This is a genomic window from Ensifer sp. GW101-20A05 (assembly GCF_059424735.1).
Genome location: NZ_JBWKZT010000006.1, coordinates 55,030 through 111,459 on the forward strand (window position 1 = coordinate 55,030; position 56,430 = coordinate 111,459).

The 56,430-nt window shown below is 62.6% G+C and carries 53 protein-coding genes and 1 tRNA gene (2 of these 54 cut by a window edge); 27 read left to right on the forward strand and 27 right to left on the reverse strand.

All coding sequences use genetic code 11. From position 1 onward, the window contains the following. Positions 1-607, reverse strand: the 5' portion of a protein-coding gene (locus AC070A_RS16760; protein ID WP_057254748.1) for a J domain-containing protein. It extends 23 nt beyond the left edge of the window; 607 of the gene's 630 nt are visible here — the first part of the coding sequence; it begins with the start codon at positions 605-607; the stop codon falls past the left edge of the window. A gap of 148 nt (positions 608-755) precedes the next feature. On the opposite strand from AC070A_RS16760, the gene AC070A_RS16765 reads away from it, so the two are divergent. Then, the gene (locus AC070A_RS16765) at positions 756-1,037 is read left to right on the forward strand and encodes a BolA family protein (protein WP_057254747.1); all 282 of its coding nucleotides are present in this window, start codon (positions 756-758) and stop codon (positions 1,035-1,037) included. Between the two features lie 3 nt (positions 1,038-1,040). Here AC070A_RS16765 and AC070A_RS16770 read toward each other — a convergent pair whose 3' ends face one another. From AC070A_RS16770 to AC070A_RS16780, 3 genes are read right to left on the reverse strand one after another with little or no spacing between them, the layout of a single operon-like run. After that, entirely contained in the window at positions 1,041-2,351 is a 1,311-nt protein-coding gene (locus tag AC070A_RS16770) for an HlyC/CorC family transporter (RefSeq protein ID WP_057254746.1), read from the reverse strand. Beyond that, positions 2,348-3,481, reverse strand: coding sequence for a 3-dehydroquinate synthase (aroB, locus tag AC070A_RS16775; protein ID WP_113479391.1), 1,134 nt, complete (start codon positions 3,479-3,481; stop codon positions 2,348-2,350). Before aroB ends, AC070A_RS16770 begins: the two co-directional genes overlap by 4 nt. Further along, positions 3,474-4,064, reverse strand: coding sequence for a shikimate kinase (locus tag AC070A_RS16780; protein WP_057254744.1), 591 nt, complete (start codon positions 4,062-4,064; stop codon positions 3,474-3,476). Before AC070A_RS16780 ends, aroB begins: the two co-directional genes overlap by 8 nt. 235 nt (positions 4,065-4,299) lie before the next feature. On the opposite strand from AC070A_RS16780, the gene AC070A_RS16785 reads away from it, so the two are divergent. From AC070A_RS16785 to AC070A_RS16805, 5 genes are all read left to right on the forward strand, one after another. Next, positions 4,300-4,449 carry a hypothetical protein gene (locus AC070A_RS16785; RefSeq protein ID WP_093233937.1) on the forward strand — a complete coding sequence of 50 codons (150 nt, stop codon included), beginning with the start codon at positions 4,300-4,302 and terminating at the stop codon, positions 4,447-4,449. Continuing rightward, positions 4,446-5,402, forward strand: coding sequence for a site-specific tyrosine recombinase XerD (gene xerD, locus AC070A_RS16790; protein ID WP_057254743.1), 957 nt, complete (start codon positions 4,446-4,448; stop codon positions 5,400-5,402). Before AC070A_RS16785 ends, xerD begins: the two co-directional genes overlap by 4 nt. Before the next feature lie 64 nt (positions 5,403-5,466). Beyond that, the gene (locus AC070A_RS16795) at positions 5,467-6,420 is read left to right on the forward strand and encodes an acetyl-CoA carboxylase carboxyltransferase subunit alpha (RefSeq protein ID WP_113479392.1); all 954 of its coding nucleotides are present in this window, start codon (positions 5,467-5,469) and stop codon (positions 6,418-6,420) included. A gap of 267 nt (positions 6,421-6,687) precedes the next feature. Next, the gene (locus AC070A_RS16800) at positions 6,688-8,127 is read left to right on the forward strand and encodes a L,D-transpeptidase family protein (protein ID WP_113479393.1); all 1,440 of its coding nucleotides are present in this window, start codon (positions 6,688-6,690) and stop codon (positions 8,125-8,127) included. After that, positions 8,127-8,363: a sulfurtransferase TusA family protein gene (locus tag AC070A_RS16805; protein WP_057254740.1), complete on the forward strand. Its 237-nt coding sequence runs from the start codon at positions 8,127-8,129 to the stop codon at positions 8,361-8,363. Before AC070A_RS16800 ends, AC070A_RS16805 begins: the two co-directional genes overlap by 1 nt. A gap of 45 nt (positions 8,364-8,408) precedes the next feature. Here the strand turns inward: AC070A_RS16805 and AC070A_RS16810 are convergent, their stop codons facing one another. Both AC070A_RS16810 and AC070A_RS16815 read right to left on the reverse strand, forming a co-directional pair. Beyond that, complete coding sequence (locus tag AC070A_RS16810) at positions 8,409-9,560, reverse strand: CobW family GTP-binding protein (RefSeq protein ID WP_057254739.1); 1,152 nt, start codon at positions 9,558-9,560, stop codon at positions 8,409-8,411. Between the two features lie 12 nt (positions 9,561-9,572). Next, on the reverse strand, positions 9,573-10,658 hold the full coding sequence (locus tag AC070A_RS16815) for a D-alanyl-D-alanine carboxypeptidase family protein (protein WP_057254738.1): 1,086 nt from the start codon (positions 10,656-10,658) through the stop codon (positions 9,573-9,575). 177 nt (positions 10,659-10,835) lie between these two features. Between AC070A_RS16815 and AC070A_RS16820 the strand changes: the two genes are divergently transcribed. Both AC070A_RS16820 and AC070A_RS16825 read left to right on the forward strand, forming a co-directional pair. After that, the gene (locus AC070A_RS16820; RefSeq protein WP_057254737.1) at positions 10,836-11,999 is read left to right on the forward strand and encodes a M20 aminoacylase family protein; all 1,164 of its coding nucleotides are present in this window, start codon (positions 10,836-10,838) and stop codon (positions 11,997-11,999) included. A 19-nt stretch (positions 12,000-12,018) separates the two neighbouring features. Further along, a complete protein-coding gene (locus AC070A_RS16825; RefSeq protein WP_057254736.1) occupies positions 12,019-12,483 on the forward strand; it encodes an Lrp/AsnC ligand binding domain-containing protein in 465 nt (154 codons plus the stop codon). Between the two features lie 59 nt (positions 12,484-12,542). On the opposite strand, the gene AC070A_RS16830 is transcribed toward AC070A_RS16825, so the two are convergent. Beyond that, positions 12,543-13,595 (reverse strand): NAD(P)-dependent alcohol dehydrogenase, encoded by a 1,053-nt coding sequence (locus AC070A_RS16830; RefSeq protein ID WP_057254735.1) that lies wholly within the window; start codon positions 13,593-13,595, stop codon positions 12,543-12,545. A 218-nt stretch (positions 13,596-13,813) separates the two neighbouring features. Here AC070A_RS16830 and AC070A_RS16835 point away from each other — a divergent pair, with 218 nt between their 5' ends. Further along, entirely contained in the window at positions 13,814-14,752 is a 939-nt protein-coding gene (locus AC070A_RS16835) for an AraC family transcriptional regulator (protein ID WP_057254734.1), read from the forward strand. 10 nt (positions 14,753-14,762) lie between these two features. Here AC070A_RS16835 and AC070A_RS16840 read toward each other — a convergent pair whose 3' ends face one another. Further along, on the reverse strand, positions 14,763-15,245 hold the full coding sequence (locus AC070A_RS16840) for an Lrp/AsnC family transcriptional regulator (protein WP_057254733.1): 483 nt from the start codon (positions 15,243-15,245) through the stop codon (positions 14,763-14,765). 78 nt (positions 15,246-15,323) lie between these two features. Here AC070A_RS16840 and AC070A_RS16845 point away from each other — a divergent pair, with 78 nt between their 5' ends. Together AC070A_RS16845 and AC070A_RS16850 are read left to right on the forward strand one after the other, a co-directional pair. After that, a complete protein-coding gene (locus AC070A_RS16845; RefSeq protein WP_492384736.1) occupies positions 15,324-18,380 on the forward strand; it encodes an aminotransferase class III-fold pyridoxal phosphate-dependent enzyme in 3,057 nt (1,018 codons plus the stop codon). Positions 18,381-18,487: 107 nt separating this feature from the next. Next, positions 18,488-19,498, forward strand: coding sequence for an amino acid ABC transporter substrate-binding protein (locus AC070A_RS16850; RefSeq protein ID WP_057254731.1), 1,011 nt, complete (start codon positions 18,488-18,490; stop codon positions 19,496-19,498). 118 nt (positions 19,499-19,616) lie between these two features. On the opposite strand, the gene AC070A_RS16855 is transcribed toward AC070A_RS16850, so the two are convergent. Next, a complete protein-coding gene (locus AC070A_RS16855) occupies positions 19,617-22,541 on the reverse strand; it encodes an aminotransferase (protein WP_057254730.1) in 2,925 nt (974 codons plus the stop codon). 115 nt (positions 22,542-22,656) lie between these two features. Continuing rightward, positions 22,657-23,400 (reverse strand): histidine utilization transcriptional repressor HutC, encoded by a 744-nt coding sequence (hutC, locus tag AC070A_RS16860; protein ID WP_057254729.1) that lies wholly within the window; start codon positions 23,398-23,400, stop codon positions 22,657-22,659. Between the two features lie 138 nt (positions 23,401-23,538). On the opposite strand from hutC, the gene hutF reads away from it, so the two are divergent. From hutF to AC070A_RS16890, 6 genes are all read left to right on the forward strand, one after another. Beyond that, positions 23,539-24,915 (forward strand): formimidoylglutamate deiminase, encoded by a 1,377-nt coding sequence (gene hutF, locus AC070A_RS16865; RefSeq protein WP_057254728.1) that lies wholly within the window; start codon positions 23,539-23,541, stop codon positions 24,913-24,915. 35 nt (positions 24,916-24,950) lie between these two features. Further along, the gene (locus AC070A_RS16870) at positions 24,951-25,985 is read left to right on the forward strand and encodes an ABC transporter substrate-binding protein (protein WP_057254727.1); all 1,035 of its coding nucleotides are present in this window, start codon (positions 24,951-24,953) and stop codon (positions 25,983-25,985) included. A 141-nt stretch (positions 25,986-26,126) separates the two neighbouring features. Continuing rightward, positions 26,127-26,984 (forward strand): ABC transporter permease, encoded by an 858-nt coding sequence (locus AC070A_RS16875; RefSeq protein WP_057254726.1) that lies wholly within the window; start codon positions 26,127-26,129, stop codon positions 26,982-26,984. Continuing rightward, positions 26,977-27,804, forward strand: a complete 828-nt coding sequence (locus AC070A_RS16880; RefSeq protein ID WP_093233927.1) for a quaternary amine ABC transporter ATP-binding protein — start codon at positions 26,977-26,979, stop codon at positions 27,802-27,804. Before AC070A_RS16875 ends, AC070A_RS16880 begins: the two co-directional genes overlap by 8 nt. Continuing rightward, positions 27,797-29,278, forward strand: a complete 1,482-nt coding sequence (locus AC070A_RS16885) for an HAL/PAL/TAL family ammonia-lyase (protein ID WP_057254724.1) — start codon at positions 27,797-27,799, stop codon at positions 29,276-29,278. Before AC070A_RS16880 ends, AC070A_RS16885 begins: the two co-directional genes overlap by 8 nt. Continuing rightward, complete coding sequence (locus AC070A_RS16890; protein ID WP_057254723.1) at positions 29,275-29,856, forward strand: HutD/Ves family protein; 582 nt, start codon at positions 29,275-29,277, stop codon at positions 29,854-29,856. Before AC070A_RS16885 ends, AC070A_RS16890 begins: the two co-directional genes overlap by 4 nt. 21 nt (positions 29,857-29,877) lie before the next feature. Here the strand turns inward: AC070A_RS16890 and AC070A_RS16895 are convergent, their stop codons facing one another. Beyond that, positions 29,878-30,318, reverse strand: a complete 441-nt coding sequence (locus AC070A_RS16895; RefSeq protein ID WP_057254722.1) for an acetyltransferase — start codon at positions 30,316-30,318, stop codon at positions 29,878-29,880. 315 nt (positions 30,319-30,633) lie between these two features. Between AC070A_RS16895 and AC070A_RS16900 the strand changes: the two genes are divergently transcribed. Both AC070A_RS16900 and AC070A_RS16905 read left to right on the forward strand, forming a co-directional pair. After that, on the forward strand, positions 30,634-30,792 hold the full coding sequence (locus AC070A_RS16900) for a hypothetical protein (RefSeq protein ID WP_156414732.1): 159 nt from the start codon (positions 30,634-30,636) through the stop codon (positions 30,790-30,792). A 233-nt stretch (positions 30,793-31,025) separates the two neighbouring features. Next, the gene (locus AC070A_RS16905) at positions 31,026-31,391 is read left to right on the forward strand and encodes a hypothetical protein (RefSeq protein ID WP_057254721.1); all 366 of its coding nucleotides are present in this window, start codon (positions 31,026-31,028) and stop codon (positions 31,389-31,391) included. 210 nt (positions 31,392-31,601) lie between these two features. Here the strand turns inward: AC070A_RS16905 and AC070A_RS16910 are convergent. The 3 genes from AC070A_RS16910 to AC070A_RS16920 all read right to left on the reverse strand — a co-directional run bounded on the left by AC070A_RS16910 (position 31,602) and on the right by AC070A_RS16920 (position 34,112). Beyond that, positions 31,602-31,678 (reverse strand) — tRNA-Met (locus AC070A_RS16910). 135 nt (positions 31,679-31,813) lie between these two features. After that, the gene (gene mnmA, locus AC070A_RS16915; RefSeq protein ID WP_057254720.1) at positions 31,814-33,043 is read right to left on the reverse strand and encodes a tRNA 2-thiouridine(34) synthase MnmA; all 1,230 of its coding nucleotides are present in this window, start codon (positions 33,041-33,043) and stop codon (positions 31,814-31,816) included. A 319-nt stretch (positions 33,044-33,362) separates the two neighbouring features. Then, entirely contained in the window at positions 33,363-34,112 is a 750-nt protein-coding gene (locus AC070A_RS16920) for a helix-turn-helix transcriptional regulator (protein WP_057254719.1), read from the reverse strand. A 480-nt stretch (positions 34,113-34,592) separates the two neighbouring features. On the opposite strand from AC070A_RS16920, the gene sciP reads away from it, so the two are divergent. Continuing rightward, entirely contained in the window at positions 34,593-34,868 is a 276-nt protein-coding gene (gene sciP, locus AC070A_RS16925; RefSeq protein ID WP_003527546.1) for a CtrA inhibitor SciP, read from the forward strand. Positions 34,869-35,073: 205 nt separating this feature from the next. Beyond that, positions 35,074-35,355: a GNAT family N-acetyltransferase gene (locus AC070A_RS16930; protein WP_057254718.1), complete on the forward strand. Its 282-nt coding sequence runs from the start codon at positions 35,074-35,076 to the stop codon at positions 35,353-35,355. A gap of 301 nt (positions 35,356-35,656) precedes the next feature. Here the strand turns inward: AC070A_RS16930 and AC070A_RS16935 are convergent, their stop codons facing one another. Beyond that, positions 35,657-36,007 (reverse strand): flagellin family protein, encoded by a 351-nt coding sequence (locus tag AC070A_RS16935; RefSeq protein WP_057254717.1) that lies wholly within the window; start codon positions 36,005-36,007, stop codon positions 35,657-35,659. Between the two features lie 441 nt (positions 36,008-36,448). Here AC070A_RS16935 and ctrA point away from each other — a divergent pair, with 441 nt between their 5' ends. Continuing rightward, positions 36,449-37,150, forward strand: a complete 702-nt coding sequence (gene ctrA, locus AC070A_RS16940) for a response regulator transcription factor CtrA (protein WP_025424706.1) — start codon at positions 36,449-36,451, stop codon at positions 37,148-37,150. A gap of 322 nt (positions 37,151-37,472) precedes the next feature. On the opposite strand, the gene AC070A_RS16945 is transcribed toward ctrA, so the two are convergent. Then, entirely contained in the window at positions 37,473-37,835 is a 363-nt protein-coding gene (locus AC070A_RS16945) for a response regulator (protein WP_057254716.1), read from the reverse strand. 259 nt (positions 37,836-38,094) lie between these two features. Next, positions 38,095-38,739, reverse strand: a complete 645-nt coding sequence (gene chpT / locus AC070A_RS16950; RefSeq protein ID WP_057254715.1) for a histidine phosphotransferase ChpT — start codon at positions 38,737-38,739, stop codon at positions 38,095-38,097. A gap of 275 nt (positions 38,740-39,014) precedes the next feature. Between chpT and AC070A_RS16955 the strand changes: the two genes are divergently transcribed. Together AC070A_RS16955 and AC070A_RS16960 are read left to right on the forward strand one after the other, a co-directional pair. Beyond that, entirely contained in the window at positions 39,015-39,605 is a 591-nt protein-coding gene (locus AC070A_RS16955; RefSeq protein WP_057254714.1) for a DUF1134 domain-containing protein, read from the forward strand. 264 nt (positions 39,606-39,869) lie between these two features. Next, positions 39,870-41,039, forward strand: a complete 1,170-nt coding sequence (locus tag AC070A_RS16960; RefSeq protein WP_057254713.1) for a coiled-coil domain-containing protein — start codon at positions 39,870-39,872, stop codon at positions 41,037-41,039. Between the two features lie 108 nt (positions 41,040-41,147). Here the strand turns inward: AC070A_RS16960 and AC070A_RS16965 are convergent, their stop codons facing one another. Both AC070A_RS16965 and AC070A_RS16970 read right to left on the reverse strand, forming a co-directional pair. Beyond that, entirely contained in the window at positions 41,148-41,984 is an 837-nt protein-coding gene (locus AC070A_RS16965; RefSeq protein ID WP_057254712.1) for a TrmH family RNA methyltransferase, read from the reverse strand. Positions 41,985-41,988: 4 nt separating this feature from the next. Beyond that, complete coding sequence (locus AC070A_RS16970; protein WP_057254711.1) at positions 41,989-42,372, reverse strand: hypothetical protein; 384 nt, start codon at positions 42,370-42,372, stop codon at positions 41,989-41,991. Positions 42,373-42,400: 28 nt separating this feature from the next. Here AC070A_RS16970 and AC070A_RS16975 point away from each other — a divergent pair, with 28 nt between their 5' ends. Next, positions 42,401-43,429: an RluA family pseudouridine synthase gene (locus AC070A_RS16975; protein ID WP_058325932.1), complete on the forward strand. Its 1,029-nt coding sequence runs from the start codon at positions 42,401-42,403 to the stop codon at positions 43,427-43,429. A 212-nt stretch (positions 43,430-43,641) separates the two neighbouring features. Then, positions 43,642-44,547 carry an RNA polymerase sigma factor RpoH gene (rpoH, locus tag AC070A_RS16980; RefSeq protein WP_057254710.1) on the forward strand — a complete coding sequence of 302 codons (906 nt, stop codon included), beginning with the start codon at positions 43,642-43,644 and terminating at the stop codon, positions 44,545-44,547. A 114-nt stretch (positions 44,548-44,661) separates the two neighbouring features. Here rpoH and AC070A_RS16985 read toward each other — a convergent pair whose 3' ends face one another. Then, positions 44,662-46,977 (reverse strand): hypothetical protein, encoded by a 2,316-nt coding sequence (locus AC070A_RS16985; protein ID WP_113479394.1) that lies wholly within the window; start codon positions 46,975-46,977, stop codon positions 44,662-44,664. A 63-nt stretch (positions 46,978-47,040) separates the two neighbouring features. Further along, a complete protein-coding gene (locus AC070A_RS16990) occupies positions 47,041-48,339 on the reverse strand; it encodes an adenylosuccinate synthase (RefSeq protein WP_057254708.1) in 1,299 nt (432 codons plus the stop codon). A gap of 205 nt (positions 48,340-48,544) precedes the next feature. On the opposite strand from AC070A_RS16990, the gene AC070A_RS16995 reads away from it, so the two are divergent. Next, positions 48,545-49,426, forward strand: coding sequence for a DMT family transporter (locus AC070A_RS16995; RefSeq protein WP_112997167.1), 882 nt, complete (start codon positions 48,545-48,547; stop codon positions 49,424-49,426). A 302-nt stretch (positions 49,427-49,728) separates the two neighbouring features. Here the strand turns inward: AC070A_RS16995 and AC070A_RS17000 are convergent, their stop codons facing one another. The 6 genes from AC070A_RS17000 to glmM form a co-directional block, all read right to left on the reverse strand. Then, a complete protein-coding gene (locus AC070A_RS17000) occupies positions 49,729-50,235 on the reverse strand; it encodes a GNAT family N-acetyltransferase (RefSeq protein WP_057254706.1) in 507 nt (168 codons plus the stop codon). Positions 50,236-50,353: 118 nt separating this feature from the next. Further along, positions 50,354-51,949, reverse strand: a complete 1,596-nt coding sequence (gene serA, locus AC070A_RS17005; RefSeq protein ID WP_058321051.1) for a phosphoglycerate dehydrogenase — start codon at positions 51,947-51,949, stop codon at positions 50,354-50,356. A gap of 133 nt (positions 51,950-52,082) precedes the next feature. Continuing rightward, on the reverse strand, positions 52,083-53,261 hold the full coding sequence (locus AC070A_RS17010) for a phosphoserine transaminase (RefSeq protein ID WP_058321050.1): 1,179 nt from the start codon (positions 53,259-53,261) through the stop codon (positions 52,083-52,085). Between the two features lie 255 nt (positions 53,262-53,516). Next, positions 53,517-54,350 (reverse strand): outer membrane protein, encoded by an 834-nt coding sequence (locus AC070A_RS17015; protein ID WP_058321049.1) that lies wholly within the window; start codon positions 54,348-54,350, stop codon positions 53,517-53,519. Positions 54,351-54,537: 187 nt separating this feature from the next. Then, entirely contained in the window at positions 54,538-55,365 is an 828-nt protein-coding gene (locus AC070A_RS17020) for an outer membrane protein (protein WP_112997169.1), read from the reverse strand. Between the two features lie 364 nt (positions 55,366-55,729). Then, positions 55,730-56,430 carry the 3' portion of a phosphoglucosamine mutase gene (gene glmM / locus AC070A_RS17025; protein WP_112997170.1) on the reverse strand. It continues 652 nt past the right edge of the window, so 701 of the gene's 1,353 nt are visible here — the last part of the coding sequence; the start codon falls outside the window, past its right edge — the gene reads right to left on this strand; its stop codon occupies positions 55,730-55,732.

Below are 56,430 nucleotides of genomic sequence, written 5' to 3' on the forward strand. Positions count from 1 at the left end.
ACAATTGGTAGGCTTGAATAACCGCGCGAAAACGCTCTTCGGATCCCCTATCTCCGCCATTGGCATCGGGGTGATGCTTCTTGACGAGATCCTTGTAGGCAGCCTTGATATCGGCAGCAGTGGCCGAGGCCCCGAGGCCGAGTGTTTCGAACGCCTTTGCCTCGAGCGTCTTCAACTTGCGCTGGCGCGGCTCCGGGCGACGGGCGCGCGCTTCGCTGACGAAACCGAAGGGGTCGCGCATCCGGGCCTGGGCGCCGGCCGAGCCCGACCGCGTCTGCGACTGCGTCGGACCGTTCTTGGCATTCTTGTTGACGCCGACGGTCCAGGTCGGCCGGTGGCCGGTCACCGCTTCCTTCTGGTAGCGGGCGACCTCGCTGTCGGAAAGGCCGGAGAAGTAATTGTAGCCCTTGTTGTATTCCTTCACATGTTCGAAGCAGAACATGAAGTACTGGCCCTCGGCATTGCGGCCGACGGGCGCTTTATGCACGCCCTTCTGATCGCAGCCGTCCCACTGACAGACGGGCGCAGCCGGCTCCGCCCGGGGCTCAACCTTGCGCCGGGTGCGAATGCGATCGAAGTATTTTGAATCGAGTCTCATGGTGCTCATTATGGGGCTTGGCTGGGGCCACAACAAGAATTGACAAAACGGAATGTTGCTGGCTTTGTGCGGGCATTTTGCGCCGCCAAGCCAGCGATTACCGGGTACTGCAGATCCGCGAGGGGGCGTCAAGCAACCAAGGAAATGGGACGGAAGAATGTCGCTCACGGACACGATCGAAAAGAAGCTGATCGAGGCCTTCCATCCTGAGAGATTGGCGGTCATCAACGAGAGCCACATGCATGCCGGTCATCAGCCGGGTTTCGATGGCGGCGGCGAAACCCACCTGCGGGTGCGCATCGTTTCCAGCGCCTTTACTGGCATGAGCCGCGTCGCCCGTCACCGCGCCATCAATGATCTCCTGAAACCGGAACTCGATGCCGGCCTGCACGCGCTTGCCGTAGAGCCCGCGGCTCCCGGCGAAGCGACCCGCTGGTAGCAATCAAGACGTCGGAGCGGCACCGTCTTCCGCCGGGCGGATGCGCAGCTTGGTGATCCGGTTCTTCACCCGTTTCATCACGATGAAGCGCTTGCCGTGGAAGGTGAAGGCCTGGCGCTCCTCCGGGATGCTCTTGGATTCGTGGATGACGAGCCCCGCCACCGTCGTCGCTTCTTCGTCCGGCAGCGACCAGTCGAGCGCGCGATTGAGGTCGCGGATCGGTACCGAGCCGTCAACGACGATCGAACCATCGGCCTCCTGGCGCACACCCTGAATGTCGAGGTCGTGCTCGTCGGCAATATCGCCGACAATCTCCTCCAGGATGTCTTCCAGCGTCACCAGGCCCTGAACCTGGCCGTATTCGTCAACGACGATCGCCAGATGCAGCTTGCGGCGCAGGAAAGCGTTGAGCTGGTCCTTGAGGTTGGTGGTGTCCGGCACGAACCAGGGCTTCTGCGCGATCTTGACGATATCGAGGTTCTCCGGCTCGACATTGGGCTCCGCTAACGCCCGCAACAGATCCTTGGAGTGCACGAGGCCGATGATGTTGTCGGTCGAACCGCGCCAGAGCGGCAGTCGCGTGAACGGGCTTTCGAGGATGTCACGAACGCAGGTCTCCGGCGGCTCGTCGGCATTGATCGCCCGCATGGCGGTGCGGTGGATCATGATGTCGGAGACTTCGAGTTCGCCGAGATCGAGCACGCCGCCCAGCCGGTCGCGGTCGGCCTTGATCACCGAACCCTCTCGGTGCAAGAAGTCCACTGCGCCGCGCAGTTCCTCATGCGCCGAAAGCATCGACATATCGGCGGCAAGATTGACGCCGAAGAGATTGAGCAGGCGCCGGACGATGCCGTTGACGAGGCTGGAGACCGGCCCGACGACCGCGACGAAGGGGCGGACGAGCGGCGCAACGGCAATCGCGAAGCGGTCTGGCGAAGCGATCGCCCAGCTCTTCGGCAGCACTTCCGAGAAAATAACGAGCAGCACGGTCATGGCGAGCGTCGCGATGGCGACGCCGGAATCGCCGAAGAGACCGATCAAAAGGCTCGTCGTCAGCGACGACGCGAGAATGTTGACGAGATTGTTGCCGATCAGCAGCGTGCCGATCAGCCGGTCACGGCGTTCGATCAGCCGGTTGACGATGCCGGCACGCTCCTCGCCGTTGTTTTCGAGCGTGTGCATGCGCGAGCGCGAGGCTGCCGTCAGCGCCGTCTCAGAGCCCGAGAAGAACGCCGACAGCACGAGCAGGCAGAGGACCGAGAGGATCGACAGCCAGTATTCCGCCAGAAAAGCAATAAAGGCTTCGCCTGTCATTGCGGATGTTTTTCCCTCAGGAAGCTTAGGACCTCCGATGCCGGAACGTCATCGGCGACAAAGGATTGTCCGACGCCGCGCGTCAGGATGAAAGTGAGCTTGCCGCCCTTGACCTTCTTGTCCTGGGCGATCGCGTCCATCAGCCTCTCGGCCGGAGGCAAGGTGCCCGGGATTTCCGACATGCGGGTCGGCAAGCCCACAGTCTTCAGATGCGCCTCGACACGGGACGCATCGTCCGGGCTCGCAAGGTTCATGCGTGCCGAGAACTGATGCGCCAGCACCATGCCGATCGAAACGCCCTCGCCATGCACCAGCCGGGCGCTGTCATACTCGGTCGCAGCCTCCAGCGCGTGGCCGAAGGTATGGCCGAGGTTCAGCAGCGCACGCAAGCCGTTCTCGCGCTCGTCCGCAGCCACGACGTCGGCCTTGGCCTGGCAGCTGATCGCGATCGCCTCGATGCGCGCCGCGCCGCCGGCAAAGACCGCCTGCCAGTTCTTTTCGAGCCAGGCGAAGAAGTCCGGCTTGTCGATCAGCCCATACTTCGCGACCTCGGCATAGCCGGCGCGAAACTCGCGTGGGCTCAGCGTGTCGAGCACGTCGGTATCGGCGAGCACCAGATCCGGTTGATGGAAAACGCCGATCAGGTTCTTGCCGTGGGGGGAATTGATGCCGGTCTTGCCGCCGACGGAGGAATCGACCTGTGCCAAGAGCGAGGTCGGGATCTGGATGAAACGCGAGCCACGGCGCACGATGCCGGCGGCAAAGCCGGTAAGATCGCCGATGACGCCCCCGCCGAGCGCGATCACCGCATCGTTGCGCTCGATCCGGGCGCCAAGCACGGTTTCACAGACCGGGATCAGTTGCTCGAAGCTCTTGGTCTTCTCGCCGGCGGGAAGCACGAGCGACACTGCGTCGATGTCACACTCCTTCAGGCTCGCCATCAGGGGCTCGAGGTAGCGCGGCGCTACGTTCTCGTCAGTGATCACGGCCATCTTGCGCCCCTTGAGGCGGGCCGCGATCTCCTGGCCGGCGGCGGCAATCAGCCCGGGACCGATCAGGATATCGTAGGAACGGTCGCCGAGGTCGACGCGGACCTTGCGTTCGGCAGCGGGCGCAACATGGCTATTCATGGTTCTTCTTGTCCTGGTATTCGATAACGGCGGTGAGAACGTCCTCCACCATCGTCTCTTTCTTCACATCGCGCGACAGCACCGTCAGGTCGGCTTCCGAATAGATCGGGTAGCGCGCGTTCATCAGGTTTTCGAGCGTCTGCTTGGGATTTTCGGTCTTCAGCAGCGGCCGGGTATCGCGCTTGTTAACCCGCTCCCAGAGCACGTCGAGCTCGGCATTGAGCCAGACCGTCAGGCCGCCCTTCCTGATCTGTCGGCGCGAGCGCTCGTTGATGTAGGCGCCGCCGCCAGTCGAGACCACACGCGGACCACTTCTCAGAAGCCGTTTCAGCACCCGCGTTTCCAGCGCGCGGAACTCCTCCTCGCCGTAACGGGCAAAGAGATCGCTGATCGTCATGCGCGAGACGCGTTCGATCTCGTGGTCGGAATCGACGAAGGGAATTCCGAGCGCCTGGGCGGTCAATCTTCCGATTGCCGACTTGCCGGCGCCCATGAGACCGATGAACACGAGATTGCGTTTACCGAGTACAAGCTTCGCCCGCTCGGCAAGCGTTGCGGAAACCGGTTCGATCACGTCGTTCATTGGACTTCTTATTCCCCATTCCCTTTCGGTATCGACAAATCGGGGTGTAGCGTCAAGTCGTCGCGCGCGTCCGCTCACGGTTCTTGAACTCGGCCGAAGCGGCGTTCATATAGGTCTGGCACCCGCCTTCGTGCCGCGCATTCATCCGAACGCGAGATGACGATGGCCGTTTGAACGCCTGCATGCATAGCCTTTGGTCCGCTTCGACCGAACGCTTCATGCAGAGGAGATTGAAATGCCGACCCTGTTCCGGTTCCTGTTCTTTTGTGCCGTCGCCGCCGGATTAGTCTACGGCACGATGGTCTCTCTCGTCACCTTTGTCGAACCGGTTGAGCGCGACGTGACCGTGAAAATCCCGTCCGAGCGGGTGAACAAGCCCCAATGAGCGACCTCTCTGCCGCCCATGTCGAGGCCTTCCTCGAAATGATGAGTGCCGAGCGCGGCGCTGCGGTCAACACGCTGCAATCTTACGAGCGCGACCTGGAGGATGCTTCCTCGCACCTGCGCACGCTCGGAACCGGGCTGACGGCGGCAACCCCGGACGATCTTCGCACCTACCTCGCCCATCTCTCGGGCCAGGGCTTCAAGCCCTCCTCGCAGGCACGGCGCCTCTCCGCACTCCGGCAGTTCTACAAATTCCTCTACGCCGAGGGTATGCGCGGCGACGATCCGACAGGCATTCTCGACGCCCCGAAGAAGGGGCGCAGCCTGCCGAAGACGCTGAGCGTCGAGGACGTCTCGCGGCTGATCGGGCAGGCCGAGAGCGAGGCCGCATCAGGAGGTCCGGACCACCTTGCGAAGTTGCGCATGCATGCGCTGATTGAGCTTCTGTACGCGACCGGCATGCGCGTCAGCGAGCTGGTCTCCCTGCCGGCAAGCGTGCTGGCGCAGAACGGCCGCTTCCTCGTGATCCGCGGCAAGGGCAACAAGGACCGGCTCGTGCCGCTCTCGCAAGCGGCAATCCGGGCGATGCGGGCCTATGGCGAGGCGCTCGCCGAGGAAATGGCCAGGGAGGAAGCGGGCAACCGCGAGAGCCCGTGGCTCTTCCCCTCCTCCGGCAAGCAGGGCTTCCTGCCGCGCCAGGTTTTTGCGCGCGATCTGAAATCGCTCGCGGCACGCGCTGGCATAAGGGTCGCCACGATCTCGCCGCACGTGCTGCGGCACGCCTTCGCCAGCCACCTGCTCGCCAATGGCGCGGACCTTCGCGCCGTGCAGGAACTGCTCGGCCATTCGGACATTTCAACGACACAAATCTATACACATGTGCTGGAAGAACGGCTGCACAACCTCGTGCAAAACCATCACCCTCTTGCCAAACAGGCGAAAAAACAGGATTAGGACGGCCGGGCACGCTGGTTTCGGCCCGCTGGTCCTTGTCGCAAAATGATCGGAAACGCATCTCATGCACAACTATCTCGATTTCGAAAAGCCCATCTCCGACCTCGAAGGCAAGATTCTCGAACTGAAGAAGCTCGCCGGCGAAGACGAGAGCGTGAACACTTCGGATGAGATCGAACGCCTGGAGACGCGCGTCCGCGACGCGATGATCGAGATCTATTCCAAGCTGACGCCCTGGCAGAAGACCCAGGTCGCCCGTCACCCCTCGCGTCCGCACTTCCTGGATTACGCCGCCGAGCTCTTCACCGAGTTCACGCCGCTTGCGGGCGACCGCAACTATGCCAACGACGATGCCATCCAGGCCGGCCTTGCGCGTTTCCGCGGCATGCCGGTCGCCGTTCTCGGCCAGGAGAAGGGCAACGACACGAAGTCGCGCATCAAGCACAACTTCGGTAGCCCCCGTCCTGAAGGCTACCGCAAGGCGATCCGCGTCATGGAAATGGCCGATCGCTTCGGCCTGCCCCTGATCACGCTGGTCGATACCGCCGGTGCCTATCCGGGCGTCGGCGCAGAAGAACGCGGCCAGGCGGAAGCCATCGCCCGCTCCACTGAGATGTGCCTCAATGTTCGCGTACCGATCGTCACCGTCGTCATCGGCGAAGGCGGCTCCGGCGGCGCCATCGCGATCGCTACCGGCAACCGCGTCTACATGCTGGAGCATGCGATCTACAGCGTCATCTCGCCGGAAGGCGCTGCCTCGATCCTGTGGCGCGATTCCACCCGCGCCAAGGAAGCCGCCAGCAACATGAAGATCACCTCCGAGGACCTGAAGGCACTCGGCGTCATCGACGGCATCATTCAGGAGCCGGTCGGCGGCGCACACCGCGACCCGAACGCGGTCATCGGCCGCACCGGAACCGTGATCGCCGACGCGTTGAAGGAATTGTCCGGACGCAATGGCGACCAGTTGCGCACGGATCGCCGACAGAAGTACCTCAGTATCGGCCGCAACCTCTAAGCTGGACCGGGATGCGGGCGGAAATCCCACGCCCTCTATCCGATCTGGTCCTGGTGGTTCGCGATTGCGCAAGCGGATTTCGCAACTGCAAAGCGGAGTATGGCCAAATCTTGGCCATATTCATGAGGTCATGAACAGCGCATCGGCAGGGCCACCCTGCAGGGTTAAGAATTCGTGAAGTATAATCGCTTAGTGATTCTCTGAAGAGCCCACCCGTCGCGGACCTGGGCTTTCCTATTCGAGTTGGGTTTGAACGGGCCTCTGCTGATGCGTTTCAGAAACCTTGTAGCCTCCGCCGCCATCGTCGCCGCGCTTGCCGGCTGCACCAATGAAACGCTGGACACGACGACATCGGTCGACCTCAAGTCCGTCAAGAACAAAACCGAGTACCAGGTCTCCGGACCCATGGTCAAAAAGATGACCGAACTCGGGATGCAGAAGCAGGCCCCGATCTCGCTGCGCATCTTCAAGGAAGAAGGCACGCTCGAGGTCTGGAAGGCCAATACGGCCAATCGCTTCCAGCTGCTGAAAACCTATAAGATCTGCGCCTGGTCCGGCAAATTGGGCCCGAAGGTAAAGGAAGGCGATCGTCAGGCGCCGGAGGGCTTCTATCCGCTCTTCCCGCACCAGATGAACCCCAACTCGAATTATTACCTGGCGATCAACACCGGCTATCCCAACACCTACGACAAGGCGAACGGCCGTCAGGGAACGCACCTGATGATCCACGGCGCCTGCTCGTCGTCGGGCTGCTACTCGATGACCGACGAGCAGATGATCGAGATCTTCGCCCTCGCCCGGGATTCCTTCAAGGGCGGCCAGGAAAGTGTTCAGCTCCAGGCCTTCCCCTTCCGCATGACCGCGGAAAACATGGCGCGCCATCGCAACAACCCGAACATCGATTTCTGGAAGATGCTGAAGGTCGGCTACGACCAGTTCGAGATCACCAAGCGTCCGCCTGAAGTGAACGTCTGCGAGAAGAAGTACGTCTTCAACCAGCAGGCCTCCGACCCGTTCAATCCGAGCGGCCAGTGCCCGGCCATGTCGACCCCGCCGGCGCTGCAAGTGGCGATGGCAGGCTTCGAGAAGACCTACCAGACCGACTACGACAAGGCCATGAAGAAGTATGACGGCATGGTCTGGTACGAGCCGAGCGAAGCCGAGCGCAAGGCGATCGTCGCCAAGCAGCGCGTCGGCCGCGAACTCGCCTATGCGCCAACCGGCAACTCCTTCGACGCCGGCAAGCTGATGAAGGCCAGCGACCTCGAGAAGAAGCTCGCCGACCAGAAGGAAGCGGAAGAGACCAAGCAGGCCGTCGAGATCCAGAAGAAGGAACTCGAAAAGGCGACCGACGGCGGCAAGCACGTCCCGGTTCCAGCCGCCAACCCCGTACCGCAGCCGGTGATGCAGGCAGCCGTCGAGCAGCCGGCGAAGAAATCCTTCTGGAGCCTGTTCTCGAAGAGCGAGCCGGAGGCAGAAGCACCCGCTCCGGCCGTTCAGACACCCGAACAGCAGGCAGCCGTCGCACCGCAGGCGCAGGAACCGGCGAAGACGACCAAGCAGGCACGCACGACGGCGCCAGCTGCGACTGAGCAGCAGACGGCCGCCGTTGCAACGGCACCTGCCCCCGAGGCGGTGGCGGAAACGCCTGTGCTCACCGAAGAGCCGCCGAAGAAGCGCCCCTTCTGGAAAATCTGGGGCAATTGATGCCGAGTGAGACCAAGATCGTCTACGACCTCAGGGGGCTTAAATGCCCCCTTCCCGTTTTGAAGACGCGCAAGCGCATGTCCTCACTAGCCCCGGGCGCATTGCTGGAGATCGAGACGACCGATCCTCTGGCAGTGATCGATATCCCGCACTTCTGCAACGAAGACGGCCACACGCTCGAAGAGTCCGCTGCTGCCGACGGCGGCCACCGGTTTCTGATCCGCAAGGGCGCCTGAGACGCCGCGACGGGCCGCGGCATCACAATGCTATCTGAATGATGATTAAAACCGCATGCCGGGAACGGAGAGCGGGTTGTCGGAAAGCGCCTGCGCGTCCGGCCGGTCGATGCGCGGCTGGCCGGTGAAGGCGTCGAACAGGTCGCGGACAAAGTCTTCCGTCAATCCCTTGGTGATCAGCACCATGCGGGTGCGCCGGTCGTTCGGGTCCGGCCATGCCGTCAGACGCTCCGGCGTATGGAAGACATTCTGCACGCCATGCAACACCAGCGGCCGGTCCGGTCTGTCGGCCACCGCTACGATTGCCTTCATCCTGAGCAGCTTCTCGCCATGAGCCGAACGCAGGAGGTCGATGAACATATCGAGTGCCATCGGCTCGATCGGCCGGTCGTGCACAATGCTGAACGAGCGGATGTCGCCGCCATGCCGGTTCACATCATGATGATGATCGTGGTCATGGTGGTGATCATGATCGTGATGGTGGTCACCATGATCGTGGTGATGATGGTTGTGGTCGTGATGGGCTTCATCCTGCAGCCAGCGGCCGACATCGGCGATCTTCGAGGATGGATCATAAAGGCCGCAGGCGAAAAGCGCTGAGCGTCCCGCCTCGTCGCTGTCGCCATCGATGAGCGGCGCACGCGGATTGAGCGCCCGGATACGAACCGTCAGCGCGTCGCGCGTGGAAGCATCGGCTAGACCGGTCTTGCTGACGACGATGCGGTCGGCGACCGCGATCTGCTTCAGGGCTTCCTCGTGGTTGGCGATCGTCTGCAGGCCGTTGACGGCATCGACGACGGTGACGACGCCGTCCAGCCGGAAGTTCTGCGCGATGATGGGATTGCCGATCACCGATTGCAGCACCGGCGCGGGGTCGGCAAGGCCGGTCGTTTCGATGACGATGCGCTTCAGCGGCCTGATCTTGCCGGTCTGCATCCGGTCCATGAGATCGGCGAGCGTGTCGACCAGTTCGCCACGCACCGTGCAGCAAAGGCAGCCGTCGGAAAGCTCGATAACCCCGTCGCTGGAGGCCTCCACCAGCAGGTGGTCGATCGAGACGTCGCCGAATTCGTTGATGATGACGGCCGTGTCCGAGAGATCGGGATCCTTCAGCAACCGGTTGAGCAACGTTGTCTTGCCCGCACCGAGAAAGCCGGTGAGGATGGAGACCGGCACCGCCGGCAAGGGACTAGCCATCATGAACTCCGATCAGAAGGTCGGCCGCGGCACGGGGATCGGCACATTGGCGGCGTCGCCCTGGCCAGCTTGGTCGGCGACGACTTTCGGCGCCTTCTCACCGCTGCCGGCGATAAGACCGGCGAAGGCGAGATTCAGCGGCCGGTTGATTTCGTGGATATAGGGCGAGAGCAGCTTCTGGCGGCCGCCCTCGTCGCGGCCTTCGCTGCGGACCTTGGCCGCTGCCTTCGAGCAGATCTGCTTGCTGACATCGGCCACCATGTCGCGCGTCTCGCCATAGGGCGGGATCTGCACCAGGGAAGGTTTGCCATTGCCGCTCGTCGTCAGCGCCATCTGCATGAGCCGCGCAGATTCGTCGGCACGCGCGCCGAGGCTATCCTCGCCGAGTACGACAGAGACGACGCTACGCCCGTCACGGGTGGCAGACGAAACCTGGTTGAAACCGGAGGCGCAGATGAAGCCGGTCTTCATGCCATCGGCGCCTTCGAAGCGTCCGATCAGCATGTTGTAGTTCGGATAGTTCTTCTTGCCGGTGGTGAAGCCTTCCAGCGAGAAATAGGAGGCATACTGCGGGAACTCGCGCTTGAGCGTAATCGCCAGCACCGCAAGGTCGCGCGCCGTCGTATACTGGCCCGGACCCGGCAGGCCGTTGGGATTGATGAAGTTGGACGAGGTCATGCCGATGCGGCGCGCCTCGGCGTTCATCCGCTCGATGAAGGCGGGCTCCGAACCGCCGACCGTCTCGGCGATCGCGACTGCGACGTCGTTCGCGGACTTGACCAGCATCATCTTCAGCGCGCTGTCGAGCGTCATCGCCTGCCCGGGCTTGTAGAACATCTTGCTCGGCGGCTCGGAGGCCGCATTCTTGGTCATGATGACCGGGCTCTCGAGCGTGAGCTGCCCCGACTTGATGGCGCGGAAGGCCGTATAGGCCGTCATCAGCTTGGTCAGCGAAGCCGGATACCATTTCTGGAAGATGTCCTGGTGCTCGTAGACCTTCAGCGAATTGACGTCGACGACGAGCCGCGGATTGGCCGCAGCCGGCAGCGCTGCAAGAAGCGTCGCGCAGGTTGCCACCGTCACTCCCAGCGCCTTCATCTTGCCACGCGTGAAAAATCCTGCTGTCACCACAATAGAACCTCGAAATTCCGCTGTTGCCTCGTCTCGTCCGGCTATTTAGCCTATATGGCGAGGAGATGGCAAAGCCCATTCACGGGCACCCCTGCCAATCCACCGCAGATACACAGTGATCGAACAGACCGACAGGACGAACCGATGCCGATACTCAACCGTGCCGCCGAGCTCCAGAACGAAGTCGCCGAATGGCGGCGCCATCTGCACAGGAACCCGGAACTCCTGTTCGCGGTTGAAAATACGGCATCCTTCGTCGAAAAGAAACTCAAGGAGTTCGGCGTTGACGAAGTCGTGACGGGGCTCGGCCGCACCGGCGTCGTCGGCCTGATCCGCGGCAATCTCGGCTCGGGCCGCACCATCGGCCTGCGCGCCGACATGGATGCGCTGCCGATTACCGAGACGAGCGGCAAGCCCTGGGCTTCGCAAACGTCTGGCAAGATGCATGCCTGCGGTCACGACGGCCATACTGCCATGCTTCTCGGCGCGGCCAAATATCTCGCCGAGACCCGCAACTTCGCCGGCAGTGTCGCCGTCATCTTCCAGCCGGCCGAAGAAGGCGGCGGCGGCGGTAACGAGATGGTCAAGGACGGCATGATGGAGCGTTTTGCCATCGAGGAAGTCTATGGCATGCACAACATGCCGGGCATGCCCATTGGCCACTTCGGCAGCCGTGTCGGCCCCATCATGGCTTCGACCGACGAGTTCACCATCACCATCAAGGGCCGCGGCGGCCATGCGGCCCAGCCGCATAAGACGATCGACCCGATCATCGTCGGCACCCAGATTGTCACCGCTCTGCAGACGATCGCCTCGCGCACGGTCGATCCGCTCGCCTCGGTCGTCGTCTCCGTCACAAAGTTCAACGCCGGCTTCGCCCACAATGTCATCCCGGAAGAAGCCGTGCTCGGCGGCACGGTGCGCACTCTCGTGCCCGAGGTACGCGATATCGGCGAGGGCCGCATCCGCACGATCGCCGAAGGAGTGGCGGCCCTATACGGCGCGACCGTCAACGTCGCCTACAATCGCAACTATCCGGTGACCGTGAACCATGCGGAAGAGACCGGCTACGCTTTGAGGGCCGCGGCCGAGATCGCCGGGACAAGCAACGTCAAGCCGTCGCTCGACCCGATGATGGGCGGAGAGGATTTCTCCTACATGCTGATTGCCCGTCCCGGCGCCTTCGTGTTCATGGGTAACGGCGAGACCGCCGGGCTGCATCACCCGGCATACGATTTCAATGACGAGGCGATCCCGCACGGCATCTCCTACTGGGTGAAGCTCGCGGAAACGCGACTTGCCGCCTGAGGCATCGGCGGGAGGCACCATGCATCAGATCGACAAGATTGACCGTAGAATTCTCAACATTCTCCAGGCGGATGGGCGCATCACCAATCTGGAGCTTGCCGATCGCATCGGCCTGTCGCCGACGGCGACCAGCGAGCGGCTGCGCCGGCTGTTGAAGGAAGGCTACGTCTCGGGCTTCGGCGCGCGGCTTGACCCGCACAAGCTCGGCTTCGGCCTGCTGGTTTTCATCGAGGTCATGCTCGACAAGACGACGCCCGACGTCTTCGACCAGTTCGCCGCCGCCGTCAAACAGGCGCCGGCCGTGCTCGAATGTCACATGGTGGCGGGGGGCTTCGACTATCTCGTCAAGACGCGGTTCGAGGACATGGCGGCCTACCGCAACTTCCTCGGCCAGGTGCTCTGGACGCTTCCGGGCGTCAAGGAGACCCGAACTTACGCAGTGATGGAAGAGATCAAGAACGACGGACCGCTGCCGCTCGTTTGAGCCGCAGTCAGAAAGAAGGCCCGGAAACCCCATCGGATTCCGGGCCGTTCCATTTCAGTTTAGGCGGCGTCCTGCAGCGACGCCATGTCGATGACGAAGCGATAGCGCACGTCGCTCTTGACGACGCGTTCATAGGCTTCGTTGATCTGTTGGATCCGGATCGTTTCGATTTCCGAGACGATATTGTGCTCGCCGCAGAAGTCGAGCATCTCCTGGGTTTCCTTGATCGAGCCGATCATCGAACCGGAAATGCTCCGGCGGGCGGGCACCAGCGAGAAGGCGTGTACCGGCACCGCATTCTCAGGAATGCCGACCAGCACGAAATCGCCGTCGACCTTCAGAAGGTTGACGTAGGCATTCCAGTCGATCTCGGCAGCGACGGTGCAGATGATCAGGTCGAATGTGCCTGCCAGTGCCTTGAAGGTCTCCGGATCGTTGGTGGCATAGTAGTGGTCGGCGCCGAGCTTCAGACCGTCTTCCTTCTTGGAAAGCGTCTGGCTGAGAACCGTCACCTCCGCGCCCATGGCGTGCGCCAGCTTGACGCCCATGTGGCCGAGGCCGCCCATGCCGACGATCGCGACCTTCTTGCCGGGACCGGCCTTCCAGTGGCGCAGCGGCGAATAAAGCGTGATGCCGGCGCAAAGCAGCGGTGCTGCGGCGTCGAGCGGCAGGTTCTCCGGGATCGACAGCACATAGCCTTCCTTGACGACGATACTGTCGGAATAGCCGCCCTGGGTCGGCGTCTTACCGTCGGCTTCCACGCCGTTATAGGTCACGATCAGACCGGGCATGTAATGTTCCAGATCCACATCGCGCGTGGCGCAGGTGGTGCAGGAATCGACGAAGCAGCCGACGCCGGCGCGGTCACCGACTTTGAACTTGGTGACCTTGGAGCCAACCGCCGTCACGATGCCGACGATCTCGTGGCCGGGAACCATCGGGAAGGCCGAATTGCCCCATTCGTTGCGGGCCTGGTGGATGTCGGAGTGGCAGACGCCGCAATATTTGATCTCGATCACCACGTCGTCGTCGCGCGGTTCGCGGCGCTCGAAGGTGAAGGGCGTCAGCGGCTTCGACGCATCGGTCGCCGCATATCCTCTTGCAATGGCCATCAGTCTGTCCTCATTTTGGGAAAGGGTGCAGGTCCGGAGGGAACCCGGCCTGACGCACCTCGAACTATGGGGGCGCAGACACGGTGAGCGTTAGAGCGATCCTGCAAAATTCTTGCACGATCCTACAAGATTGACAGTGAGATCCTGGAGATGGCACGTCGATGCCCTACCTGAGCGTTGCCTCACACAATGCTAAGCCGCTGGAAAGACCGCAGATTATGACAGCCACAAGACAGACTGCCCGCCACCAGATGATCGATGTCATTGCCCGGTTTGCCGAGCGGGACGGCGACCACCTGACCGGGATTTCCGGCCTGACCCTGCATCGCCATGGCGGCGACGCTCCGGTCAATTGCTCGGCCTATCGGCCAAGCCTGGCAATCATCGTGCAAGGGGCCAAACGTGTGGTTCTCGGCGACGAGACACTGATCTACGGCGCGTCGGACTATCTGCTGACGTCAATCGACCTGCCCGTTCTCTCCCAGGTCTGCAAGGCCTCCGCAGAAGAACCTTATCTCAGCATGGCCTTCACGCTCGATCCCGGCAAGATCCAGGCGCTGCTTGCGTCCTTGTCGCAATTGCCGCAGCCGGCCGCTTCGGCGCGCGGCATGAGCGTCAGCAAGATCACTGTCGATCTCGAAGACGCGGCCCTGCGCCTGCTGCGCCTGCTCGAACGGCCGGACGATATCCCCGCCCTCTTGCCACTGATCGAACAGGAGATCCTCTACCGGCTTTTGACCGGCCCGCATGGCCACCGCCTGCGGCAGATGGCGACGACCGACAGCCAGCCTCATCAGGTCGGCCGCGCCGTCGCCTGGCTGAAAGAGCACTATTCGCGGCCGCTGCGGATCGACGATCTCGCCAACCGTGTCTCCATGAGCGTGTCGTCGCTGCACCATCATTTTAAGGCGATCACCGCGATGAGCCCGCTGCAATACCAGAAGCAGCTCCGGCTGCAGGAGGCGCGACGGCTGATGCTGGAGGAGCAGCTCGACGCCGGCGACGCCGGCCATCAGGTGGGCTACGAAAGCCAGTCGCAGTTCAGCCGCGAGTATGCCCGCCACTTCGGCGAGCCACCGATGCGCGACATCGGCCGGGTGCGCCGCTCGCTGCTCGAACGGCTGGCTCCGCAGGCGGAGATGTTGAGCGAGGGCTGAGGAGCACGCCTCAACTCCGCTCGATATCCCTTCGCAGCACGATCGACGTCGTCAAATCCTCGACATTGTCCATCGTCGCCACCTCGTTGCGCAACTCGTTGAGCGCATTGATCGAGCCGACCTCGACCTCGACGACGAGATCGAGCTGGCCGCTGACGGATGACACCTTGCGCACCGAGGAAAAGCCGGCGAGCCGGTCGAGCACGCCGATCGACGGCGTGCGCTTCAAAGTCACCAGCAGGAAAGCCTGGATCGTGCCCTCCTCCAATTGCCCGATATCGGCGCGATAGCCGCGAATGACACCGGCCTTTTCAAGCCGGCTGACCCGCTCGGTGGTCGCACTTCTGGAGAGGCCGATGCGGCCCGCCAGCGACTTCATCGGGATGCGCGCCTCTTGCGACAGGATGCTGAGGATCGTGCGGTCGATCGCGTCTATGTCCTGCATCTCTGCTCCTCCGCGGTCCGCCGACAAGATGACGGTTATTATAAACATAGTGCCGGTGCAACCGGCATATTGCCGGATGCATCACGGCACGGCTCATGTAACTCTCGCCGACAGATGAGGGTCCCCATGAACGATATGCTGACGACGACGCCTGACTTTTCGACCGATGCGGCAGCGGCGCTGCTGAAGGAGCACTATGGCCTCGAAGGCTTGCTCTCGCTGCTTGCCAGCGAACGCGACCAGAACTTCAAGGTCGAGACAAAGGGTGGCGACACCTACATCCTCAAGATCATCAACGGTGCCGAACCCGCAGTCGAAAGCGATTTCCAGACGGCGCTACTCGGCCACGTCGGAGCCCATGCCGTCGATCTGCCGGTGCCGCATATCCGCCCGACGCTTAAAGGCGCGAGCCTCGGTTCGACCACGAGTGCGCGCGGCGTCACCCACAGCCTGCGCCTCGTCAGCTGGGTCGAGGGCCTGCCGCTTGCCGAGACGGGGCGCAGCGACGCAGCACTTCAGTCGCTCGGGCAGATGCTCGGCCGCTTCGACGCATCGCTTAAAGGCTTCATGCATCCGGGGGCGCTGCGCGATCTCGACTGGGACATCCGTCACGCCGGCCGCTCGGCCGACCGGCTGCACCACGTCGCCTCCGCTGAAGACCGCGCTTTGCTCGAGCGGTTCCTCACCCGCTTCGAAAAATCCGTCGCGCCGCGGCTCGCGACCCTTCGCGCCGCCGTCATTCACAACGACGCCAACGACTGGAACGTGCTGGTCGCCAAGGCCGACCACGACCAGATCTCCGGCCTGATCGATTTCGGTGATGCACTGCACGCGCCCGTCATTGCCGAAGTGGCGATCGCCGCCGCCTATGCCGGGCTCGATCATCCCGATCCGATCGGCGCCGCCGCTGCAATCGTCCGCGGCTTCCATCAGGAATATCCGCTGGCGGAAGAAGAGGTCGACCTTCTGTTCGATCTCATCGCCATGCGCCTCGTCACTTCAGTCACCATCTCGGCCTCGCGCCGGGCTCACACCGACGACAACCCCTATCTCGCGATCAGCGAGCGGCCGGCCTGGACGCTGCTGCGCAAGCTCGACCGGATGAACCCGCGTTTCGCCACCGCCATCCTGCGCAAGGCCTGCGGCTTCGAAGCAAGCCCCGGCGCCAGCCGCGTCACCACCTGGATCAACGCCAACCGCAAGACGTTGAAGCCCTTGCTCGCGCGCCCGGCTGCGACCTACCCGGCGGCGCTCGTGCCCTATGGCGACCCCTTACATCCGATGACCGTGAAATCGGCCGGTGAACAGCCGGACGAAGCCCAGGCGATCTGGGAAGTCTATTGCCGCGAGCATGGCGTTGAACTCGGCATCGGTCCCTTCGGCGAGGAGCGCACCGTCTATGCCGGCGAGATCTTCGTCTCGCGCTTCATCGACCACACCCGCCGCACCCGCCATCTCGGCCTCGACCTGTTCATGGCCGCCGGCACCAAACTCTATACCCCCCTTGCCGCCACCGTCGTCAGCGTCGAGATCGAAGAAGATCCGCTGGGCTATGGCTGCCTGATCGCGCTTCGCCACGAGCCCGACGGCTGCCCGCCCTTCGTCACACTCTGGGGTCACCTGGCACATGAAGCGGTGGGACGGATCAGGGCCGGCGACCAGCTTGAGGCCGGGGCGCTCGTCGGCGAAATGGGGGCTCCAAAGGAAAACGGCGGCTGGGCGCCGCATCTGCATCTGCAGCTTTCGACCGACACCAGCCTGACCGCGACCGAGATCCTCGGCGTCGGCGAGCCGCAGTTTCTCGACGTCTGGGCCGAACTGTTTCCGGATGCCCGCACCTTTGCCGGCATCGCGGAAGAGTTCTACGAGAAGAAGGGCCGCTCGCACGAAGAGATCGTCAGGCGGCGCAAGGAACTGCTGCTGCCGAACCTCTCGATCTCCTACGACAAGCCGATCAAGTTCGTGCGCGGCGAAGGCGTCTGGCTGATCGACGACAGCGGCCGCGCCTATCTCGACTGCTTCAACAATGTCTGCCACATCGGCCACGCCCATCCGGCGGTGGTCGAGGCGATGGCGAAGCAGGCGGCGATCCTCAACACCAATACGCGCTACCTGCACGACAACATCGTCGCCTATGCCGAGCGGCTCACCGCGACGCTGCCGAAAGAGTTGACGGTTGCCGGCTTCGTAAACAGCGGCTCGGAGGCGAACAGCCTGGCCCTGCGGCTGATGCGCGCCCATACCGGCCGCGAGAACGCGATCACGCTCGACTGGTCCTATCACGGCACGACACAGGAACTGATCGACATCAGCCCCTACAAGTTCCGCCGCAAGGGCGGCAAGGGTCCGAAGCCGCATGTCCATGTGGCGACCATTCCCGACAGCTACCATGCACCCGCCGACTGGCCGGTCGAGGAACACGGCAAACGTTTTGCCGAAAGCGTCGCCGAACTCATCGCGACGATGAAGGCCAAGGGCGAAGGCCCGGGCTTCTTCATTGCGGAATCGATCCCGAGTGTCGCCGGCCAGGTGTTCCTGCCTGAAGGTTATCTGAAGGAAGTCTATCGGCTCGTGCGCGAGGCGGGCGGCGTCTGCATTGCCGACGAGGTGCAGGTCGGTTTCGGCCGCGTCGGCAGCCATTGGTGGGCCTTCGAGATGCAAGGGGTCGTGCCCGATATCGTCACCATGGGCAAGCCGATCGGCGACGGTCATCCGCTGGCGGCGGTCGTGACGACCCGCGAAGTCACCGACAGCTTCAACAACGGCATGGAGTATTTCAACACCTTCGGCGGCAACCCGGTCTCCTGCGCCGTCGGTCTCGCGGTGCTCGACGTGATCGAGGGTCGGGATCTGCGCGGCAACGCCCTTTCGATCGGCAACTATCTGATCGACGCCTTCCGCGCCATGCAGGCCCGCTACGAGGTGATCGGCGACGTGCGCGGCATGGGCCTGTTCCTCGGTATCGAGCTTGTGACCGATCGCAAGACCAAGGCACCGGCGACCGAGTTTGCCCGGGCCGTTTCCAACGGTGCGCGCCGCCGGGGCGTGCTGATGGGCACCGAAGGTCCGCATGACAACATCCTGAAAATGCGCCCGCCGATGATCTTCTCGAAACGCGATGCCGATCATTTGATCGCCGTGCTCGAAGAGACTTTCGCAGACGTATCGAAAACGTTCGGCTAAGGCCGGGCGCAATACCGCCGAAACCAGAACCAATCGGCCGGGATGCGACGCGCATCCCGGCGGCGAAGACGCATGCCCTAAAACATGAAAAAGAGGAGAACAGGACAATGAAACTTGAAGTTCTAGCACTGGCGAGCGCGGCGTTTCTCGCCGGCACCGCCGCCAACGCCGGCATGCTCGATGTTATCAAGGAGCGCGGCGAACTTCGCTGCGGCGTCAGCCAGGGCGTGCTCGGCTTTTCCGCCCCCAACGACAAGGGTGAATGGACCGGCTTCGACATCGATTTCTGCCGCGCAGTCGCAGCCGTTGCCCTCGGCAATCCCGACAAGGTGAAATACGTACCGCTCTCGACCAAGGAGCGCTTCACCGCCCTGCAGTCGGGCGAGGCCGATCTCCTCTCGCGCCAAACCACCTGGACCCTGTCGCGTGACACCGATCTCGGCATGAGCTTCGTCGGCGTCAACTACTATGACGGCCAGGCCTTCATGGTGCGCAACGATCTCGGCGTGAAGAGCGTCAAGGAACTCTCGGGCGCCTCCGTCTGCACCGAGACCGGCACCACGACCGAGCAGAACATGGCCGACTATTTCGGCGCCAACAACATCCAGTACCAGGTGGTCGCCTTCGAAAAGGCCGACCAGACGATCCAGGCGTTCAACACCGCACGCTGCGACGTCTATTCGACCGATGCCTCGGCGCTCTACGCCCAGCGCCTGACGCTCAACGATCCGGATCGTTTCGTCGTGCTGCCAGAAGTGATCTCCAAGGAGCCGCTCGGCCCGGCCGTCCGCCAGGGCGACGATCAGTGGTTCAAGATCGTGCGCTGGACACTGTTTGCGCTGACCGAGGCCGAAGAACTCGGCATCACCAAGGACAATGCCGCCAAGCTTCTCGAAAGCGGCACGACCGGCCAGAAGCGTTTCCTCGGCATCGAAAACGAAGCCGGCAAGTCGCTCGGCCTTGATCCGAAGTGGGCCTATCAGGCGGTCTCCGCCGTCGGCAACTATGGCGAGGTCTTCGAGCGCCACCTCGGCAAGGACAGCCCGCTGAAGATCGAGCGCGGCCTCAACAAACTCTGGAGCCAGGGCGGCCTGATGTACGCCCCGCCGGCACGCTGATCCCCCCAGCAATTCCGGCAAAGGTCTCCGTTCGGAATTGCTCGACCAAGGAAAAGCGCCAACGAAAACGCCGCGGCCCTCCCCGCGGCGTTTTCGTTTTGAGAAGGTGCCAGCCAGCCTACCAGCCTTCCTCCAGCACCCGCGCCAGCATGTCAGCGAAAAAGTCGGCGCTCTCCCGGCTCAGGCAGAGCGGCGGCTTGATCTTCAGCACGTTCAGGTGATCGCCCGTCGGCTGCATGATGACGCCGAGATCGAGCAGGCGGTCGCAGATCGCCACCGTCTCCTCCGTCGCCGGCAACAGGCTCTCCCGGTCGCGCACGAATTCGACGCCGAGATAGAGCCCCATGCCGTGCACCGCGCCGATCAGCGGAAAGCGTTCACCCAGCGCTTCGAGCCGCGCCTTCAGATAACCGCCGACGACACGCGCATTCTCCGGCAATCGTTCTTCCGTCAGGATATCGAGCACGGTCTGGCCGACGACCGAGCTGACGGGACTGCCGCCGGCGGATGAGAAGAAATACCCTTCCTTCTCCAGCGCGTCGGCAATCTCGCGCCGCGTGATGACGGCGCCGAGCGGGTGGCCGTTGCCCATACCCTTGGCGACGGTGATGATGTCAGGCACGACACCCTGCTCTTCGAAGCCCCAGAAATAGTCGCCGAGACGGCCATAACCGACCTGCACCTCGTCGGCGATGCAGACACCGCCGCGCGACCGCACCATGGCATAGACTGCGTCGAGATAGCCCTTCGGCAGGGGAATGCCGCCGGCATTGCCGTAGACTGGTTCGCAAATGAATCCGGCAAGCTTCTCGTCCGCGGCGTCCAGTTCGGTAAGCTTCTTGACGACGGAGCGGACATAGCTGTCCGCCGTATCGGCGCCACGGAACTCGCCGCGATAGGTGTTGGGCGCCGGCACCGGATGCACCCAGCCAGGGCGGGTCTCCAGCGCCTGCGGATTGTCGGCGATCGAGGTGGAGATCGCGTCACTGGCGACGGTCCAGCCATGATAGGCTTCGAGCAGGGTCACGACATTACGCGCACCGGAATAGGCCCAGGCGAGCCTGAGCGCCAGGTCGTTCGCCTCCGAGCCGCTATTGACCAGGAACACCGTGTCGAGCCCGTCAGGCGCAAGCGCCGCCAGCCGCGTCGAGAACTCGGCGACGGAGGCATAGTGGAAGCGCGAATTGGTGTTGAGCAGCGACCATTGCCGCCCGACGGCGGACGCCAGTCGGGGGTGCCCGTGGCCGAGGATGGTCACGTTGTTGACCATGTCGAGATAGCTGCGGCCCTCGACATCGAACAGATATTCCTTCCAGCCGCGCTCGATCTGCGGCGGGTGCTTGTAGTAGTTCTTCTGCGGCTTGGCGAAGTGCTGCTGTCGTCGGCTTAGCAACGCTTCGCTGTGCAGTTCCGGCGCATCGCATTCGAAGCCGAGGACGCCGGCCGGTGACGGGCACAGATGCTTCCAGGCCTCTGCCTGATGCGGCATGGCAAAGAGCGGCGGAACGAGGCCATGCTCGCGGCAAAGCTGGACGCGGATCAGGCCATAGGACTGCTGTTCGCCGGAGACGACGCCCAGCACCGCGCCGGCGGCGGCCGTCTCCTCAAGATCGCCGCTGACTTCCACCCCTTCAAGGAAAAGACTCCCCTCGGCTCCCTCCAGAACCAGCAGCCCGTCCTGCCGGATGACGCGCCCCGCAAACGGGGCAACGATCTCGCGGCCCGCTTCCAGGCAGATGTCGACATGCAGCGCCAGCGTCGCGTCGGGCTTCGGCGAACGCAGTTGCGTCTCGGTCATCCGGTACTCGCCGTAGCGCGTGGTCGCGACACCGATCGCGTGCGCCGCGTGCTGCAACAGCGAAATCGGCAGCCCCTGGTGCTGCCAGCGCTCCTCCGGCAACAGCGGGCTCAGGATCGACAGGTCGATCTGGCGCACGTCGGTCGGCCCGAGCCCCTGGATCAGGCTCTCCCCGGTCACCGGCTGCGATGCCGGCGCAAGCCCCGCCGCCGCCAGGATGGCGTGCTCCATCAGCGCCGAAGGGACCGAAGTCGCCACGTCGAAGATCTCCCGCTCATGCGCGGCATTGCCCTCGACGTAAGTGTTGTCAGGTTCGCGCGAAAGCTGGTGCTCTGAGCTTGCGACCAGCACGGCGGCGCGGGCGACGATCAGCGGCCAGAGCGCCTTCAGCTCCACCTCGGTCAGCGGGCACGCGGCGTGAAACGCCATGACCGCCGGCAGGATGAACCAGGGGTCGCCGTCAGCATGATGCAGCAAAGAGGCGCAGGTCACGGCAAGCTCGGCGACCAGCCACCCCTTGAGGATATCGCCGAAATCGATGACTCCGTCAGGGATCGGCCGGCCGGATGCATCGGGCTGGCTCACCACATTGTCGTCTGTGACATCATGATGGATCGCCTGGATGCGCAGTTCCGCCGTGATGGGCTGCAGACGCCGCATGGCTCCGACCATGATCTCGGCGATCCGCTTCTTGCGCTGCTGGTCCGGCATGTCGGCGAGAAGATGAAGCACGACGGGACCGGCGCGGCGCAGGTCCCATTGCAGTTCCCGTTCCAGCCCGGGATGTTCGAAGTCCTGCAGCGCCGCGGCCAGCCGCCCGGCCAGCGCGCCGAGCGCGGAAACGGCTTCACGCGAGAGATGCTTGCGCCGGGTCAGCGGCTCGCCATCGAGAAAATTCAGCAGGCGAATCCGGTAGTCCTGGTCGCGGACGGCAACGCTCTCGATCGCCTCGCCCTTGAGCGAGGGCACCACTTCCGCAACACGCGCCAAAGTCAGACGCTCGGAAAGATGCCGCAAGGCCGCATTCTGGGCCTCCAGTTCGAGCGCCCCATATTCCGCGCGGCAGATCTTCAGCACATAGCGTCGCTCGCCGGTATCGATGCGATAGTTGCGGTCCTGCTGGCTGCCGAGTTCGCTGATCGTGCCTGAGAGACCGTAGTGCTCCGCCAGCAACGCCTGCGCCTCCTCGGCACTGACATCGGGCCTGGGCAACTCGGTGCGAAGCTTCAGCGCGTCCTCAACCATGGTCTCGTCATCCTCCCACTCGGCGGTCGATCCTCCGAATCGACCGGAATATTGTCGAGATTAGAGCGGGATGAGGAAAAGATGTGCGGTTTTCTGCGGAAGCCCCAATCCCGATCTACTGCGACATGCCCTCAAGGCGATAGCGCGTGCCGGGATAAAGCAGGCGCGCCGTCGTCACATTGGCTGTCTCCGACCAGGTACGGCGCCGGATCATCAGGCATGGTTCGTTGCGGTCGATGCCGAGCAGCTTGCATTCCCACGGCTGCGGCGACACCGCCTCGACGATCTGTTCGGTGCGCGTGATGGGCGCGACCGCAGTCAGATAGGCGTTCGGCGTCATCGTCTGGAAATCCTGCTCCATATAACGTGGGCAGATCGCCGGATTGACGAAACGATCTTCGATCTGGATCGGCAGCCCGTTTTCCGAATGCACCATGATCGAATGGAAGACGCGCGCACCGGTCACGAGCCCGAGCGCATAGCCAATGTCCGACGGCGCGACCTCTTCCTGCATCAGCGTCATGCGCGAGGTGTGCGCGTGGCCGCGCTCGCGGATTTCGTCGGCGATATTGCGCACTTCAAGCAGCGCGGTACTGCCCTTGTGAGCCGCAACGAACGACCCTACGCCCTGAACACGGGTGATCGCGCCCTCGCTTGCCAACTCTCGAAGCGCCCGGTTGGCGGTCATGCGGCTGACGCGGAGATCGGCGACGATCTCGTTTTCCGAGGGAATGCGATGGTGAGCCGGCCACTCGCCGCTCTCGATGCGGCTGCGGATGAACTGCTTGACCGCTTCGTAGCGCGGCACCGGTCCGTCTTCGAATGCGGTCATTTCGTTCCTTCTTCCAAGCGCTGTCATCAACTCAAACCCCGCCTTTCCAGGATGCCGAACAAATCATGCGTATTCGACAATGATTCTTTTCGTTCATTTCGCGCTTGCGCGCCACCGTAAAATATCTATAGTTCCATATACAACTACGTACAGGAAAATCGCACCATGGCAACTTTTCCCGTCAACCGGCTCTTCGCCGACCATGCGCTTCTGCCGACAGGCTGGGCGCAGAATGTCGCCATTGCGCTTGACGCATCAGGCGGGATCGTCTCCATCGAGATCGATCAGTCGATCGCCGATGGCGACGAACGCGTCGCTGGTCCGCTGGTTCCCGCCGTCGCCAACCTGCATTCCCACGCCTTCCAGCGCGCCATGGCGGGCCTCGCCGAGGTCGCCGGCAGCGGCGACGACAGCTTCTGGACCTGGCGGGAAGAAATGTACCGTACCGTCGGGCTGGTGAACCCTGATGATGTCGAGGCGATCGCCGCCAAGCTCTACATGGAGATGCTGAAGGGCGGCTTCGGCCACGTCGCCGAGTTCCACTACCTGCACCATCAGGCCGACGGCACGCCCTATGCCGATCCGGCCGAGATGTCGCTGCGTATTCTCGCCGCGGCCCGCACGACCGGCATCGGCCTCACCCATCTGCCGGTCTTTTACGCGCACGCCAATTTCGGCGGCGTCGACCCCAATCCCGGCCAGCGGCCGTTCCTGCATGATCCGGATCGTTTCCTGGCCCTGCTCCAGCGCCTTGAGCCTCTTTGCCGCGAGGCCGGCCATACGCTCGGCTACGCCATTCATTCGCTGCGTGCGGCGACGCCCGAAGAAATGCGCACGATCCTCGATGCAGCGCCCGTAAGAGGGCCGATCCATATCCATGTTGCCGAGCAGACCAAGGAAGTCGACGACAGCCTCGCCTGGAGTGGCCGTCGTCCGGTTCAGTGGCTGCTTGACGAAATGCCCGTCAACGAGCGCTGGTGCGCAATCCACGCCACGCATCTGACCGACGACGAACGGCAGCGTCTGGCGCGCTCCGGTGCGGTCGCCGGTCTCTGCCCCGCGACCGAAGCCAATCTCGGCGACGGCATCTTCCCGGCGGTCGACTTCATGGCCGAAGGCGGCATCTTCGGCGTCGGCACCGATAGCCATGTGGCGACCAGCGTCGCCGAGGAACTGCGCCTGCTCGAATACGGCCAGCGCCTGCGCGACCGCCGCCGCAACCGGCTGGCCTCCGGCCCCGGCGCCTCGATCGGCCGGACCATCTTCGACGCTGCCCACAAGGGCGGCGCCCAGGCGGCCGGCCAGAAGACGTCAGGCATCGCTGTCGGCGCACGCGCCGATTTCGTCGTGCTCGACGGCGACAATCCCTACATCGCCGCCGCCAGCGACAACCAGATCCTCGACCGCTGGCTCTTTGCGCTCGGCGGCGAGAGCGTCCGCGACGTCATGGTCGCGGGCGAGTGGAAGATCCGGAACGGACGCCACGACCGGGAGGACGATATCGACCGCGCCTTCGCGCGGGTGCTGATGAAACTGAAATAGTAACAGAAGCCAAAATCAAAACAGGGAACAGCTTAATGTCGATCAGCAAATTGAAACTCACCCTTGCCGCCACCGGCCTCGTGCTCGCGGCTTCCACCGGCAGCGCCAGCGCCTCCTATTGCGGCGACGGCAAGACCGTCATGTTCGCCGGCATCGACTGGGAAAGCGGCGCCTTCATCACCGAAGTGATGAAGACCATTCTTGCCAAGGGCTACGACTGCCAGGTGGATTCGATCCCCGGCAACTCGGTGACGCTGGAACAGGCGACCGCCAACAACGACGTGCAGATCTTCGCCGAGGAATGGCTCGGCCGTTCGGACGTCTGGAACAAGGCCGTGGAAGAAAAGAAGGTCGTCGCCGTCGGCAAGACCTTCGTCGGCGCCAGCGAAGGCTGGTTCGTGCCGGAATACGTGGTCAAGGGCGATGCCTCCCGCAATCTCGAAGCCAAGGCTCCGGACCTGAAGAACGTGTCGCAGCTTTCCGACCCCAAGATCGTCGAGCTCTTCGCCGATCCGGAAGAGCCGACCAAGGGCCGCTTCCTGAATTGCCCATCGGGCTGGACCTGCGAGGGCGTGAGCTCCGCCAAGCTTGAAGCCTACAAGCTCGGCGAGACCTATGTGAACTTCCGTCCGGGCACCGGCACTGCGCTCGATTCCGCCATCACGTCCGCCTATCTCCAGGGCGAGCCGATCCTCTTCTACTACTGGTCGCCGACCGCGATCATGGGCAAGTTCAAGCTCGTCCAGCTCGAAGAGCCGGCCTATAGCGAAGCCTGCTGGAAGGAGCTTTCGAGCGCCAACGGCAAGCGCGATGAGGGCTGCGCCTTCCCGTCGGTCGACGTCTCCTACGGCGTCAACAGCACCTTCGCTCAGGAAGCGCCGGAGATCGTCGCGATCCTCGAAAAGGCGACCTTCCCGCTCGAAGCCGTCAACGGCAGCCTCGCCTACATGGCCGACAACAAGGTCGACGCGACGGCAGCCGCCGCCGAATTCCTGAAGACCAAGGCCGACGTCTGGGGCAAGTGGGTTTCGGACGAAGCCCGCGGCAAGATCGAAGCCAGCCTGAAGTAATCGCGACCCATCGCCAGCTCGGGCTTGTCGCTGCATCCAATGCGCGCGTGAGCTTGAGCTGGCGGTTGGCCACAATACCCGAGGCAAGCGCCGTCGGCGGCTCACCGTGTCCGCTGGCAGCCCGAGCAAGGAACGCGTCCGATGTTTCCGGATTCTCTCAATCTCTCCATTCGCGGACCCGTGAATGATTTCATCCAGGCGCTGGTTAGCGGCTATGGCTGGGTCTTCAAGGCGATCAGCGCCGTCATTCTAAAAGCCGTTCTGTTCATCGAATGGATCCTGCGCGGCCTGCCCTGGTGGGTCGTCATCCTGATTTTCATGGCGCTTGCCTGGCAGAGCTCCAAGCGCTGGACCCTGACGGTGGCCGTCGGTATCCTGCTCTTCTTCGTCGGCGTGCTCGGCCTCTGGGACCTGACGATGCAGACGCTGGCGCTGATGCTGATGGCAACGATCGTCTCGGTCGTCATCGGCGTGCCCATGGGCATTCTCGTCGCCAAGAGCCGGGTGATGCGCAACATCACCCTGCCGGTGCTCGACGTCATGCAGACGATGCCGAGCTTCGTCTACCTGATCCCGGCGCTGATGCTCTTCGGCCTCGGCAAGGTGCCGGCGATCCTCGCCACCATCATCTATGCCGTGCCGCCGCTCATTCGCCTTACCGATCTCGGCATCCGCCAGGTTGACCATGAGGTGGTGGAAGCGGCGACCGCCTTTGGCGGCAGCCCCAACCAGATCCTCTTCGGCGTCGAGCTGCCGCTCGCCACCCCGACGATCATGGCCGGCCTCAACCAGACAATCATGATGGCGCTGTCGATGGTGGTCGTCGCCTCGATGATCGGCGCCCGCGGCCTCGGCGAGCAGGTGCTGAACGGCATTCAGACGCTCGACGTCGGCAAGGGCCTGGAAGCCGGCATCGGCATCGTCATTCTCGCGATCGTACTCGACCGCATCACACAAGGCTTCGGCAAGAGCCAGACGGAGGATCCCCGCAATGGCTGATATCGAGATCCGCAACGTCTACAAGATCTTCGGACAGGACTCCAAGGCCGCGCTCGCCATGGCCAAGGAAGGGCTCAACAAGTCCGAAATCCTCGCCCGCTCCGGCTGCAGCGTCGGCCTCAACAATGTCAGCCTGACGATCGGCGCCGGCAAGATCTTCGTGATCATGGGGCTTTCGGGCTCCGGCAAGTCGACGCTGGTGCGCCACATCAACCGGCTGATCGAACCGACCAGCGGCGAGGTGATGTTCGACGGCAGCAATATCCTGACGCTTGACGCCAAGGCGCTGCGCACCTTCCGCATGCACCGCGTCAGCATGGTGTTCCAGAGTTTTGCGCTGATGCCGCACCGCACCGTGCTGCAGAACGTCGTCTACGGTCAGCGCGTGCGCGGCCTGCCGAAGGCTGAGGCCCGCGACATCGGCATGAAGTGGATCGAGACGGTCGGCCTTGCCGGCTACGACGCCAAGTTCCCGCATCAGCTCTCTGGCGGCATGAAACAGCGCGTTGGTCTTGCCCGGGCGCTCGCCGCCGACACCGACGTGATCCTGATGGACGAGGCCTTCTCGGCCCTCGACCCGCTGATCCGCGCCGACATGCAGGACCAGCTGCTGCAACTGCAGCAGAACCTGTCGAAAACCATCGTCTTCATCACCCACGATCTCGACGAGGCGCTGCGCATCGGTTCGGAAATCGCCATCCTCAAGGACGGACAGGTGGTGCAGGTCGGCACGCCGGACGATATCCTGGAGCGGCCGGCCAACGACTATGTTGCCCGGTTCGTGCAACGCCGACAGGGACGGCCGGAAGCCCATGAGTGAGAGCATAATCCTCGACGCGCCTTTGACCTGGCAGGAAATCGCGGCGGTCGCCAATGGCGCACCGCTCGCGCTTTCCGATGCCGCGCGGCGGCGCATCGTCAATGGGCGCCGCATTGTCGATGCGCTGGTCGAGCGCGGTATCCGCGGTTACGGCATCAACACCGGCGTCGGCGCGCTCTGCGATGTCATCATCGACCGCGAAAACCAGCAAGCGCTCTCGCGCAACATCATCCTCAGCCACGCCTGCGGCGTCGGGGACCCGCTTCCCCGCCCGGAAGCGCGCGCGGTCATGGCGGCCCAGATCGCCAACTTCGCCCACGGCTATTCCGGCGTGCGCGTCGAAACTGTCGAGGCGCTTTTGGGTCTGCTCAACGCCAACCTTATCCCCGCCATCCCCTCGCGCGGTTCGGTCGGTTATCTCACCCATGCAGCCGCAATCGGCCTCGCGCTGATCGGCCACGGAAGCGTCGACGACGGCAAGGGCAAGATCGGCGGTGCAGAAGCCCTCGCCCGCGTCGGCCTCAAGCCATTGCGATTGGAAGCCAAGGAGGGCCTGAGCCTCGTCAACGGCACGCCCTGCGCCACCGGTCTCGCGGCGCTGACGCTTTCCCGTGCCGCCCGCCTGTTCGACTGGGCGGATGCGGCTGCCGCCATGACCTATGAAAACCTCGGCAGCCAGGCCAATGCCTTTGCCGCCGTGCCGCTTGCGCTTCGCCGCTCCAAGGGTCTCGAAGAGGTCGGCGCGTCGCTGCGCACCTATCTTGCCGATAGCCCGATGCTTGCGGAAACCGCAGGCACCCGCACGCAGGACCCCTTGAGCCTTCGCGCCGTGCCGCATGTGCATGGCGCTGCCCGCGATGTGCTGAAGCAGGTTGCCGAAGTCGTCGACCGGGAGCTTGCAAGCCTCACCGACAACCCGGCCGTTTCCGGTACCCCTGAGGCGCCGGAAGTGCATTCGCAGGCCCATGCGGTTGGTGCTGCCCTCGGGCTTGCCATGGACAGCCTGGCGGTCGCGGTCGCCGAAGTCGCCGCCATTTCCGAGCGCCGCATCGACCGGCTCGTCAATCCGCTCGTGAGCCGTCTGCCGGCGTTTCTCGCCGGCGACAGCGGCGTCTCCTCCGGCTTCATGATCGCGCAGTATACGGCTGCCGCTCTTGCCGCCGAAAACCGACGCCTCGCCGCCCCCGCCAGCCTCGATGGCGGCATCACCTCGGCGCTGCAGGAAGACATCCTCACCCATGCGACGCCGGCCGCCTGGAAGGCGCTGTCGATTGCCGACAACCTCGAGACGATCCTCGCGATCGAACTGCTGGCCGCATCCCAGGCCTACGACCTTCAGCCGCGCGGCCGCGCCGCCCGCACCGACGGGCTCTACCGCCGTATCCGCGCGGCGATCCCGACCTATGCCGACGACCGGCCACTGAATGGCGATTTCGCGCGCATGCGCGCACTCATGGAAGAGAGCACGCCATGAAGATTCTGCGCGCGGAGAACTACAAGCGCATGCCGTGGAAGAACGGCGGCGGCGAGACGGTGGAGATCGCCGTCTTCCCGGATAACGCCTCGCTCGCCGATTTCGACTGGCGCGTAAGCATGGCGACCGTGGCCAGCGACGGCCCCTTCTCCAGCTTCCCCGGCATCGACCGCACGCTTTCGATCCTTCAGGGCAAAGGCATGCGGCTGACGATCGAAGGGCGCGAGCCCGCTTTGATGACCGGCGAGACGGCACCACTGCCTTTCCCGGCCGATGTCGCAACATCAGCAACGCTCGTGGACGGTCCGATCGTCGACCTCAACGTCATGACCCGGCGCGGCAAGCTTACGCATACGGTCCAGCGCCTGTCGATCGGCCATCCGCAGACAGTGGACGGCACAACCGACACGACCATCGTCCTTTGCCATGGCGGTGCCGTGCGCTTGGCAGCGGCAGAGGGACAAGCCGACCTCGCAGCAGGCGACACGGCGATCCTCAAAGGCTCAGCCACTGTCACGATCGAGCCGACGACCTCAGCCGTTGTGTTCGTGATCACTATCGACAAGCCGGCCGCCTGATCGGGCGCCGGCTTGCGCCAATCAACCCCGGCGCAAATGCAGCAAGGGATAGGGCCGGCCGGCATCGTCGACCGGCGAACGCCCAATCACTTCGAACCCCAGGCGCTGATAGAACCCGGCCCCAGAGGCATTCTGCTCGTTGACGTCTACCGTCAACACCGGATGCAGCGTCATCGCATGCTCGACGAGCCGCCGGCCGACGCCACTGCTGCGCGCCTCCGCGTGAACGAAGAGCGAGTCGATCTGCGCCCCGCTCATGCCCATGAAGGCGAGCGCCTGATCGTTTTCGTCAGCCGCAATCCAGAACTCGGCTGCCGGCAGATACTGGTCGCGAACCATCCTCTCAATGGCAGCGAAGTCCTCCGGCGTCAGGAAGTCGTGCGTGGCGACCACGGCGCCGCGCCAGATCTCGAAGGTGCGCGGATAATCGTCAGGACGGGAGGGGCGAATGGAAATGGTCATGCAACAATCACTTTGAAAAACGAGGCGCCGATGGGATTGCCGCGCTCAGGCCCGGGCCAAAGCAGCGCACAGGACGCCAGATGGTGAAGATGTCCGGTCCCGAATCCGATCCGGCACGACGCGCGCACTCTAGTTGAGGGCGCCCCGATCGCAAGCCGTTCGGCCAGGTGCGCTTTTCAGGCAACGACGATTAAGTTTCCAGTAACCATATCTCATGTTCCCCGGGGAACAGCGCAGCTGACGCCACACGATAGTCTCTATGTCACGGTTTCTACCGACACACGTCAACAAACGCAGGGCTTGGAGGACACGGACATGATCAAAACCGCTTTCGGCGTCAACGTCACCGTACTGGTCTTCTCGATCACCGTGATCGCCATCATGCACTTCGCCCTGTCCCAATATCGGGCCGCCGAAATCGCCGATATCAACCTGCCTGACTACTCGACCATCACTTCGTCGATCCACTACTAAGGCCCTCGTTCCGGCCGCGAAAGTCAGGCAGCGTGTCGAACTGGCTTTCCTCCGTCTGCACCTCCTTCGAGCAAAACGATCTGTAGGCGCTACCATCGATGATGGCGGCGCCTTTTTGCATCGATCAGCCGCCCCATGAACGGCCGGAGAGATTATGATAGGCAACGCCGATCGAGCGAATCGAACGCTCGAAACAGACGTCTATCAATGTTCCCAAAGGGGCCGAGGCAAATATGGCAGATCCGCAAAACGAGCTGAAGCTCAGCACCTTCAAGCTGCACGAACAGGCGGTCCGCGCATCCGTCGGCGGGAAGCAGCTGGCATTGGACGCACTCGAACTCGGCGGCGAAATCCTCGTCGTCCTGACATGGCTGGGCAACTCCGAGAAGGGCCTGCGCAAGCCGGAATATGTCCTGCCCTTGAGCGCGATCATGCACCAGAAGCTGAGCAACGATTCGGACGCGAAGTACAAATGGGCTATCGGTTCACCGCTGCCGCAGTCGCTTTTCGACGGCAGCGCGTCGAGGCAATTCAGAAGGCAGTTCGGTGTCAGAAGCGGGCCGGCACTGACGTTGCCATTGAATCCAACGCGTCATTGAGGGCGGCGTTCCCTCCCTGACAGGGCTCCGTTACATACGAAAACCACTGTATATCGCACCACGTGGCGAATGCCGTGGCCTTGCTTCAACAAGGAGAATAGAAAAGGCGGCAAGCGGCGGCCGCGCCAATCTAGCCCGAAAACTCCGCCACAGGGGGTGCGTTTTCCGCGCTGGGATTACCTATGTCTCAGGTATGGACAATTGGAGAAATGGTAGCGGAGGAGGGATTCGAACCCCCGACACAAGGATTATGATTCCTCTGCTCTAACCTACTGAGCTACTCCGCCGGGTACCGCGTCAGGGCTTCGAAGGAGAAGCCGTCTTGACTGGACGGGCGGCTTATACGGCCCGCTTCCGGGCAGTGTCAAGCCAAGTCTCCGGGAAAATGTGAAGTTTTCACAACAGCCCGGAAATCAAGGGCTTCAGGCGGCCGCAGGCGCCGAAAGAAGCACCTTCAACGCCGCTTCGGCACTCGCTTCGCGCTCCGATTTGCGAATGAAACCGCCGCCATAGACGCGTGCATCCTCGCCGACGCCGGAATAGAGCGCGCAGGCCTGGCCGGGCGCGATGCCGGCTTCGCCTTCGGCGAGCTCCACATAGATGCCCTCCTCGTCCGTCGCCAGCACGGCAGGGGCCGGCTGGCGGGTGGAGCGCACCTTGGCGAAACAGTCAAAGCCGCGCGCAGCCGCCACTTCGACGTCCTCGTCGCCCAGCCAGTTGACGTCGCGCAGATAGACGCGGCGGGTTTCGAGCGCCTCCTTGGGGCCGACGATGACGCGGCGCGAGCGCGCGTCGAGATAGACCACGTAAAGCGGCTCGCCGGTGGCGATGCCGATGCCGCGGCGCTGGCCGATGGTGAAGTGCAGGATACCTTCGTGCGTGCCGAGCACGCGGCCGTCGAGATGAACGATCTCGCCGGAAAGGGCTGCATTCGGCTTCAGCTTGGAGACGATGTCGCTGTATTTGCCCTGCGGCACGAAACAGATGTCCTGGCTGTCGGCCTTCTGGGCGACGACGAGGCCCATCTCCTCGGCGAACTTGCGCGTTTCGGCCTTGGAATAGCCGCCGAGCGGAAAGCGCAGATAGTCGATCTGTTCCTGGGTCGTGGCAAACAGGAAGTAGCTCTGGTCGCGCTCGGCATCGGTCGGCCGGTAAAGCGCCCGCTGGCCGGCATAGCGCGGGCTTGGGCTCGGGCGCGAGCGGATATAGTGGCCGGTCGCCAGCGCATCGGCGCCGAGCTCCTTGGCGGTCGCAAGCAGGTCGGCGAACTTGACCGTCTGGTTGCAGGCAACGCAGGGGATCGGCGTCTCGCCGGCGATATAGCTTTCGGCAAACGGATTGATCACCGTTTCACGGAAGCGCGCTTCGTAGTCGAGCACATAGTGCGGAATGCCGAGGGTTTCGCAGACGCGGCGGGCATCGTCGATGTCCTGGCCGGCGCAGCAAGAGCCGGCGCGGTGCACGGCAGCGCCGTGATCGTAAAGCTGCAGCGTGATGCCGAGAACGTCGTAGCCCTCGCGTTTGAGCAGGCCAGCAACGACGGAACTGTCGACGCCGCCGGACATGGCGACGACGACACGCGTATCTTCGGGCTTGCGGTCAAAATCGAGACTGTTCACGGGATCCAATCCGGCCTTCGGGCGGCAATCCATGCGCCGGCCCTGTTTCACGCTTCATGCGATGCTTGGCCGAGGAACTCTCGGCTCACGGTATGCTCGGCTTCTACAGCGACCCTTGCGCGTCTGATCAGACGCGCAAGGGTCGCTGTAGCACTTTGTTGCTGCATGTTTTTGTCCTTTAATCGGCTACGATTAAAGGAAACATGCGGTAGGCGCCGCGCGTCCAATGAGACGCGCAAAGGTCGCCGCAGCACTTTCATTTCCGCGACATATAGAAACTTGTCCGTCCGGCGGCAAGGCCGGCCGCCATACCCGACAGCGCCGCGCGTCCATTGGGACGCGTCATGCCAGCTCAGATCAGCTTCAGCCGCATGGCGCGGGCGATCGCCTGCATGCGGTTGACGGCGTCGAGCTTGCGGGTCGCGCTCTTGAAGTAGCTGCTGACGGTGTAGGTCGAGATGCCCAAGATGATGGCGATCTCGTCGCTGCTTTTGCCCGCAGCCGCCCAGCGCAGGCATTCCACCTCGCGGCTCGAGAGCTTCTCGCGCGCCGAATTGCCGGTGTCGAAGGTACGCTCGAGGCATTCGAAAAGCTGGACCAGCGTCAGATAGAGTGTCGCGCATTCGACGCCGACCGGTGCCTCGCGGCGGCCGGACAGCATGGCGATGAAGGGATCACCATTGCTCGTGTGAAGGAGCACGGCGAAATGGCGGGCCATCTCCGGGTGAGCGAGCAGCCGGTGCACCATGGCCTCGTCCACCGGCTTTGCGGCGATATCGAGGAGCTCGGGTCCGCCGGTTACCGGCAGCTTCGTAAACCGCAGCCGCTCGACCAATGTGCTCGACTGGAAGCTTTCGCAGGCGTCGTATTGGCGGACGAGCTCCGACGGCCAGTTGCTGAGCACCAGCCGCTCGGAGAAGCGCTGCTGTTCGGCGAGCGGCATGCGCGCGATCATGAAATGGCCAAAACCATAGCGGGCGATCAGTCGCCGCATGAGATGCAGAAGTTCGTATTCGGTGCGGACGGCAGCCGTATCGACGTCCGAAAAAATATCCGCCGCTTCAGCCTCGCGCAGCAAGGCCGGTTCATTCGATTCCTTCATCTGCGATCACCACATCCCCAGGCGCCACCGCGCCCGGTCGAGAGAATACAAAAAACGCCTCAGATCACCTGAGGCATGAAGTTCACCCCGGCGAACAAATACAGCCGCCGCTACCGGCCTGTCCGCGCAAGAAACGCGTCCGGTTGTGAAAACTATGACGATGCACCAAGAATGATTGCGGGAGCGCGCATACGACGCTCATCCTTATTTCGGCGCCTCGTTACCAAGAATTTTAGTTAAAGTGAAATGTGGTAATTGCATGGCTCCCATGACAATTCCGGGATAATCCAGGCTCTTCTCAAAGCAATTCACAAGCATAGGGCGCGCAGCCCCATGAATTGTGTGGGGCGGGCGGTCGAAATGGCGCCCCGCCGAAGTGTCTCAAATTATGAGTAAATTGTTACTTCCTGCTTAGGCAAATGTTAAATGTGGCAGGCTAAGGTCACGGTCATATGGTCTTGAGTTTGTGTAGAGAGTCCCATGACCGAAATGATGCGACCACGTGTAAAATATGTCATCGGCCCCGATGGCAGCCCTCTGACGATTGCGGATCTGCCGCCGGCGAATACCCGGCGCTGGGTGATACGCCGCAAGGCAGAGGTTGTTGCCGCCGTGCGCGGTGGCCTTTTGAGCCTTGAGGAGGCGTGCGAACGCTATACCCTCACGGTCGAAGAATTCCTGTCCTGGCAGTCCTCGATCAACGATCATGGTCTTGCCGGCCTGCGCACCACTCGCATCCAGCAGTATCGCCACTAGTTCGCCCATTACAGGGCCATAGGTCGAGCGGCGGCTTCGGGTTCCCCGGAGCCGCCGCCGTCGTTTCAGCCTCGCGGTGAAAGGCGGATTGGTGCTGTTTCGGGAACAGTCTGTGTACCGGCGGCACGGGTTTGGTGGATTTCGATTTCCGGATTTCTGCGCTAGCTTTCGGACAAGGAAACCCGGTTCGCCAAGGAAGGCTGTCATGGAAATCTTACACGAGGAAACTGGATCGCACGGCCGCTACTCGACCGTTGTCGAGGGGCATACCGGGGAAATGACCTATTCGCGCACGTCGCCGCAATTGATCATCGTCGATCACACCCTTGTTCCGGATGCCTTGCGCGGCAAGGGCGTCGGCCAGGCGCTCGCCAAACACGCTATCGAGGAAGCCCGCAAAGGCGGCTGGAAGATCATTCCGCTCTGCCCTTTCATGAAGGCGCAGACGATGCGGCACCCCGAATGGCAGGATGTCATCCAGGCATGAGACACGGCTGCGCGCCGGCAAGCCTCTCCTGATCTCAACAGACTTGCGCTGATCTCAAAATGAGAAGACCCGCCCGAACGCCAAGGCATCGAGCGGGTCTCTTCGTCTTGTCACGATCGTGCCGGATCGGGTCATGCCAGACGCATGCCCCGACAAGGCTGGAAATATCTGCCCCGAAACGGGCTACCCGCCTGACCAGCGCACAAATTCCCCGGACCGGAATCGACCTGGAGATCAAATCGTCCGCTAGATCAAAGGCTTGCGGTTCGGCTGCGCCCGATCGGGGCGCAAGAGCCGCAGCTTATGCCCGCAGGCGGGTCGATGTGTCCCGCTCTTCGAGGGCCGCCGCCTTCGCGTATTCAGCCTGCACTTCTTCGAGCGCGAGCTCGGCAGCATCCTGCTGCGCCTTCAGTTCGCGAATGGAAACCTGAAGATTGTCGGCTCTCTGACGTGCGGCCTTGGCGAAGGTGGGATAGGCGAAGTGCTGGGGATCGGAGATGCCCGACTTCTTTTCCTCGAAAATAATCTGATTTTCCAGATCCTTGGTCATCCGTTCGAACTCAGCCATCATCATCTGAAGCTGGTTCAGTTGACGCTGCTTCTCGCGGACCTGAAATTCCTTCAGGCGGACAAGGCTCTCACGTGCTTTCATACGCAATACTCCCGTGGATAACGAGACCCCGGTTACTGATTTGCCCGCGAGCCGGCCCGAACGGGGCCGGAAACGAAAAATCTTCAGCGATATTAACAAAAGCCTACCGCTGGTAACCTTTCGTTTACGGGCATCGTTAATCATAGGCGTGATGATTTAAGGCTCCGTAAATGCTGAGGCACGAAATGTGACCGCCCTGGCATTAACGAGTCGGAAGAGTCAGATAGTGGCATTTCCTCATGTTTCACATGAGATTAGCCGTTCTGGATTCACGTTTGAAATCAGGAGACTGGTAAAAATATTTAACAAACTCGATACACCTTGCCAGAGGGAATCAGAATTTGTTAACCATTTGGTGGCAGCCTCCAAATCAGGCAACGACTGGATCCGTATCGCGTAAGGGTGCCACGACGACCTTGGGCGGCGGAAAAGGGGAAGAATATGCGGGTTCTATTAATCGAAGACGATAGTGCAACGGCTCAGAGCATTGAGCTGATGCTCAAGTCCGAGAGTTTCAATGTCTACACCACCGACCTCGGTGAAGAAGGCGTCGATCTCGGCAAACTTTATGACTATGACATCATCCTTCTCGACCTCAACCTGCCGGATATGTCCGGCTATGAAGTCTTGAGAACGCTGCGCCTTTCCAAGGTGAAGACCCCGATCCTGATTCTCTCGGGCATGGCCGGCATCGAAGACAAGGTCCGCGGCCTGGGCTTCGGCGCCGACGACTACATGACCAAGCCCTTCCACAAGGATGAGCTGGTCGCCCGTATTCACGCCATCGTCCGTCGTTCCAAGGGTCATGCCCAGTCGGTCATCTCCACCGGCGAGCTGATCGTCAACCTGGATGCCAAGACGGTCGAAGTCGGCGGACAGCGCGTCCACCTGACCGGCAAGGAATACCAGATGCTCGAGCTGCTTTCGCTGCGCAAGGGCACGACGCTGACCAAGGAAATGTTCCTGAACCACCTTTATGGCGGCATGGACGAGCCGGAACTGAAGATCATCGACGTCTTCATCTGCAAGCTGCGCAAGAAGCTTGCAAACGCTGCCGGCGGCGCCAACTACATCGAGACCGTCTGGGGCCGCGGCTACGTGCTGCGCGAGCCGGATGGCGCCGAGTACGCCGAAACCGCCTGATACCCGCAAGGGCCTGCATGCCCCCGCATGATGCGGGCCCAGAGTGTTCACAAAACCCGCCACGAGCGGGTTTTGTCGCTTCTACAGCGCCGCGCGTCTTATCAGGCGCGCAAAGGTCGCTGTAGCAATTTAATTCACTGCATCTTTCCTTTAATCGGCTACGATTAAAGGAAAGATGCAAGTAGCCATATCTCACGCCGCTCCCCCTCAAAAGGCGCAGCCCCTTCGCGCGCATGAAGAACCAACGGCCGGCGGCAAACACGCAAAAGCCGCGGCAGTGGCCACGGCTTTCATCTCATCCGGAATATGTGCGCGTGAGTGCTCAGGCCGCCATCGACTGGCTTGCGAAAACACTGGTCAGGATCTTGCGGTCGAAAGGCTTCAGCAGGAAGTCGTCGGCGCCGGCCCGCTTGCCGGCCATCATCTTCTTCAGATCCGCCTCGACGACGCAGTAATAGATCCGCACCGAAGGGCCGTTCGGGAGCCGCCGGATGTTGCCGATGAGTTCGAGCGCGCCTTCCAGCCCGGCGTCGATGACCAGGATGTTCGGGAGTTCAGCTTCGCAGCGGACAAGCGCCTCGAGGCTGTTCGATGCCTCGTAAACCATGAAGCCCATGCCGGACAGGATACGTTTCCCAACTTTCCGGACGACATCCGAGCCGTCGGCAATCATCAAGCGCCGCATGTCCAACTCCCTTCGCAACTTACCTATACGCGTACTCGCAGGCTTGAAACAACTCTATACAAATTTGGGAAAGAATTCGTTACGGAGTTTGCTTAATAGCGCCTTTCTTCGCCGCATCAACCATCTGAAAACATTAAGTTTTCCAGAAATGGACGCAAGCAGAAAGAAACATGACGCACATGTGCGGCCCCACGCCGAAGCGCGGGACCGCACGTTTTAAGGACTTTGAATAGAATGATTGCAGGCGGGAAATGAAACCTCAGGCTGCAACGCGGGTGGTGAAGATGATCTCTTCACCGGTCGATGCAACCTCGATCGTCATGCCGGCTTCCTCGCCGAGCAGCACAGTGTAGTAAGGCTGGATCGAATGCGCGTCGACCGCTTCCTCCGGCGTACCGGACAGCAATTCCGTCAGCCTCGGCGGTACGCGCATCATGCGGCCCTTCGCGACCAGGGTGAAGACGGCGTCGAATTCCGGGTTCTCCAGCGTGACGTCGATCGAACCGCCGCGCGGGATCGCCCCATAGGCGATGAGGAAGAGGTTCAGGAGCAGCTTGACCCGGTTCTTGGCGATGATCGCGCGCGGGCCGTGCCAGTTGACCTCGGTCTTCTTTTCGGCAGCCGCGAAATCCTTGGCCGCCTTCTCCGCTTCACCGGTGTCGATCGAGGCACCGACCGAGCCGGATGCGCCGAATGCGAGGCGGGCGAATTTCAGGCGGACCGAGGCGTTGAGCGCGCTCGTCCGGATCAGGTCCATCGCATCGGCGTCGGCGCCGCCCTCATCCAGCAGTTCCAGGCCGTTGTTGATGGCACCGACCGGCGAGATGATGTCGTGGCAAACCCGGCTGCACAGAAGCGCGGCCAGATCGGGTCCCGTCAGTGTCAGGTTCGGATTCGTTGCCATCGTGTATCCTTGTTGGTTCCGCCGGCCCGCCGCTTGGGGGCACGCGCCATCGTGACGCCGGTAAAGCCTCACGCGAAAAGACGCAAGTCATGGGCTGCCCGGCGCAGCGTTCATCAGTGGATCATAATGACACCACATTTGGTAAACCGATTGTTAAGACCATCGGTTCAAATTGCATGGAAATGGTCCAGCCCCCTCACTGGTCGCACAGTGGTCTGACTGGCGGCCGCTGCAAACCCGCAAGCGAGCAATTTTCGCGCCTGACGGAGGAAACGATGCATCAGATCATGAAGGCAGCCACACAGGCCTGCCGTGTTGTCCTGGCCACGCTGTTCCTGGTCGCTGCTGCCCAAACGACGGCGCATGCCCAGTCTGCGAACAACAGCCAATACACGATGCAGGAAATCGTCGATGCCGGTCACGGTTTCTTCGGCGAAACTTCGGGCGGCTTGGCGAAGGTCGTCGAACGCGCCTTCGAGCGCTACGGCCTGCCGAACGGCTACATTCTCGGCCAGGAAGGCTCCGGCGCATTCATCGCCGGTCTCACCTATGGCGAAGGCGAACTCAACACCAAGAACGCCGGCCAGCACAGCGTCTTCTGGCAGGGTCCGTCACTCGGCATCGACTGGGGCGGCCAGGGCAGCCGCGCCATGATGCTCGTCTACAATCTGCCGAGCGTGCCGGCACTCTACAAGCGCTTCGGCGGCGTCTCCGGTTCGGCCTACGTCGTCGCTGGCGTCGGCATGACGGTGCTGACCGACGAACAGATCGTCGTCGTTCCGATCCGCACCGGCATCGGCGCGCGGCTCGGCGTCAATGTCGGCTACCTCAAGATGACCCAAACACCCACCTGGAACCCCTTCTGAGGTCAGCTGCATTATTCCTTAAATCGGCATCGATATAAGGGCAAAATTATGCAGCAGATCTAAAATGCTACAGCGACCTTCGCGCGTCTAAAGAGCGCGCGAAGGTCGCTGTAGTCGGGTCGGCGCAGGCAAAATCCCGCGCCGGAGACTTGCAGCGCACGAAACGTCATGTTTAGTGCAAGAATGCGGAATTAAGGAGTGCCTGCCGCACCGCGAGGTCCGGCAGCCACTCCGGTTCCGGTACAGTTTTGAAACGGCCAGCTCGTGATCCAATTCGCGCTTCTCTTTGCCCTGGGCTTTCTGACGGCGATCATCATCGGTCTGCTGGTCGCACCGGCGATCCACCGCCGCATCGTGCGCTTTGCCGAAGACCGACTGAAGGCGACCATGCCGCTCAGCCCGCAGGAGGTGCGCGCACAGAAGGACGCTGCCCGGGCCGCTTACGCCGCTGAAAACGCCCGCACGCAGCAAGCCCTGAAGCGCGAACGCGACAAGGGCGTGTCGCTGATGCTTGCCAACGAGAAGAGTTTGCACGAGGCGCGGCGCCTTGGCGGCGAGAATGCCGACCTGCATGCGCAGCTTGCCGACATGAACGTCGAAGCGGCGGACATGCGCTCTGCCATCCGGCAATTCGAGCAGCGCCTGGAACGGATGAAGGCAACGCTCGACAGCGTCGAGCGCGACAATGCCGGAAAATCCGACGAGATACAGAAGCTCGGCGTCCACCTCGCCCAGCATGCCGCCGAAATCGACAATCTCAGGATCACCCTGGTGGCGCGCGAGACCGAGGTCGAGCATCTGAAGAGCCGGATAGCCACGCTGCGCGACGAGCGCGAAGCCCTGCGTGGCGATCTCAAGGCCGAGACGACCCATGCCAAGGAAATGGAGATTCGCCTCTCTCGCGACGAAACGCGGCTACACCGGCTGGAAGACAAGCTGGCGCGCGAGATGGCAACCAGCGCCGACCGCGAAAGCGCACTCGAGCGGCGCGCGGGAGAAATCGAACGGTTGAAGACCAAGGTGAAGGATACCAATCAGGAAATGCGCGATGCAGCCAAGGCCCTGCGCGCCGCGGGCATCGCCTTCCCGCTGAGGAAGGAACGCCGGCCGGCCACCGAACAGGCTGCCAACGGTTCCGTATCCCCGCCCGATCAGCCGGCCAGCGAGATTGCTGGTTCTGCAGCCGCCGATGATCTGCGCAACCGCGCCACCGCGCTTTCGGAACGCCTGACCAATTCGAAATCCGCCGCCCATGACGACGCTCTGCGCGACGAGGTTGCGGCAATTGCCGCCGGCATGGTTGCGTTGACGGCGACGAACGAAGGCCCCTCCTCCCCCATCCTCAATCTGCTGGCAGGTGAAGAGCAAGAGCAAGGCGCAGCCAAGCGGGAGAGTTTGGCGAAGCGGGCGAAGGACATTCTGCCGCGCGAATAGAGCCGTTGGCCGGGCAGACCATTGACGCCTTTGGCGCACGCGCCGGTCACCAGGTCACGGGATCGAGCCATTTCCTGCTGTCACCGGAAAGCCTGGGAACCTTGAGTGTCAGATGCGGCCGTTGATCAGCGCCACCTGGTGCAGGGCAATGCCGGCCGCCGTCGAGACGTTGAGGCTATCGAGGCCCGGACGCTGGCGGATTCGCGCCGTGCGGATCGAGGTCAGCACGGATTGCGGCAACCCCTCCCCTTCGGTCCCCATGAGAAGTGCCGTACGCGCCGCCGGGGGGATCGCGCCAAGATCGGTTTCTCCGGCGGGAGAGAGCCCCCAGATCGCAAAGCCCGTCTGCTGCAGCCGCTCCAGCATCGCGGCCACCGAGCCTTCGCGCACAAAGGGCACCGTCAGCACCGAGCCGACGGAGACGCGGATCGCCTTGCGATACATCGGGTCGCAGCTCGTCTCGTCCATCAGCACGGCATCGACCCCGAAGGCCGCAGCGTTGCGGAAAAGCGCCCCCATGTTGTCGTGATTGGAGATGCCGCAGGCCGCCAGCACGAGGCTCGACGCCGGCAGCGACGCGATCAAGGCGTCGCGGCCGGGCGCGCCTTCGCGGCGACCGAGCGCAAGCACGCCCCGGTGCATGTTGAAGCCGGCGATCGCATCGAACACCTGCGCGTTCGCCACATAGACGGGCACCGTCGACGGAAATCGTTCGAGGATTTCCTGAACGCCGGCGAGACGGTTTTCGAGCAGCAGGATCGCCTCGGCGGCAAAGCCGCGCCCGCTTTGATGCGCAGCCGCCAGCATGCGCAGCACGACCGTGCCTTCGGCGATGAAGCGGCCCTGCCGTCCCGTCAGGTCGCGCTCCTTGATCGAAACGAAGCCGGCAATCCTGGGATCGGCGGCGTCGTCGATGCGCTGGACGGGCGGGAGGGCGCTCGCCATGCCGTCAGTTGGTCCTGACGGTGATGTCGGCGACGATGCGGCCGGCGCCGATATCGAACACGATGGCGCGCGGCTCCGATCCCGGCAGGTTGCCGTAGAAGAGCACCTGGGAGCCGGAGAGCGCCACGTTCGTGACGGTGAAGCCGGCGGGCAGTGCTGCGACCGCATTGACCGGCGCTTCGCTCGGAACGACGGCAGTGGCGGCCTGAACGGGCGCCTTCGCGTCCGTGCGCGTCAGCTTGTAGACAATCGTCCCAAGGACGGCCATAAGCATGACCAACATGACGCCGGCCGAGACGAGCTGAAGCTTCACCATCTTGCGGCGGACATTTTCCATGGCCGGATCTAGCGGCTTGTCTTCCTGGTCATCGGGCTCGATTGCGGTCATGGTTGGCCTTTTTTCGGATTTGAACGGAATGAACGACCCCTTTAAACAAGCGACGGCCAATAGGAAAGTCCTGACGGCGGGCGAGGATGCCGCGGGACGCCTGGATTCCTTCCTGACGGACGCACTTTCGGGTGAATTCTCCCGCAACCGGATCAAGGGCCTGATCGCACAGGGAGCGGTGTCGATCAACGGCAAGGCGGTGACCGAAGCGAAGAAGAAGGTCCATCCCGGCGATGTCTTCGAGATCGACCTGCCCGAACCGGAAGATCCGGAGCCGAAGGGCGAAGACATCCCGCTCGACGTGCTCTACGAAGACGACGACCTGATCGTGCTTTGCAAGCCAGCCGGCCTCGTCGTTCATCCCGGCGCCGGCAACTGGACCGGTACGCTGGTCAATGCGCTCATCCATCATTGCGGCAGCAGCCTGTCGGGCATCGGCGGCGTCAAGCGCCCGGGCATCGTCCATCGCCTCGACAAGGAGACGAGCGGCGTCATGGTTGTCGCCAAGAACGATGCCGCGCACCGCCACCTCTCGGAGCAGTTTGCCGACCACGGCCGCACCGGCCCGCTCGAACGCGCCTATCGGGCCGTCGTCTGGGGCCGTCCGCGGCAGCTGAAGGGAACGATCGACGCCCCACTCGGGCGTGCCGTCGACCGGACGAAACGCGCGGTCAAGCGCGAAGACAGCGACGACGCCCGCGAAGCCATCACCCACTACGAGGTCGTCGAGCGTTATCTCGAAAAGCCCGATGGCACCTGCCTGGCGTCGACGGTGGAATGCCACCTCGAAACGGGGCGCACGCACCAGATCCGCGTGCACATGGCCCATATCGGCCATCCGCTGATCGGCGATCCGGAATACGGCGCCGCCTTCCGCACCAAGGCGAACTTGTTGCCGGATGCGGCCAGGGTCGTCGTCAATCAATTTCACCGCCAGGCCCTGCACGCCTTCATGCTGCAGTTCGAACATCCGGCGACCGGCGAGACCATGCATTTCGAATCACCGGTGCCTGTCGACATGGAGCAACTGATCGAGGCCCTGCGGAGCGAAGAGTGATCGTGCCCTTGAATTCCGGTGTCGGGATTCCAATTTAAGGCTCAGTCTTTGTTCGTGACATTTCTGTCGCCCGGCGTCACAGATTGGTGAAACCGGACTCCTTGAATCATGCTTTCGCCGTACTTATTTTCTAGGCTCGTGGGGTCTTGACGAAGACCCACATGCCCGGCTTGCCGACCGGAGGCCGGAGACGACAAAGGGGGGTGCTTCATATGGCCCGAAACAATTTGCCGACCATTGCCGCTGGAGAAGGCGGCCTCAATCGCTATCTCGACGAAATCCGCAAGTTTCCGATGCTGGAACCGCAGGAAGAGTACATGCTCGCCAAGCGGTACCAGGAGCATGACGACCGCAAAGCAGCGCACAAGCTGGTCACCAGCCACCTTCGCCTCGTCGCCAAGATCGCGATGGGCTATCGCGGCTACGGCCTGCCGATCGGCGAAGTCGTATCCGAAGGCAATGTCGGCTTGATGCAGGCCGTCAAGAAGTTCGAACCCGATCGCGGCTTCCGCCTTGCCACCTACGCGATGTGGTGGATCAAGGCGGCGATCCAGGAATATATCCTGCGCTCGTGGTCGCTGGTGAAAATGGGCACGACCGCCAACCAGAAGCGGCTGTTCTTCAACCTGCGTCGCCTCAAGGGCAAGATCCAGGCGCTCGACGAGGGCGATCTGAAGCCCGAACAAGTCAAGGAAATCGCCACCACGCTCAAGGTGAGCGAGGATGAAGTGGTTTCGATGAACCGCCGCCTCTCCGGCGACGCTTCCCTCAACGCGCCCATCAAGGCGAGCGAAGGCGACTCCGGCCAGTGGCAGGATTGGCTTGTCGACGATCACGACAACCAGGAAGAAATCCTGATCGAACAGGACGAGCTTGAAAACCGCAGGGCGTTGCTCGCCAATGCGATGAAGGTGCTGAACGACCGCGAGCGCCGCATCTTCGAGGCGCGCCGCCTGACCGAAGAGCCGCTGACGCTCGAGGATCTTTCGGCCGAGTTCGACATCAGCCGCGAACGCGTGCGGCAGATCGAGGTCCGTGCCTTCGAGAAGGTCCAGGACGCCGTGCGCAAGGCCGCTCTCGAGCGCGCCAATGCATTGCGGGTCGTCGAGGGCGCATAACACCCTTCACGGTTTTCGGGCGCTAACGGCTGCCCGTCATCGATAAAAGCCAAATGAAAAACCCGGCGGATCGCTCCTGCCGGGTTTTTCTTTGTCCTGTCCGATCGCGCTTGCTTACTGGCTGTTGGTCGCCGCGTCCGTTGCCGGTGCGGCCGTCCAAGCGCGCATCGCCTGGTTGAAGGCGTCGGTTCCGCTCGGCCCCTTCTCCAGCGTCAGCAGTGCGCGGCGCCCGTTCCTGTAGGTCAGCGGAATGTCGATCCAGCTCCGGCTGCGCAGCAGTTCGGTGTTGTTGCCGATCGCGTCCTTCGAATCGTTGAGCGCGATCATATGGAAATCGTCGGTGATCTTGGCCGGAACCGCAATCAGCGCATCGCCGCGATCCTGCTCCGTACGCTTCATCGAAACGCGCTGAACGCTGTCGATCGCGCCGCCTTCGAAATTCGGCGGCAGCGAGAAGACGAATTCGACGACATGGCTGGCCGGCAAGGACTCGTCGGCGTTGCGCTTGATCGTCATCAACGCGGTCAGACCCCGGTCCGGAATGGTGATTTGCGCCTGGATGGCCGGTTCAGGCTTGGCGTCGCCACCAGGCGATTCTTCCTTTACCGACCACGCAACGGTTCCTGGAATGGCCGTCGGCGAAGACTGGCCGAGACGCTCTTCGTAGAGGAACATCTTCTCGCCATTGGCGATCGCAATCTCCGGCGTCGTCGGCTGACCACCGGTCTGCTGGCCCGCAGGCGGCGTGCCTGCAGCCTGTCCGGCCGTTCCACCCTGGGCAGTGGCCGTTTCGACGGGCTTGCTCGCCTCTGTCTGCTGTGCCACGGACTTGCCTTCCTGCGCGGCGCTCTCGCCGCTTGCGGTGGCAGGTCCATTGTCGACTTCCGAGCCATCACCAAGAAGGCGTTGGGTGAACTTGGTCGAGCTGTTGTCCGGGACCGCCGTGTCGTCGTGCTGTGCCGGTTCCTGCTGCGTCGATTCTCCCTGGGTTTCCGCCGGCGGAGCGCCCTCTTGTGCCGGCGATCCACCGATGTTTGAAACGGCCGAGGTGACCGATGCCACGATGCCCGAAAGCCAGGCATTGCCGGCTTCCCGGTTCTGCCAGTAGGCGAAGCCGCCGCCGCCAAGCGCCAGCAAGGTGACTGCAGCGATGGCGAGGCGCTTGATGCTGAAGCGCGATGGCTTCGGAGTGGCCCGGTAAGATGCCGGCCGCGATGCCGCGGGCGCCAGTGCCTCGGCGCCACGTTCCGGCTCACGCGCAGCCGTCGATGCTGCTGCACCCGCCGTCGCCGCAGCTGTGGCACCTTCGAAACCGAGCAGGTCGTCGATGTGATCCCAAGCTGTGCCTGCACGATCTTGCTGGCTCTGAGGGGTATCGGTCGAGGCCGTCTGTCCGGTCTTCTCGACCGGCCAGGACCAATCGGCAATCTCCGGCTCCGCGCTCTTTTCGGTTCGCCGTTCCTCCAAAGGCGCAAAGGGGTCACTATCGTCGAACGACCAGTTGCGCGCGGAATCAGTCTTGGGGAGCTCTGCTTCGGCCCTCGGGGTCTCCGCCGGCGCATGCTGCTGCAGCTCTTCCACCGGATGCATGCCAAGAAGCTCGGGGGTATGGACCGGCTCTTCTTCGCCGACCTGCTGGTCCGTGGGAGCAGCGTGCGTTGCTACTGGAGAGGCGGATTCCCATTCCGGCAGATCCCACTCCGAGACAGCCGACTTTTCTTCGGCGGCCACCGCCGGAGCAGCATCCCATGTCGGTTCTTCGACAGACCGGGGTTCTTCGTCTATCGACGGAGGAACGACCGGTTCTTCATAGGTCTCGACCGGAGCGGGCTCCGAATATTCCGCAGCCTCGTAAACCGGGGCATCCGCCTGCGGCTCTTCGACGACGGGGGCGCTCGGCTCCTCTACCGGAGCCTCGGTCGCTTCGACATGTTCGGCAACCGGCTCTTCCGCAACCGGCTCTGCCGGCGCTACCTCTGCGGCTTCGACGTAGTGTTCGGCGGGCTGCGCCGGCTCCTCGTAAACCTCGGCGTCGTGGTCGAGTGCCGCAATGCTTTCGGCCTCCGGAGCCGCTTCCTCGGCAACCGCAACCGGCTGGCTTTCACCAACCGGCTCGGGCTGCGCTTCGGGCTCCGAAACGACGTCCTCGATCGGCGGCTCGGCGGCTACGGCTTCGGTCGCTTCCTCCACCACCTCCGTCTCTTCGAGCGCGGGCAAGGCTTCGGCGTATTCGCTGTCAACCTCGACGATGGCGTTTTCGAGTTTCGCCAACTGGCGATTGATCATGTCGTCCGACGGACGCGGGTTCATGTTTTCGAGTTGGCGGCGCACGGCCGCGCGCGCCTTCTCGTATACCCTGTCCCGCATTTCAGGTGTGTTTTCCGACAGGCCGTCTACGGTCCTGCGAATAACTGCAACAAAATCCGCCATTAGTACTTTCTCATACGCCCAGGTATGTCTTTGCGATCGCGACGCAATGTCATTTCGCCGACACTAGTCCTCAAAGGGGTCCGTCACAAGTATTGTGTCGTCCCGCTCGGGGCTGGTCGAAAGAAGAGCAACCGGCGCACCGATCAGTTCTTCCACCTGGCGAACGTATTTGATCGCTTGCGCCGGAAGCTCCGCCCAGCTGCGTGCGCCGACCGTCGATTCCTTCCAGCCTTCGAGTGTAATATAGACTGGCTTTGCCGAAGCTTGCTGCGCTTGGCTTGCCGGCAGATGGTCGATCTGCTGTCCGTCCAGAGTATAACCGACGCAGATCTTCAGTTCGTCGAGACCATCGAGCACGTCGAGCTTGGTGAGCGCGATGCCGGTGATGCCATTGGCGGCAACGGACTGGCGCACCAGCGCCGCGTCGAACCAGCCGCAGCGGCGCTTGCGGCCCGTGACCGTGCCGAACTCATGGCCCTTTTCGCCGAGGAACTGGCCGATTTCATCGGTGAGTTCGGTCGGGAACGGGCCCTCACCGACGCGCGTCGTATAGGCCTTGGTGATGCCGAGGATATAGCCGAGAGAACCCGGGCCCATGCCCGAGCCGGCAGCAGCCTGGCCGGCAACCGTGTTCGACGAGGTGACGAACGGATAGGTGCCGTGGTCGATGTCGAGCAGCGTGCCCTGCGCGCCTTCGAACAGGATTCGCGCGCCCTTGCGGCGGGCCTTGTCGAGCAGCACCCAGACGGTGTCCATGAACGGCAGCACCTTGGCGGCAACAGAAGAAAGCTCCTGCATGATCGCCTCGTGGCTGATCTCCGCTTCACCGAGACCACGGCGCAGCGCGTTGTGGTGGGTCAGCAGGCGATCGACCTTGGCCGGCAACGTATCGAGATCGGCGAGGTCCATCACACGGATGGCGCGACGGCCGACCTTGTCTTCGTAGGCCGGGCCAATGCCGCGGCGCGTGGTGCCGATCTTCGTGCCGCTATTGGAGGCCGCATCTTCGCGGATGCCATCGAGCTCGCGGTGCAGCGACAGGATCAGCGTGGCATTGTCGGCGATGCGCAGATTGTCTGGCGTGATCGCAATGCCCTGCTTGCCGAGCTTGTCGATTTCGGCGATCAGCGCGTGCGGGTCGATGACGACGCCATTGCCGATGACGGCAAGCTTGCCGGGACGCACGACGCCGGAAGGCAGGAGCGACAGCTTGTAGCTGACGCCGTCGATTACCAGCGTATGGCCGGCATTGTGACCGCCCTGAAAGCGCACGACGATATCCGCGCGCTCGGAGAGCCAATCCACAATCTTGCCTTTGCCTTCGTCACCCCATTGGGAGCCGACCACTACGACATTCGTCATAATTCTCTTCCTGTGCAGGCGCGCAAACGAAGCTGCGCTGTTCTCAAACCCGCGCATCTATACTGTGTTGTCATCTGGAAAGCGACCCCGTTATATCCGGCGTTCCGCCCTTTTTGCATGACAAGGGCGGGATTTAGCGCCTATATCTTCGTCTCTCCCGCCATCGCGGCAACAGGTCGCCCATCCCCGCACAGGTCTGAGCATCGTGAATTCCAGGGCCTACTTCTATCTCTGCGTCACCGCACTCTTTTGGGGCGGCAATTCCGTCGCCGGCAAGATGGCGGTCGGACACGTAAGCCCGATGATGCTGACGACCTTGCGCTGGGTCTTCGCGCTGGTCGTCATCCTGGCGCTGATGACGCCGCAGATCCGACGCGACTGGGACAAGATCCGCAAGCACTGGCTGCAGCTTCTCGCCTATGGCGCGATCGGTTTCACCACCTTCAACGCGCTGCTCTATTCGGCGCTGAAATATACGAGTGCCATCAACGCCGTTATTCTCCAGGCCGGCATTCCGATGTTGATCTTCCTGTTCAACTTCGTGCTGTTTCGCACGCGGGCGTCGATCGCCCAGGTGATCGGCTTTACCGTCACCCTGATCGGCGTATTGGTGACTGCAGCCCATGGCGACATTTCGAGCCTGTTGACGCTCGAGTTCAATTTCGGCGACGCGTTGATGATCATCGCCTGCGTCGTCTATGCCGGCTATACCGTCGCACTGCGCTACAAGCCGACGATGCACTGGCAAAGCTTCATCGCGGCGCCTGCCTTCGGCGCGCTTCTAAGCGCCCTGCCGCTGCTCTTCTGGGAAATCGGCACCGGCACGGCGATCGCGCCGGATCCCACCGGCTGGATCATCGTTCTCTATGCGGCGATCTTCCCCTCGCTGATGTCGCAGGTGCTCTATGTCCGCGGCGTCGAGATGATCGGCGCCAACCGCGCCGGCCTTTTCATCAATGCCATTCCGGTCTTCGGGACGCTCCTTTCGGTGCTCCTGATCGGCGAGACCTTCCATCTCTTCCATCTCGTCGCGCTCCTGCTGGTGCTTGGCGGCATCGCGATCGCCGAAAGGGGCCGTCCGCGCTGACGACCCCTCGCGTCTGCCGAAAAGGCGTCGCGCAATGATATCTCTTTTCATTGAAGGCTCGCTGGGGAGGCTTGGCGCCACCCAAAACCTCGCTCATTCCTGTGCTCGTCACAGGAATCTCTAGCAGTTCCGCTGGACCTGCGGCATCAGCCCAAGTCCTTGGACCCGACGGACGTCGGGTTGCTGGATTCCCGCCACAAGGGCGAGGATGAGGGGGAACGGGACACCCCTCGCGGCAGAAAGCCATCTTTAGGGTTTGTCAGCAGCCTGAATGGTGCCGTTTCCGGCGCCATTTTCATTTATCAGGCAAGAAGCCGCTCCATATAGAGCGCTTCCTCGCCGTAGCTTGAGAGCTTCAGTGCCAGCCGCTCGTCCATCCGGACTTCAAAACCCTGCCTCTCCCAGAAACTGCGGGATCCGTTGACGGAGACGAGCGACATCGACCGCAACGCTTCCGTTCTGGCGGCATCCTCCAGAACAGGAAGAATTCCGCCGCCCGCTCCGGAACCACGCATCTCGGGCAGAAGGGCGAGATCGTGGATGTACCAGGTGTCGGCGGCATCAGGAATTTCGCCAAGCATGCTGTTCAGCGACGGCGGCGCGCCACGAAGCCAAGGATGGCTCAACACGTAGCCACGCGACTGCCCGGCCGCGTCCAGCATGAAGCACCCGGCAGGGCTCAAGGCGATGCGGTCAGCAAGTACGGCATCGTCCTCGGGAAAGGCCTGGTGAACCACAAGCTGGATCTCCGATACGGAGGCGAGATCGGGCAGGCTTGCCTCGCGCCAGCGGAATGTCATTTCGGTCATTTCTCGTCACATGCGTTCGAAACAGGAAAACGCACCGGCGGCCACCGGTGCGTCTTCGATATGTCCCGTGATTGGGTCGGCACAGCGGCGGATCACACCGCCGCTTGCAGTGCCGGCGTCAATCGATGTTGAAGACCAGCGGCTTTGCCTGGCGAATAGCCTGATTGGCCCGCAGCTTGTCAAGAACAGCCTCGGAAACCGCGCCGTCAACGTAAAGCAGCGCAATCGCGTCGCCGCCTTCCTTCTCGCGGCCGAGCTGGAAGTTGGCGATGTTGACGCCGGCGTCACCGAGCGTCATGCCGATGAAGCCGATCATGCCGGGAACGTCGGTGTTGGTGATGTAGACCATGTGGCTGCCGACATCCGCATCAAGGTTGATGCCCTTGATCTGGATGAAGCGCGGCTTGCCGTCCGAAAACACCGTGCCGGCCACCGAGCGCGTCTGGTTGGCGGTTTTCACCGTCAGCTTGATGTAGCCGTCGAAGACGCCGGTCTTGTCGCGCTTGACCTCGGAGAGGATGATGCCCTTTTCCTTGATCATCACCGGCGCCGAAACCATGTTGACGTCGGCGACCTGCGGCCGGATCAGACCGGCGAGAACCGCGCTTGTCAGCGCCTTGGTGTTCATGCCGGCGGTCGAGCCGTCATAGAGGATCTCGATTTCCTTGATCGCGCTTTCGGTCACCTGGCCGACAAAGGCGCCGAGAACGTCGGCAAGCCGGATGAACGGCTTCAGGATCGGCGCTTCCTCAGCAGTGATCGACGGCATGTTGATGGCGTTGGAGACGGCACCCTTGACCAGGTAGTCCGACATCTGCTCGGCCACTTGCAGCGCGACGTTCTCCTGGGCTTCCGTGGTCGACGCGCCGAGATGCGGCGTGCAGACGACATTCGGCAGGCCGAAGAGCGGGCTTTCGGTGGCGGGCTCGACCTCGAAGACGTCGAAGCCGGCGCCGGCAACATGGCCGGACTTGATCGCTTCGGCGAGCGCTTTCTCGTCGACGAGGCCGCCACGAGCGCAGTTGACGATGCGCACGCCCGGCTTCGTCTTGGCCAGCGCTTCGGCACTCAGGATGTTGCGGGTCTTGTCGGTCAGCGGCACGTGCAGGGTGATGAAGTCGGCCTGCGCGAGCAGTTCGTCGAGTTCGACCTTGGTGACGCCCATTTCCTCGGCGCGCTCCTTGGAGAGGAACGGGTCGTAGGCGAGAACGTGCATCTTCAGGCCGATGGCGCGCGAGCAGACGATCGAGCCGATGTTGCCGGCACCGATGACGCCGAGCGTCTTGCCGGTGATCTCGACACCCATGAAGCGCGACTTCTCCCACTTGCCGGCCTGCGTCGAGTTATCGGCGGCCGGAAGCTGGCGGGCAACGGCGAAGAGCAGCGCGATCGCGTGTTCGGCGGTCGTGATCGAGTTGCCGAAGGGCGTGTTCATCACGATGATACCGCGGCGCGACGCAGCCGGGATATCGACATTGTCGACGCCGATGCCGGCGCGGCCGATGACCTTGAGATTGGTCGCAGCTGCAATCAGCTTTTCCGTCGCCTTGGTGGCCGAGCGGATGGCAAGGCCGTCATAGTTGCCGATGATCTCGGCGAGCTTGTCCTTGTCCTTGCCGAGCTTCGGCTGGAAATCGACTTCGACGCCGCGGTCGCGGAAGATCTGGACGGCGGTTTCCGACAGTTCGTCGGATACGAGAACGCGAGGTGCCATGAGAGGCCTCCTTAAAGATCAGGTCTGAATGGGAATGCGGTTAGCCAAGCCTCGCTCCCATGGGGAGCGAAGCGGATCACTCAAATCGGTGTGAGATGCGGGCGAAGTCCATTGTTCCTCACCCCTTGTCTGATCAGGCCGCGGCCTGCGTCAGCGTTGCCTTCTGGGTCTCGAAGGCCCAGGTCAGCCACGGCATCAGCGCCTTCATGTCGGCGGTCTCGATCGTGGCGCCGGCCCAGATGCGAAGACCCGATGGTGCATCGCGGTAGTGGCCGATGTCGAAGGCAACGCCTTCCTTTTCGAGAAGCGCAACCACGCCCTTGGCGAAGGCCGCCTGTCCGTCGGCGTCGAGCGCCAGGACGTCCCTGTCGACGATCTTCAGGCAGACCGAGGTGTTGGAGCGGGTCTCGTCCTTGACCGCCAGGTTGGCAATCCAGTCATTGGCGGCGACGAAATCGAAGATCGCCTGCGCATTGGCGTCGGCACGGGCCATCAGGCCCTTGAGCCCGCCGACCTGCTGCGCCCAGAGGAGCGCATCGATATAGTCCTCGACGCAGAGCATCGACGGCGTGTTGATCGTCTCGCCGGTAAAGATGCCCTCGATCAGCTTGCCCCCCGAGGTCATGCGGAAGATCTTCGGCAGCGGCCAGGCCGGAACGTAGGTCAAGAGACGCTCGACCGCACGCGGCGACAGGATGATGACGCCATGGGCGCCCTCGCCGCCAAGAACCTTCTGCCAGGAGAAGGTGACGACGTCGAGCTTGGCGAAATCGAGGTTCTGCGCAAAGGCGGCAGAGGTCGCGTCGCAGATGGTCAGGCCCTTGCGGTCGGCCGGGATGAAGTCGGCGTTCGGCACCCGTACGCCGGAGGTCGTGCCGTTCCAGGTGAAGACGACGTCACGGTCGAAATCGACCTTGGCAAGATCAGGCAGTTCGCCGTAGCCGGCTTCGAACTTGCGCACGTCGGCAAGCTTCAGCTGCTTGACCACATCGGTCACCCAGCCGGCGCCAAAGCTTTCCCAGGCGACCATGTCGACGCCACGCTGACCGAGCAGCGACCACAGCGCCATTTCGACGGCGCCGGTATCGGAAGCGGGCACGATACCGATGCGATAATCGGCCGGCACTTCAAGAATGTCACGGGTAAGATCGATGGCCTGCTTCAGCTTCGTCTTGCCGATCTTGGCGCGGTGCGAACGACCGAGCGGAGCATCGGAGAGAGCGTCGAGCGTCCAACCGGGGCGCTTCGAGCAAGGACCAGAAGAGAAATGGGTATTGTTCGGACGGAGGTCCGGCTGTGCAGGCTTTGCCATGTGCTATCCTTCCAGATAGATAGCCCTTCGTTGGGGAAGGGTGTCCCGCCGTCGTCGATATTGTGGACGGGACCGGAAGTCAAGCGCTTTGTCGCAATCGAGAAAATTTATGGCGCCGCGGGCAATATCTGCAAAAGCAGAACGATGCCTGCCGACTGATTGTTGCCGGCTGGCACTTTCGTCCTGGCAATAGGCTGAGGCGATCGGCGGAACGATATGACCCGGTTGTCGCCGAAACTGTGGCGCTTCAAGGCATTAGAAGGAGAAGCGCAGGCCTGCGCGGATCTCGTGACGGGACAGTCCGTCGTCGAAGCCCTTGTCGCCGGCAGCCCCCACCAGCGCCTCGGCGCCGAAGCCGAACATCTCGCCATCGGCGATATGGGAATAGCGATAGCCGACATCGAGCTTCAGCTGCTCGCTAAGGTCATAGGAGATGCCCGCCATCAGCGCATAGGTGAAACGCCAGCTGTCGCGCCCCTCATAGGAGGTCGAGGTGGGCGAACCGCCACAAGCACCGCCGCCGGCCACGCAAGTGGCGCGTTCGATTGCCGTGTCCCAGTTGAGGCGCGTCGCGCCGATGCCGCCGCCGACATAGGGCGTGAAGCCGGCAAGCGTACCGAAATCCACATAGGCGTTCGCCATCAGTCCAAGGGCCGAGTAATCGGCTCCGGTCGAGAAGGCGCAGGACGTGCCCGCCCCTTGCCCGACGCAAGGACTAGCAGACGAGGACGACCCGCTGAACCGACCCTCAAAGTAGTCGGCCGTCAGATCGGCGCGGAATGTATCGGTAAACTGATAACCGACGCCGAGCGAACCGGAGAAGGGCTTGTCAAAGCGGGCATTGTCGAAGGGAACGCTGTCATAGGTCAGCGTTCCCGCATCAAAGGTCCGGTAATAGGGATCGCCCTCACCGCGCCAAGGCGCATAACCGATATCGCCGCGCAAATAGATCGCGCTTGTGCCGACAGTTTCTTTCTCGATGGTGATCTCCGGGGCATTCAGGAGATCCTCGTCGGCCGCCAGCGCGGCGCCAGAGAGAAGCAGGCCGGCACCAAAAGCGGCTCCGCAGAACCCGTTTCGCCAATCCATGCCATGCCCTTTCACCGCTGCTATCCGTGCGGGATGGAGCCATGCCGTCGCCGCTTCGTTCAGCGTTAACTATTGCAGTGACTGGTTAACCCACGGTTAACCATGCCTGTTAGCAAACGGGCAAAGATTGGCGGCAACAAAAAAGGCCACCCCTAGGTGGCCTTGGTACGTGTCGGATACTTTCCGATTACTTGTAGACGATCGGCGGCGGTTCGTAAGGAACTTCGCAGACATTGCCGAAGGAGTAACGAAGACCGGCGCGCGCTTCATGGATGTAGAAGCCATCGTCGAAGCCCGGTCCGCCACCGTTGGCGTAGCCGAACATGTCGCCATCATCGACCTGGCGGAAGCGATAGCCGATGTCGGCCTTCAAGTTGCAGGTCAGGTCGATCGCGGTGCCGGCCATCAGGGCGTAGGTGAAGCGCCAGCTGTCTTTGCCGCCATGATTGGTCGTCGGGTCGCATCTGGTGGGGTCGCCATCTACGCAGCTCGTATTGCGCAGTCCGTCCCAGCTCACACGCGTCGCACCGACACCGGCGCCGACGTAAGGGGTGAAAGCGCCGTACGTGCCGATGTCCACATAGGCGTTGGCCATGAGGCTCCAGGCGGAAACCGAGCTTATGTCACGCGAAACGCAAGGCTCGCCCGGGAAGAGCCCGCAACCGCCGCTGGTCGAGCCGGCAAAGTCGCCGTTGCCCCAGTAGTCGGCCGTGATGTCGGCGCGCAGGTAATTGTTGAACTGGTAACCGACACCGCCGCCAATGACCCAGGAATCATCGATATCAGCGGAATCGAAATCCGCGATCGAGCCGCTCGGCCCACCCTGGTAAAAATTCGCGCCCCGCAGATGGTTCCAGGCGTAACCGACGTCGCCGCGCAGGTACCAGCCGCTGGTCTGGATGACCTCGACGGGCTGCTCCGGCACCGGCTCCATAGGCGGTTGGTAGACATCCGCAGCAAAAGCTGCCGTGCCGCTGAGCAACATAGCAACAACGCCACTCAAAATTCTCTTCATGGCCCACTCCAATACATTCCGTTGCTTGGTTCACCATGAAACCGGTGCCCAAATCCCGATGTTGGCTATGGATAATGGGGAGGAAAGGTTAAGTTCCGATTAACTACAAACGTTTACCGAGATTGTTAAGAAAGCAGCCTATTCTTGCGGTTGTTGTGCCGCTTTACTGCCGGCGATACTGTTCCCTTAAGGTGCAGCTAAATAATCGTCAGGACAACGCGCTCTCAAAGCCAGCAACGCTTTCAGATCGGAATTCCAATGATGGAACGACCTCGCCCCGGGCACCGCTTTCAAGCCACGGGAGGATAAAAAAAGAGGCCGATGCGTCGCACCGGCCCTGGAGGGAAGTCAGTCGCTGAATGTCTCAGGCGGCGTTGCGAACGCTGCCGATGACGTTGACCAGTTCGTCGACGATGCGCTCGACCTGGCCACGATCGTCGCCTTCCGCCATCACGCGAATGAGGGGCTCGGTGCCGGAAGGCCGGATCAGCAGGCGGCCGGACTTGGCGAGCTCCGCTTCGGCATCGGCGATCGCCTGGCGCACAGTGGCGTCTTCGAGCGGCTTGCCGGCGGAAACACGAACGTTCTTCAGCACCTGCGGCACCGGCTCGAAGCGGTGGCACACCTCGCTCACCGTCTTGCCCTGGCGCTTGATCACCGCGAGGATCTGCAGAGCAGCAACAAGACCATCACCCGTCGTGCCGAAATCGGAGAGTACGATATGGCCGGACTGTTCGCCGCCGACGTTCAGTCCGTCCTGGCGCATCTGCTCGACGACATAGCGGTCGCCGACCTTCGTGCGTCGCAGATCGATACCGCGTCCCTTAAGATAGCGCTCGAGGCCAAGGTTCGACATGACGGTGGCCGCAACAGCACCCCCGCGCAGCATGCCGTCTTCGGCCCAGCTATCGGCGATCACAGCCATCAGCTGGTCGCCATCGATGACAGTGCCGTTCTCATCGACGATCAGCACACGGTCGGCATCGCCATCAAGCGCGATGCCGATGTCGGCGCGCACTTCGTGGACCTTTTTCGACAGCGTGGCGGGATGGGTGGAGCCGCAAT

Coding starts and splice junctions, on each gene's coding strand:
- AC070A_RS16765 (WP_057254747.1), top strand. CDS start 756: ATGTCGCTCACGGACACGATCGAAAAGAAGCTGATCGAGGCCTTCCAT.
- AC070A_RS16770 (WP_057254746.1), bottom strand. CDS start 2,351: ATGACAGGCGAAGCCTTTATTGCTTTTCTGGCGGAATACTGGCTGTCG.
- aroB (WP_113479391.1), bottom strand. CDS start 3,481: ATGAATAGCCATGTTGCGCCCGCTGCCGAACGCAAGGTCCGCGTCGAC.
- AC070A_RS16780 (WP_057254744.1), bottom strand. CDS start 4,064: ATGAACGACGTGATCGAACCGGTTTCCGCAACGCTTGCCGAGCGGGCG.
- AC070A_RS16785 (WP_093233937.1), top strand. CDS start 4,300: ATGCCGACCCTGTTCCGGTTCCTGTTCTTTTGTGCCGTCGCCGCCGGA.
- xerD (WP_057254743.1), top strand. CDS start 4,446: ATGAGCGACCTCTCTGCCGCCCATGTCGAGGCCTTCCTCGAAATGATG.
- AC070A_RS16795 (WP_113479392.1), top strand. CDS start 5,467: ATGCACAACTATCTCGATTTCGAAAAGCCCATCTCCGACCTCGAAGGC.
- AC070A_RS16800 (WP_113479393.1), top strand. CDS start 6,688: ATGCGTTTCAGAAACCTTGTAGCCTCCGCCGCCATCGTCGCCGCGCTT.
- AC070A_RS16805 (WP_057254740.1), top strand. CDS start 8,127: ATGCCGAGTGAGACCAAGATCGTCTACGACCTCAGGGGGCTTAAATGC.
- AC070A_RS16810 (WP_057254739.1), bottom strand. CDS start 9,560: ATGGCTAGTCCCTTGCCGGCGGTGCCGGTCTCCATCCTCACCGGCTTT.
- AC070A_RS16815 (WP_057254738.1), bottom strand. CDS start 10,658: ATGAAGGCGCTGGGAGTGACGGTGGCAACCTGCGCGACGCTTCTTGCA.
- AC070A_RS16820 (WP_057254737.1), top strand. CDS start 10,836: ATGCCGATACTCAACCGTGCCGCCGAGCTCCAGAACGAAGTCGCCGAA.
- AC070A_RS16825 (WP_057254736.1), top strand. CDS start 12,019: ATGCATCAGATCGACAAGATTGACCGTAGAATTCTCAACATTCTCCAG.
- AC070A_RS16830 (WP_057254735.1), bottom strand. CDS start 13,595: ATGGCCATTGCAAGAGGATATGCGGCGACCGATGCGTCGAAGCCGCTG.
- AC070A_RS16835 (WP_057254734.1), top strand. CDS start 13,814: ATGACAGCCACAAGACAGACTGCCCGCCACCAGATGATCGATGTCATT.
- AC070A_RS16840 (WP_057254733.1), bottom strand. CDS start 15,245: ATGTTTATAATAACCGTCATCTTGTCGGCGGACCGCGGAGGAGCAGAG.
- AC070A_RS16845 (WP_492384736.1), top strand. CDS start 15,324: ATGAACGATATGCTGACGACGACGCCTGACTTTTCGACCGATGCGGCA.
- AC070A_RS16850 (WP_057254731.1), top strand. CDS start 18,488: ATGAAACTTGAAGTTCTAGCACTGGCGAGCGCGGCGTTTCTCGCCGGC.
- AC070A_RS16855 (WP_057254730.1), bottom strand. CDS start 22,541: ATGGTTGAGGACGCGCTGAAGCTTCGCACCGAGTTGCCCAGGCCCGAT.
- hutC (WP_057254729.1), bottom strand. CDS start 23,400: ATGACAGCGCTTGGAAGAAGGAACGAAATGACCGCATTCGAAGACGGA.
- hutF (WP_057254728.1), top strand. CDS start 23,539: ATGGCAACTTTTCCCGTCAACCGGCTCTTCGCCGACCATGCGCTTCTG.
- AC070A_RS16870 (WP_057254727.1), top strand. CDS start 24,951: ATGTCGATCAGCAAATTGAAACTCACCCTTGCCGCCACCGGCCTCGTG.
- AC070A_RS16875 (WP_057254726.1), top strand. CDS start 26,127: ATGTTTCCGGATTCTCTCAATCTCTCCATTCGCGGACCCGTGAATGAT.
- AC070A_RS16880 (WP_093233927.1), top strand. CDS start 26,977: ATGGCTGATATCGAGATCCGCAACGTCTACAAGATCTTCGGACAGGAC.
- AC070A_RS16885 (WP_057254724.1), top strand. CDS start 27,797: ATGAGTGAGAGCATAATCCTCGACGCGCCTTTGACCTGGCAGGAAATC.
- AC070A_RS16890 (WP_057254723.1), top strand. CDS start 29,275: ATGAAGATTCTGCGCGCGGAGAACTACAAGCGCATGCCGTGGAAGAAC.
- AC070A_RS16895 (WP_057254722.1), bottom strand. CDS start 30,318: ATGACCATTTCCATTCGCCCCTCCCGTCCTGACGATTATCCGCGCACC.
- AC070A_RS16900 (WP_156414732.1), top strand. CDS start 30,634: ATGATCAAAACCGCTTTCGGCGTCAACGTCACCGTACTGGTCTTCTCG.
- AC070A_RS16905 (WP_057254721.1), top strand. CDS start 31,026: ATGGCAGATCCGCAAAACGAGCTGAAGCTCAGCACCTTCAAGCTGCAC.
- mnmA (WP_057254720.1), bottom strand. CDS start 33,043: ATGGATTGCCGCCCGAAGGCCGGATTGGATCCCGTGAACAGTCTCGAT.
- AC070A_RS16920 (WP_057254719.1), bottom strand. CDS start 34,112: ATGAAGGAATCGAATGAACCGGCCTTGCTGCGCGAGGCTGAAGCGGCG.
- sciP (WP_003527546.1), top strand. CDS start 34,593: ATGACCGAAATGATGCGACCACGTGTAAAATATGTCATCGGCCCCGAT.
- AC070A_RS16930 (WP_057254718.1), top strand. CDS start 35,074: ATGGAAATCTTACACGAGGAAACTGGATCGCACGGCCGCTACTCGACC.
- AC070A_RS16935 (WP_057254717.1), bottom strand. CDS start 36,007: ATGAAAGCACGTGAGAGCCTTGTCCGCCTGAAGGAATTTCAGGTCCGC.
- ctrA (WP_025424706.1), top strand. CDS start 36,449: ATGCGGGTTCTATTAATCGAAGACGATAGTGCAACGGCTCAGAGCATT.
- AC070A_RS16945 (WP_057254716.1), bottom strand. CDS start 37,835: ATGCGGCGCTTGATGATTGCCGACGGCTCGGATGTCGTCCGGAAAGTT.
- chpT (WP_057254715.1), bottom strand. CDS start 38,739: ATGGCAACGAATCCGAACCTGACACTGACGGGACCCGATCTGGCCGCG.
- AC070A_RS16955 (WP_057254714.1), top strand. CDS start 39,015: ATGCATCAGATCATGAAGGCAGCCACACAGGCCTGCCGTGTTGTCCTG.
- AC070A_RS16965 (WP_057254712.1), bottom strand. CDS start 41,984: ATGGCGAGCGCCCTCCCGCCCGTCCAGCGCATCGACGACGCCGCCGAT.
- AC070A_RS16970 (WP_057254711.1), bottom strand. CDS start 42,372: ATGACCGCAATCGAGCCCGATGACCAGGAAGACAAGCCGCTAGATCCG.
- AC070A_RS16975 (WP_058325932.1), top strand. CDS start 42,401: ATGAACGACCCCTTTAAACAAGCGACGGCCAATAGGAAAGTCCTGACG.
- rpoH (WP_057254710.1), top strand. CDS start 43,642: ATGGCCCGAAACAATTTGCCGACCATTGCCGCTGGAGAAGGCGGCCTC.
- AC070A_RS16985 (WP_113479394.1), bottom strand. CDS start 46,977: ATGGCGGATTTTGTTGCAGTTATTCGCAGGACCGTAGACGGCCTGTCG.
- AC070A_RS16990 (WP_057254708.1), bottom strand. CDS start 48,339: ATGACGAATGTCGTAGTGGTCGGCTCCCAATGGGGTGACGAAGGCAAA.
- AC070A_RS17000 (WP_057254706.1), bottom strand. CDS start 50,235: ATGACCGAAATGACATTCCGCTGGCGCGAGGCAAGCCTGCCCGATCTC.
- serA (WP_058321051.1), bottom strand. CDS start 51,949: ATGGCACCTCGCGTTCTCGTATCCGACGAACTGTCGGAAACCGCCGTC.
- AC070A_RS17010 (WP_058321050.1), bottom strand. CDS start 53,261: ATGGCAAAGCCTGCACAGCCGGACCTCCGTCCGAACAATACCCATTTC.
- AC070A_RS17015 (WP_058321049.1), bottom strand. CDS start 54,350: ATGGATTGGCGAAACGGGTTCTGCGGAGCCGCTTTTGGTGCCGGCCTG.
- AC070A_RS17020 (WP_112997169.1), bottom strand. CDS start 55,365: ATGAAGAGAATTTTGAGTGGCGTTGTTGCTATGTTGCTCAGCGGCACG.